The 57,671-nt window shown below is 65.3% G+C and carries 47 protein-coding genes and 1 other RNA gene (2 of these 48 only partly in view); 14 read left to right on the plus strand and 34 right to left on the minus strand.

Features of this window, described 5'->3' with window-relative positions; all coding sequences use genetic code 11:
* On the minus strand, positions 1 to 481 hold the beginning of the coding sequence (locus tag ILT44_RS04620; protein WP_204238399.1) for a cytochrome P450. Its footprint begins 935 nt before the window's first position; 481 of the gene's 1,416 nt are visible here — the first part of the coding sequence; its start codon is at positions 479 to 481; its stop codon lies beyond the left edge, outside the window.
* 89 nt (positions 482 to 570) lie between these two features.
* Here ILT44_RS04620 and fumC point away from each other — a divergent pair, with 89 nt between their 5' ends.
* From fumC to ILT44_RS04635, 3 genes are read left to right on the plus strand one after another with little or no spacing between them, the layout of a single operon-like run.
* A complete protein-coding gene (gene fumC, locus ILT44_RS04625) occupies positions 571 to 1,965 on the plus strand; it encodes a class II fumarate hydratase (protein ID WP_204238400.1) in 1,395 nt (464 codons plus the stop codon).
* Positions 1,966 to 1,980: 15 nt separating this feature from the next.
* Positions 1,981 to 2,169 carry a DUF4169 family protein gene (locus tag ILT44_RS04630; protein WP_204238401.1) on the plus strand — a complete coding sequence of 63 codons (189 nt, stop codon included), beginning with the start codon at positions 1,981 to 1,983 and terminating at the stop codon, positions 2,167 to 2,169.
* Positions 2,170 to 2,427, plus strand: a complete 258-nt coding sequence (locus ILT44_RS04635; RefSeq protein WP_204238402.1) for a ribbon-helix-helix domain-containing protein — start codon at positions 2,170 to 2,172, stop codon at positions 2,425 to 2,427.
* Here the strand turns inward: ILT44_RS04635 and ILT44_RS04640 are convergent.
* Positions 2,403 to 5,969 (minus strand): AsmA family protein, encoded by a 3,567-nt coding sequence (locus ILT44_RS04640; protein ID WP_204238403.1) that lies wholly within the window; start codon positions 5,967 to 5,969, stop codon positions 2,403 to 2,405. The two genes, ILT44_RS04635 and ILT44_RS04640, sit on opposite strands and share 25 nt — an antisense overlap.
* A gap of 83 nt (positions 5,970 to 6,052) precedes the next feature.
* Positions 6,053 to 7,468: an FAD-binding oxidoreductase gene (locus ILT44_RS04645; RefSeq protein WP_204238404.1), complete on the minus strand. Its 1,416-nt coding sequence runs from the start codon at positions 7,466 to 7,468 to the stop codon at positions 6,053 to 6,055.
* Positions 7,469 to 7,650: 182 nt separating this feature from the next.
* Between ILT44_RS04645 and ILT44_RS04650 the strand changes: the two genes are divergently transcribed.
* On the plus strand, positions 7,651 to 8,193 hold the full coding sequence (locus ILT44_RS04650) for a thioesterase family protein (protein ID WP_204238405.1): 543 nt from the start codon (positions 7,651 to 7,653) through the stop codon (positions 8,191 to 8,193).
* 59 nt (positions 8,194 to 8,252) lie between these two features.
* Here ILT44_RS04650 and ILT44_RS04655 read toward each other — a convergent pair whose 3' ends face one another.
* Positions 8,253 to 8,537, minus strand: a complete 285-nt coding sequence (locus ILT44_RS04655; RefSeq protein ID WP_204238406.1) for a hypothetical protein — start codon at positions 8,535 to 8,537, stop codon at positions 8,253 to 8,255.
* Between the two features lie 149 nt (positions 8,538 to 8,686).
* Here ILT44_RS04655 and ILT44_RS04660 point away from each other — a divergent pair, with 149 nt between their 5' ends.
* Positions 8,687 to 11,053: an ATP-dependent helicase gene (locus tag ILT44_RS04660; RefSeq protein ID WP_204238407.1), complete on the plus strand. Its 2,367-nt coding sequence runs from the start codon at positions 8,687 to 8,689 to the stop codon at positions 11,051 to 11,053.
* A gap of 83 nt (positions 11,054 to 11,136) precedes the next feature.
* Positions 11,137 to 12,408, plus strand: coding sequence for an SAM-dependent methyltransferase (locus ILT44_RS04665; protein WP_204238408.1), 1,272 nt, complete (start codon positions 11,137 to 11,139; stop codon positions 12,406 to 12,408).
* Between the two features lie 33 nt (positions 12,409 to 12,441).
* Here ILT44_RS04665 and ILT44_RS04670 read toward each other — a convergent pair whose 3' ends face one another.
* Positions 12,442 to 13,317, minus strand: coding sequence for an SDR family NAD(P)-dependent oxidoreductase (locus ILT44_RS04670; protein ID WP_204238409.1), 876 nt, complete (start codon positions 13,315 to 13,317; stop codon positions 12,442 to 12,444).
* A gap of 154 nt (positions 13,318 to 13,471) precedes the next feature.
* Here ILT44_RS04670 and ILT44_RS04675 point away from each other — a divergent pair, with 154 nt between their 5' ends.
* A complete protein-coding gene (locus tag ILT44_RS04675) occupies positions 13,472 to 14,389 on the plus strand; it encodes a 50S ribosomal protein L11 methyltransferase (protein ID WP_204238410.1) in 918 nt (305 codons plus the stop codon).
* 142 nt (positions 14,390 to 14,531) lie between these two features.
* Here ILT44_RS04675 and ILT44_RS04680 read toward each other — a convergent pair whose 3' ends face one another.
* Positions 14,532 to 14,756, minus strand: coding sequence for a hypothetical protein (locus ILT44_RS04680; protein ID WP_204238411.1), 225 nt, complete (start codon positions 14,754 to 14,756; stop codon positions 14,532 to 14,534).
* 287 nt (positions 14,757 to 15,043) lie between these two features.
* On the opposite strand from ILT44_RS04680, the gene ILT44_RS04685 reads away from it, so the two are divergent.
* On the plus strand, positions 15,044 to 16,864 hold the full coding sequence (locus tag ILT44_RS04685; protein ID WP_204238412.1) for an aminopeptidase P family protein: 1,821 nt from the start codon (positions 15,044 to 15,046) through the stop codon (positions 16,862 to 16,864).
* 170 nt (positions 16,865 to 17,034) lie between these two features.
* Here ILT44_RS04685 and ILT44_RS04690 read toward each other — a convergent pair whose 3' ends face one another.
* The 27 genes from ILT44_RS04690 to ILT44_RS04820 all read right to left on the minus strand — a co-directional run bounded on the left by ILT44_RS04690 (position 17,035) and on the right by ILT44_RS04820 (position 49,758).
* A complete protein-coding gene (locus ILT44_RS04690; protein ID WP_204238413.1) occupies positions 17,035 to 17,334 on the minus strand; it encodes an AzlD family protein in 300 nt (99 codons plus the stop codon).
* Positions 17,331 to 18,041 (minus strand): AzlC family ABC transporter permease, encoded by a 711-nt coding sequence (locus ILT44_RS04695; RefSeq protein ID WP_204238414.1) that lies wholly within the window; start codon positions 18,039 to 18,041, stop codon positions 17,331 to 17,333. The genes ILT44_RS04690 and ILT44_RS04695 overlap by 4 nt, the downstream gene beginning before the upstream one ends.
* A gap of 66 nt (positions 18,042 to 18,107) precedes the next feature.
* Positions 18,108 to 18,974, minus strand: a complete 867-nt coding sequence (locus tag ILT44_RS04700; RefSeq protein ID WP_204238415.1) for an AraC family transcriptional regulator — start codon at positions 18,972 to 18,974, stop codon at positions 18,108 to 18,110.
* Between the two features lie 47 nt (positions 18,975 to 19,021).
* On the minus strand, positions 19,022 to 21,181 hold the full coding sequence (ligA, locus tag ILT44_RS04705; protein ID WP_204238416.1) for an NAD-dependent DNA ligase LigA: 2,160 nt from the start codon (positions 21,179 to 21,181) through the stop codon (positions 19,022 to 19,024).
* Positions 21,182 to 22,084: 903 nt separating this feature from the next.
* Positions 22,085 to 23,518: a M20/M25/M40 family metallo-hydrolase gene (locus ILT44_RS04710; protein ID WP_204238417.1), complete on the minus strand. Its 1,434-nt coding sequence runs from the start codon at positions 23,516 to 23,518 to the stop codon at positions 22,085 to 22,087.
* A gap of 130 nt (positions 23,519 to 23,648) precedes the next feature.
* Positions 23,649 to 24,929: a 5-aminolevulinate synthase gene (gene hemA, locus ILT44_RS04715; protein WP_307826323.1), complete on the minus strand. Its 1,281-nt coding sequence runs from the start codon at positions 24,927 to 24,929 to the stop codon at positions 23,649 to 23,651.
* 414 nt (positions 24,930 to 25,343) lie between these two features.
* Positions 25,344 to 27,020, minus strand: a complete 1,677-nt coding sequence (gene recN, locus ILT44_RS04720) for a DNA repair protein RecN (protein WP_204238418.1) — start codon at positions 27,018 to 27,020, stop codon at positions 25,344 to 25,346.
* 12 nt (positions 27,021 to 27,032) lie between these two features.
* A complete protein-coding gene (locus ILT44_RS04725; protein WP_204238419.1) occupies positions 27,033 to 27,929 on the minus strand; it encodes an outer membrane protein assembly factor BamD in 897 nt (298 codons plus the stop codon).
* A 193-nt stretch (positions 27,930 to 28,122) separates the two neighbouring features.
* Positions 28,123 to 29,067 carry a UDP-3-O-acyl-N-acetylglucosamine deacetylase gene (gene lpxC, locus ILT44_RS04730; protein WP_204238420.1) on the minus strand — a complete coding sequence of 315 codons (945 nt, stop codon included), beginning with the start codon at positions 29,065 to 29,067 and terminating at the stop codon, positions 28,123 to 28,125.
* 286 nt (positions 29,068 to 29,353) lie between these two features.
* Positions 29,354 to 31,060, minus strand: coding sequence for a cell division protein FtsZ (ftsZ, locus tag ILT44_RS04735; RefSeq protein WP_204238421.1), 1,707 nt, complete (start codon positions 31,058 to 31,060; stop codon positions 29,354 to 29,356).
* Positions 31,061 to 31,165: 105 nt separating this feature from the next.
* On the minus strand, positions 31,166 to 32,488 hold the full coding sequence (gene ftsA, locus ILT44_RS04740; RefSeq protein WP_239467903.1) for a cell division protein FtsA: 1,323 nt from the start codon (positions 32,486 to 32,488) through the stop codon (positions 31,166 to 31,168).
* Complete coding sequence (locus tag ILT44_RS04745; protein ID WP_204238423.1) at positions 32,485 to 33,474, minus strand: cell division protein FtsQ/DivIB; 990 nt, start codon at positions 33,472 to 33,474, stop codon at positions 32,485 to 32,487. The genes ftsA and ILT44_RS04745 overlap by 4 nt, the downstream gene beginning before the upstream one ends.
* Positions 33,441 to 34,364, minus strand: a complete 924-nt coding sequence (locus tag ILT44_RS04750) for a D-alanine--D-alanine ligase (RefSeq protein ID WP_204238424.1) — start codon at positions 34,362 to 34,364, stop codon at positions 33,441 to 33,443. Before ILT44_RS04750 ends, ILT44_RS04745 begins: the two co-directional genes overlap by 34 nt.
* 52 nt (positions 34,365 to 34,416) lie before the next feature.
* A complete protein-coding gene (murB, locus tag ILT44_RS04755) occupies positions 34,417 to 35,337 on the minus strand; it encodes a UDP-N-acetylmuramate dehydrogenase (protein ID WP_204238425.1) in 921 nt (306 codons plus the stop codon).
* Positions 35,337 to 36,752, minus strand: a complete 1,416-nt coding sequence (murC, locus tag ILT44_RS04760) for a UDP-N-acetylmuramate--L-alanine ligase (protein WP_204238426.1) — start codon at positions 36,750 to 36,752, stop codon at positions 35,337 to 35,339. Before murC ends, murB begins: the two co-directional genes overlap by 1 nt.
* A complete protein-coding gene (gene murG / locus ILT44_RS04765; protein WP_239467904.1) occupies positions 36,749 to 37,873 on the minus strand; it encodes an undecaprenyldiphospho-muramoylpentapeptide beta-N-acetylglucosaminyltransferase in 1,125 nt (374 codons plus the stop codon). The genes murC and murG overlap by 4 nt, the downstream gene beginning before the upstream one ends.
* Positions 37,870 to 39,009, minus strand: a complete 1,140-nt coding sequence (locus ILT44_RS04770) for an FtsW/RodA/SpoVE family cell cycle protein (RefSeq protein WP_204238428.1) — start codon at positions 39,007 to 39,009, stop codon at positions 37,870 to 37,872. Before ILT44_RS04770 ends, murG begins: the two co-directional genes overlap by 4 nt.
* A 2-nt stretch (positions 39,010 to 39,011) precedes the next feature.
* The gene (murD, locus tag ILT44_RS04775) at positions 39,012 to 40,403 is read right to left on the minus strand and encodes a UDP-N-acetylmuramoyl-L-alanine--D-glutamate ligase (RefSeq protein WP_204238429.1); all 1,392 of its coding nucleotides are present in this window, start codon (positions 40,401 to 40,403) and stop codon (positions 39,012 to 39,014) included.
* A 5-nt stretch (positions 40,404 to 40,408) separates the two neighbouring features.
* Positions 40,409 to 41,494, minus strand: a complete 1,086-nt coding sequence (gene mraY, locus ILT44_RS04780; protein ID WP_204238430.1) for a phospho-N-acetylmuramoyl-pentapeptide-transferase — start codon at positions 41,492 to 41,494, stop codon at positions 40,409 to 40,411.
* Positions 41,495 to 41,497: 3 nt separating this feature from the next.
* The gene (locus ILT44_RS04785; RefSeq protein WP_204238431.1) at positions 41,498 to 42,931 is read right to left on the minus strand and encodes a UDP-N-acetylmuramoylalanyl-D-glutamyl-2,6-diaminopimelate--D-alanyl-D-alanine ligase; all 1,434 of its coding nucleotides are present in this window, start codon (positions 42,929 to 42,931) and stop codon (positions 41,498 to 41,500) included.
* Positions 42,928 to 44,397 carry a UDP-N-acetylmuramoyl-L-alanyl-D-glutamate--2,6-diaminopimelate ligase gene (locus ILT44_RS04790; protein ID WP_204238432.1) on the minus strand — a complete coding sequence of 490 codons (1,470 nt, stop codon included), beginning with the start codon at positions 44,395 to 44,397 and terminating at the stop codon, positions 42,928 to 42,930. The genes ILT44_RS04785 and ILT44_RS04790 overlap by 4 nt, the downstream gene beginning before the upstream one ends.
* Positions 44,394 to 46,181, minus strand: coding sequence for a peptidoglycan D,D-transpeptidase FtsI family protein (locus ILT44_RS04795; RefSeq protein ID WP_204238433.1), 1,788 nt, complete (start codon positions 46,179 to 46,181; stop codon positions 44,394 to 44,396). Before ILT44_RS04795 ends, ILT44_RS04790 begins: the two co-directional genes overlap by 4 nt.
* 95 nt (positions 46,182 to 46,276) lie before the next feature.
* Complete coding sequence (ftsL, locus tag ILT44_RS04800) at positions 46,277 to 46,672, minus strand: cell division protein FtsL (RefSeq protein WP_204238434.1); 396 nt, start codon at positions 46,670 to 46,672, stop codon at positions 46,277 to 46,279.
* Positions 46,669 to 47,718: a 16S rRNA (cytosine(1402)-N(4))-methyltransferase RsmH gene (gene rsmH / locus ILT44_RS04805; protein WP_204238435.1), complete on the minus strand. Its 1,050-nt coding sequence runs from the start codon at positions 47,716 to 47,718 to the stop codon at positions 46,669 to 46,671. The genes ftsL and rsmH overlap by 4 nt, the downstream gene beginning before the upstream one ends.
* Positions 47,715 to 48,212, minus strand: a complete 498-nt coding sequence (mraZ, locus tag ILT44_RS04810) for a division/cell wall cluster transcriptional repressor MraZ (RefSeq protein WP_204238436.1) — start codon at positions 48,210 to 48,212, stop codon at positions 47,715 to 47,717. Before mraZ ends, rsmH begins: the two co-directional genes overlap by 4 nt.
* A 309-nt stretch (positions 48,213 to 48,521) precedes the next feature.
* Positions 48,522 to 48,916, minus strand: an RNA gene (gene rnpB, locus ILT44_RS04815) — RNase P RNA component class A.
* A gap of 47 nt (positions 48,917 to 48,963) precedes the next feature.
* On the minus strand, positions 48,964 to 49,758 hold the full coding sequence (locus tag ILT44_RS04820) for a lytic transglycosylase domain-containing protein (RefSeq protein WP_204238437.1): 795 nt from the start codon (positions 49,756 to 49,758) through the stop codon (positions 48,964 to 48,966).
* A gap of 292 nt (positions 49,759 to 50,050) precedes the next feature.
* On the opposite strand from ILT44_RS04820, the gene ILT44_RS04825 reads away from it, so the two are divergent.
* The 6 genes from ILT44_RS04825 to ILT44_RS04850 all read left to right on the plus strand — a co-directional run bounded on the left by ILT44_RS04825 (position 50,051) and on the right by ILT44_RS04850 (position 55,391).
* On the plus strand, positions 50,051 to 50,329 hold the full coding sequence (locus tag ILT44_RS04825; protein ID WP_202056153.1) for a YMGG-like glycine zipper-containing protein: 279 nt from the start codon (positions 50,051 to 50,053) through the stop codon (positions 50,327 to 50,329).
* 85 nt (positions 50,330 to 50,414) lie between these two features.
* Positions 50,415 to 51,140, plus strand: a complete 726-nt coding sequence (locus tag ILT44_RS04830; protein WP_204238438.1) for a TerB family tellurite resistance protein — start codon at positions 50,415 to 50,417, stop codon at positions 51,138 to 51,140.
* Positions 51,141 to 51,144: 4 nt separating this feature from the next.
* A complete protein-coding gene (locus ILT44_RS04835; RefSeq protein WP_204238439.1) occupies positions 51,145 to 51,912 on the plus strand; it encodes an N-acetylmuramoyl-L-alanine amidase in 768 nt (255 codons plus the stop codon).
* Positions 51,913 to 51,961: 49 nt separating this feature from the next.
* Positions 51,962 to 53,428 carry an efflux RND transporter periplasmic adaptor subunit gene (locus tag ILT44_RS04840; RefSeq protein ID WP_204238440.1) on the plus strand — a complete coding sequence of 489 codons (1,467 nt, stop codon included), beginning with the start codon at positions 51,962 to 51,964 and terminating at the stop codon, positions 53,426 to 53,428.
* A gap of 11 nt (positions 53,429 to 53,439) precedes the next feature.
* Positions 53,440 to 54,162 carry an ABC transporter ATP-binding protein gene (locus ILT44_RS04845; RefSeq protein WP_307826317.1) on the plus strand — a complete coding sequence of 241 codons (723 nt, stop codon included), beginning with the start codon at positions 53,440 to 53,442 and terminating at the stop codon, positions 54,160 to 54,162.
* On the plus strand, positions 54,159 to 55,391 hold the full coding sequence (locus ILT44_RS04850) for an ABC transporter permease (RefSeq protein WP_204238441.1): 1,233 nt from the start codon (positions 54,159 to 54,161) through the stop codon (positions 55,389 to 55,391). The genes ILT44_RS04845 and ILT44_RS04850 overlap by 4 nt, the downstream gene beginning before the upstream one ends.
* A 228-nt stretch (positions 55,392 to 55,619) precedes the next feature.
* On the opposite strand, the gene metH is transcribed toward ILT44_RS04850, so the two are convergent.
* A protein-coding gene (gene metH, locus ILT44_RS04855; protein ID WP_204238442.1) for a methionine synthase crosses the window boundary here: on the minus strand, positions 55,620 to 57,671 show its 3' portion. The gene runs 1,707 nt beyond the window's last position; only the last 2,052 of its 3,759 coding nucleotides appear in the window; its start codon lies beyond the right edge, outside the window; it ends in the stop codon at positions 55,620 to 55,622.

A 57,671-nucleotide genomic window follows, 5' to 3' on the forward strand; every position in this document is an offset into this window, starting at 1 on the left:
GCACGTCGAGGGTGACCCGCGTCATGTCGAGGGCAGCATCGACCACCCGTCCCTCGGGGCGCCTCTGCCAGCGTTTGACGAGGCGTTCTGCCGCCTCGACCATATCCGGAAAGAAGCTGCTGACGGTCCGCGGCGTAAAGAGCGGCGCGATGGTGCGGCGCTGAAGCCTCCACTCGTCGCCCTCCGCCGTCACGAGCCCCCGTCCCAGGCCGGGAGCCAGGATCCGGATCTGCAGGTCGTCCTTGCGGTAGTTGGCGGCGTTATCCACGAGGATGTGGCGGATGGCGACGGGATCGTTCACCACCGTCATACGACCCAGGGCCCCCTCGCCCGTGAGGATCGATTCCTCGAAATGCGCCTCCATCCAGGTATTCAGAGGATTCTCGCGCACGGCCCGCAAGAATGCGACCATGCCCAACGGCTCGGTGCGGGGCTTCGGGTGAGGCGGACGGAAAAGGGGCGCTTCCAGGGTGTCGCTCATGCGAATTTACCAAGCCTCCGATGCGCGTTCGCAGTTGCGAGCGCCATCATTTGAGATAAGAACACGCAACTCCATCGAAAGAGGTCAGGATGTCGCCCTCAACCCGCATCGAAACAGATACCTTCGGCCCCATCGACGTTCCCGCCGACAAGCTTTGGGGTGCGCAGACGCAGCGCTCTCTCCAAAACTTCCGCATCGGGACGGACAGGATGCCGCTGCCCCTGGTCCATGCGCTGGCCATCGTGAAGCAGGCTGCCGCCCTTGTGAACAAGGATCTCGGCAAGCTGGAGCCGCGCCTGGCCGATGCGATTGCGAGTGCCGCCGCCGACGTGGTGCAGGGCAAGTATGACGATGAGTTCCCGCTCGTGGTGTATCAGACGGGCTCTGGCACCCAGTCCAACATGAACATGAACGAGGTTCTCTCGAACCTCGCCATCGAGCGCCTCGGCGGCGAGCGCGGCAGCAAGAAGCCGGTTCACCCGAACGATCACGTGAACATGGGCCAGTCGTCGAACGACTCGTTCCCCACCGCCATGCATATTGCGGTTGCCCGCGAGGTTCATGACCGCCTGGTTCCGGCGCTCAGGCACCTGCACAAGGCGCTGAACGAGAAGGCCGAGGCCTTCAAGGACATCGTGAAGATCGGCCGCACGCACCTGCAGGATGCGACCCCGGTCACCCTCGGCCAGGAATTCTCCGGCTATGCCGCCCAGGTCCAGCTCGGCATCGCCCGCGTCGAACAGACCCTTCCCGGCATCTATGCTCTCGCCCAGGGCGGCACCGCCGTCGGCACGGGTCTCAACGCCCATCCGGAATTCGCGGATCGCTTCGCCTCGAAGGTGGTGGAACTGACGGCCCTGCCCTTCACTTCGGCTAGCAATAAGTTCGAGGCATTGGCTTCCAACGATGCTCTCGTCTACACCCATGGGGCGCTGGCAAGCCTCGCCGCCGGCCTGTTCAAGATCGCCAACGACATCCGCCTGATGGGCTCGGGCCCGCGCTCCGGCATCGGCGAGATCTCGCTGCCCGAGAACGAGCCCGGCTCGTCCATCATGCCCGGCAAGGTCAACCCGACCCAGGCCGAGGCCATGACGATGCTGTGCTGCCAGGTCGCCGGCAACCAGACCACGGTCACCTTCGCCGGAAGCCAGGGCCATTTCGAGCTCAACGTATTCAAACCGGTGATCGTGAACGCCGTGCTGCAGTCGATCCGTCTCATCGCGGACGGTGCGATCAGCTTCACTGACAATTGCGTCGTCGGCATCGAGCCGAACAGGGAACGCCTCGCCGAGCTGATGCAGCGCTCCCTGATGCTCGTCACGGCGCTCGCTCCGTCGATCGGCTACGACAAGGCGGCCGCCATCGCCAAGTCCGCGCATAAGAACGGCACAACCCTCAAGGAGGAAGCCCTCAAGGCCGGTGTGGCGGAAGACCACTTCCACGCCGTCGTGCGCCCCGAGACGATGCTTCAGCCGGGCGAATGAGATAGAACAAGCGCCATGGCTGAGATCATCAATCTGCGCCAGGCGCGCAAGCACAAGGCGCGGGCCGAGAAGGAGGCCCGCGCCGACGAGAACCGCATCGCGTTTGGCCGCACCAAGGCCGAGAAGGACCTGACAAAAGCCGAGCAGGATCTGGCGAAGAGCCGCCTCGACGCTCACAAGCGCGATCCCGACGAGACGCCGTGAATGGGCTTTGCCGTCGTCAAGCGCTCCGTGTCCATCGCCGGCCACCGGACGAGCATCTCCCTCGAGGAGCCTTTCTGGGAGGGCTTAAGGGAGATCGCGGAGCGGGAGAAACTCTCCATTCAGGCCCTGATCGGGCGCATCGACGCGGAACGGGGCGAGCAGAACCTGTCCTCGGCCATTCGCGTGTTCGTGCTGACCGATCTGCGCCATCGCCTGGGCGAGGCCAAGGCGGATCAGCGGGTTGGCGAGGTGCCATAGACCGACGGCGGAGGTCTGACCTCGACCGGCGGGTTCAGGGGTGGCACGGAAATCTGCGACGGCGGCGTGTCGGTCTCCGGCTGGTTCTGCTGCTCCGACTGCAGCCGCTCCGCCTCGCGGCGGGCCCGCTCGGCCTCGGCCCGAGCCCTCGCCTGGCGCAACGCCTCCTCTTCCGCTGCCCTCGCCCTCTGCCGTTCGGCCTCGCGCTGCGCATCGATCTGACGCTGTCGCTCCGCCGCAGCCCGCTCGAAGGCCTCGATTTTTTCCAGCTCTCGCTTGAGAACGATGGCGGCCAGCCCATTGCGGAACGGACCCGCATCGACCTGCCGGACAGGGGCTGACAGAGAGCCCTGCCAGTTCAAGCCAATGGATGGCGGGGCGCCGGCCCACTCGGGCGGGGCGGCCTTCGCCGTGAGGGAGCCGCGGGCATCGAGCTGCAGGGTCTTCAAGTCGTATGTGATTCCGCCCTGCCAGATGGCGGGCCCGCTTTCGGCCACGAAGGGCGAGAGCCGCAGCAACCCACCGACGAGAGCCGCTGATGTCCGAACCGTGCCGGCGTTGAAGGGGGCACGCCCGAGCTCGATCCCGAAGATCGCCTCCGCCTTGCCTTCGACCAGCGGATCGTTCTCCGCAAGCGCGCGCTTGAGGGCCCTGTCGAATACGTTCGGATCAGCTGCGGGGATGCGCAGATTCGTAACCTGCCAGTCACCGGCCCCGCCGAGATTGGTCACAAGCTCGGAGAGGCTCGAGCCCGCGGCCCCGAACCGGAGGGGACCGGACAGGACGGCCTCGAAGGGGGTGGAGCCGGTCAGAGCCCACAGAGGCACGCGATCAAGGGCCCCCTCGCCAACGATGGTGGCAAGGGCTCCCTGCCGGGTGATCGTGGTTGTCCCCGTGATCCTTCCTGAGCCGATCGTCGCATCGAGATTGCGGATGGAGATGCCATCCGGCTGCGCCCCGACGACGAAGGAGGCACGTGTGGCCTGGAGTCCGCGGCCCAGGTCGAGCGTACCGGCCCGGAACGTCACCTGCCCACCAGAGACGAGGCGTCCGCTCTGGCCAAACCGGGCATTGGACCAGATCGACGTTGCGCTTTGATCGCCCGGTATGTTGAGGGATAGGGCTGCCACGAGCCAGGGCATGGAGAGGCGGCCTAAGGAAACGTCTCCACTGATCTCCGAGCGGGACGCTGCCACGAGGCGCGCCTGCACAGGGTCGTTCGAGATCTTGGCGTTGATATCGAGGAGGGTCGCCCCCCGCTCCCGACCGAGGGTCACCCGCCCACTCACCGGCATCGGCGGAGTCACGCCGGCCCCGTCTCCCAGCAGGAGCAGGAAAGGCGTGATGTCGGGTGTCGCGATCTCGGCCTCGCCGCTGTCCACCACATCGTCGCCTGCGCTCAGGGCGAACGGCCGCGTGGTCGCCACCTTCACACCTGCAATGTCGCCGGCGAGTGTGACGTTGAACAGCCCGGAGCCCACACGGGACCCGCGGAGATCGACCCGGGAGGGACGGTTCAGGCCGGCCATGTTCGCCCGGTTCACCCAGCGCCCGGTGTTCTCGGTGGAGAGACCGAGGATGAGGCTCTCGGTCCGCCCGTCGATGGATTCGACTTGGCCTTCGAAGGGACCGCCCGCCACGCGACCGGTCGCGGTCGTGCGCAAGCGCAGCTCGTTCGAGCCGGGAACGGGCGCCACCCGTTCGGACGCGACGTCCAGGTCGAGCGCGCCTTCACGGACGAAGTACGGCACGAGCTTGGAGATTCCGCCGATCCAGACGCTTCCCAGGAGATCGACCAGAGGATCGGCACGCTGGGCGGTGACCTTGCCGGAGATCCGGCCCGAGCCATCCGGAGCGATCCGCCCGCGCACCCGGGCATTGGCGCCGGCGAGATCCACGATGTCGAGGGTCTCGACGAGCAGCGCCGGGCCGTCGGAGAGAATGCGGGCCGTGATCCGCCCTGTCGCCGGGCTCTTGCCGGCGCTGACCCCGCGCGCATCCAGAATGAAGCCGACATCGAGATTCTCGGTGGCTTGGAAGATGCTTGAGACCTGCGGCAGATCGTCGAGGTTCAGGCTTTGGATGGCAACCTGCGCCTCCAGCCTTCCGCGCTCGCTCGCCTCCGGCGCCGTGTAGCGAACATTCCCGGTGAGCGTCGACTCACCCATCTTCAGCCGCAGGCGGTTGAAGGAGAGGACGGGATTCGAGAACGCAACCTCCGATGACGCTTCGATCTTTCGTCCGTCCAATGCCGTCAGCAGAGGCGAGTTGAGGCCAATGCGGGCAAGATAGCGCGCCAGACGGTCGGATGCGCCGGAGGCAAGGGCCACCTTGCCGTTGATGCCGCCCCTGGTGGTCAGTCCGAGCTGCCCTTCGAGGGCCACCTTGGTATCGCCCGGAGCATTGAACTCGATCCGGTCCAGCCGTGCCCGGCCCGTGTCCAGGGACAGGCGCAGGACGGCGTTGGTCAGATCCTCCTGGCCCAGGCCGATGCTGTCGAGCTTGAGGTCGAGATCGATCGGCACCCGGATCAGCGGCAGGGACCATTGCTGGAGCCTGCTTTTAAAATCCTGCCCGTTCGAGGAGAGGATGAAGCTGTCCGCATCGAGTCGGCGCCCTTCGAGCCGCAGCGAAATGCGCGGATCGTTGAGCCCGATGCGGCCCTCTCCGGTCATGCGCAGGCTCGCACCGCCCTCGCCCGCTTCCAGGCTCACGGGATTGAGCTCGACGGCACCCGGAACCGTCTTGAACTCCGTCTCGACGACGATCGGGATCGGGATGCCGGCAGCGGCCACCTGCGCCGGCGGTCCGAACAGGACCTTCGCCTTGCCGGACACATTCGGTGTCGCGGCCTCGCCGGTGCCTTCGTTCAAGCCCAGCCGGGCATCGAGATCGAAGCGCGGATAGATGTCGCCTCCGCCCGAGAGCTTCACCTGGATGGTCTTGTCCTCGCCCAGCTCCCCGGTCACGAGGCGGAAGGGGATCCCGGACGTCGTCCCCTCGACGCGCCAGGGGCCGATGAGCTTCTGCCCCTCGATGAGGACGTTCTCCGCAAAGGCCTGATTGGTGCGGCCGGTGCTTGCGCTCTGGGTGGTGACGAGAAGCTGGCCGACGGCGAGGTTCTCGATGGCCCACTCACGGGCCCTCGCGCTGCCGGACACCAGCTCCGGCGGCAGGCGCCACTCGCCGTCTCCGGCAACCGGAATGCGGATGTCGGCGCGCGCCACCCGCGTTTCGGTGAAACGCACTTCGCCCCGCAGCAGCGGCGTCAGGGCGACCTCCGCCCAGACGCTGTCAGCCGTCAGAACTGGCGAGTCCGGCGTCTTCCCGCCGAGCCTCAGGCGGTCGAGAATGATCCTCGGCTCAGGCAACAGACGGATGCTGATATTGCCTTCCGTCTGAGCCTCGGTGCCGGAGGCGCGCGCAATCGCCTGGTCGATCGCGTCGCGATAGGCCTCCCACGGGATGAAGGGAGGCGCCGCCACGGCAATCGCCAGGATCAGGATCACGATGGATGCGATGATCGTCAGGATATCGCGCAAGAGGCTGTCATTTCTCCGTTACTCTGAGACGTCCTTACCCCATGACGGCAAGGACCGGGAGCGCCGTTCACCGTGTTCCACCATCAAAGCGCGATGATCTTGCCCGGATTCATGATGTTGTGCGGATCGATCGCCTGTTTCAAGACGCGCATGAGGCCCAGGGCGGCTGGGCCGTGCTCGATCTCCAGGTACTTCATCTTCTTTTGCCCGACCCCATGCTCGCCCGTGCAGGTGCCCTCCATGGCCACCGCCCGCCGCACCAGCCGGTCGACGAAGGCCTCGCAAGCCTCGATCTCCGCCGGATCGTCCGTGTTCACGAGGGGTTGGACATGGAAATTGCCGTCGCCCACATGGCCGACGATGGGAGCGACGAGACCGCTCTCCAGGATGTCCTGCTTCGTGGCATCGACACATTCGGCCAGCCGCGAGATCGGCACGCAGACGTCCGTCGCCACGGACTGGGCTCCCGGCCGCAGCCCCTTGGCGGCCCAATACGCATCGTGCCGCGCCTGCCAGAGGCGCGAGCGGTCCTCGGGCTTCGTGGCCCATTCGAAGGGGCCTCCGCTGAACTCGGCTGCGATTTCGCCGAAACGCTCGGCCTGCTCCTGCACGCCGGCTTCGGAGCCGTGGAATTCCAGCAGCAGCAGGGGGCTCTCCGGCAGGGAGAGCTTGGAATGGAGGTTGACCGCCCTCACCTGCACCTCATCGAGCAACTCGATACGGGCCACCGGGATGCCTGACTGGATCGTCATGATCACGGCGTCGCAGGCTGCCTTGACCGATGGGAACGGGCAGATGCCGGCCGAGATCGCCTCCGGGATGCCGTGGAGCTTCAGGGTGATCTCGGTGATGATGCCCAGCGTTCCCTCCGAGCCGATGAGAAGACGGGTGAGATCGTAGCCCGCCGAGCTTTTCTTGGCGCGGCTTGCCGTCCTCACGATTTCGCCATCGGGCAGCACGGCGGTGAGCGCCAGGACCACGTCCTTCATGGTTCCGTAGCGCACCGCATTGGTGCCCGACGCCCGGGTTGCGGCCATGCCGCCGATGGAGGCGTCCGCGCCGGGATCGATGGGGAAGAACAATCCCTTATCCCGCAGATGCTCGTTCAACTCCTTGCGGGTCACGCCCGCCTCGACCACGCAGTCGAGATCCTCGTCATGGACCGCGATGATGCGCTTCATCAGGCTCAGGTCGATGGAGACGCCCCCATAGGGAGCATTGACGTGCCCTTCCAGAGACGTGCCGGTGCCATAGGGAATGATCGGGATCTCGTGGGCAGCGCAGAGCTTGACCATCTCAGCCACCTCCTCCGTCGTCCTGGGATAGACGACGATGTCCGGCGGCTGGTTCTTCACCCAGGTCAGCGAGTGCCCGTGCTGCTCACGCACCGCAGCCGAGGTCACGACACGGTCGCTGAAACGCTCCGAAAGCTCGGTGAGGAGGGAGGCGAGTGAGGCATCCGTCGGCTTCTGGCGGACGGTAACATCGGGCGCATTCATGAAGGCTTCAGATCCGGTTGTGATGCTCAAGTGACCCATAGCTACCAGAACCGTTGCAAAGGCAACACTCCGGATGAGAAAGATGCCGCACCCTCATGCACAACCCGCCGCAACATGCTAATATTGTTGCTTCAGACAGAAAGGGATGAGCATCTGAGAGACCTCGAGGGACGAGACTGAGGATGGAAAAGCGGACACCCGTCTTTTTCTTTGCACCCTTCGTGTCCTCCACGATGCGGGTCGAGTCCGCTTGGATCGACTACAACGGCCACATGAACATGGCCTATTACCACGTGCTCTTCGACAGGGCCGTAGAGGAAGGCTTCAGCCTGGTCGGCCTTGGCCACGATTATCTGGAAAAGCGCAAGGCCTCCTTCTTCGCGGCCGAAATCCACACGCTTTACAAGCGTGAATTGAAGCTGCACGACCACGTGCGTGTTACGCTCCAGCTTGTCGATTACGACGAGAAGCGTATCCATTACTACATGGAAATCCGCCATGCCACTGAGGGCTGGGTTGCCGCCGCCATGGAGGGTCTGTCCCTGCATGTGGACATGGAAACCCGGAAGGTCAGCCCGTTCCCGGATGACATCCTGGCCAACCTCGCCGTCATGAAGACCACTCATCACCGCCTGCCCAAGCCGCAGAACCTGGGCCGCGTGATCGGCATTCCGCGCAAGGCGGAGATTGAAGAGGCCCTGTCGGCTTCAGGCACTCGCCACTAGCGCATCGTACGGACCCAGAGGGCCGCGCCCAACGCTGCGCTGCTTTTGGATCCGATGCTCTAGCAGCTGATCGAGCCGCGCGGGCAGCCGGCGCGGGGAAGCGGAGCCAATGAGCGTTGAGGGAAGAGGCGCTCCCGCTGGATGTCTTGGCGGATCTGGTTGTTCTCCATCTGGATCCGCTCCTCCAGGTTCAGAAGCCGCTGATCCTGTTGGATCCGCCGGTTGATATCTCTCGTGCTCCGCTCCGATGGGCTGACCCGGGGCAGGCGCGTCTGGGCGGCCACAGGGACGGCCAAGGGCAGGATGAGGCTTGAGACGATGGCAAGGGCCACCACGAAACGCATGGGACATTCCTCTTTGGTCCTTCATCCCCATATGAGGATGAGGCCTCTCCTCAACAATGACTTCCTGGCCTCGAAAGTTCGCGCCTGCGGCAGGATCGACAGGCAATCCGGGCTCGACGCCGTTCGCCTTTTGATCCATGGTCCCGCCGATGAATCAGTCCGACCCCAGACCCGATCCGAAGGACAATCTTGCCCATGAGCCGGCGTCAGGCTCGCTGAGCGCCCGCGCCCGTGCGGCGGTGGCGCCTCAGTCTCCCTACCTGAACGGCCTGAACCCGGAGCAGCGCGCCGCCGTGGAGGCGACAGAGGGCCCCGTCCTCGTGCTGGCCGGCGCCGGCACCGGCAAGACCCGGGTGCTCACGACCCGGATCGCCCATCTGATTGCCACCGGGCGGGCCTATCCGTCCCAGATCCTGTCCGTGACGTTCACCAACAAGGCCGCGCGGGAGATGCGCGAGCGCATCACCGCCGTCATCGGCCCCGTGGCCGAGGGCATGCAGTGGCTCGGCACGTTCCACTCCATCGGCACCAAGATCCTGCGCCGCCATGCCGAACTCGTGGGCCTGCGCTCCGACTTCACCATCCTCGGCACGGACGACCAGCTGCGCCTGATGAAGCAGGTGATCGAGGCCGAAGGCATCGATGAGAAGCGCTGGCCGGCGCGCCAGCTCGCCGGCTATATCGACGGCTGGAAGAACCGCGGCCTCGGGCCCGATCAGGTGCCCGCGGGCGAGGCCGGGGCCTTCGCCAACGGCAAGGGCGGGCGGCTCTACCGGGCCTACCAGGATCGGCTGAAGACCCTGAACGCCGTCGATTTCGGCGATTTGCTGCTGGAATGCCTGCGCCTGTGGCGCGAGCATCCCGACATCCTGGAGCAGTATCAGAACCGCTTCCGCTACATGCTGGTGGACGAGTACCAGGACACCAACGTCGCCCAGTATCTCTGGCTGCGCCTTCTTGCCCAGGCGCGCAAAAATCTCTGCTGCGTCGGCGACGACGACCAGTCGATCTATGGCTGGCGCGGCGCGGAAGTCGACAACATCCTGCGCTTCGAACACGACTTTCCTGGCGCCACCGTGATCCGGCTCGAGCGCAACTATCGTTCCACGGGCCACATCCTCTCCGCCGCGTCCGGCCTTATCGCCAAGAACCAGGGCCGCCTCGGCAAGACCCTGCGCACGGAAGACGAACCGGGCGAGAAGGTGACGATCACCGGCGCCTGGGATTCCGAGGACGAAGCCCGCCTCATCGGCGAAGAGATCGAGGCGCTCCATGCCAAGAAGCATTCGCTCTCCGAGATCGCGATCCTCGTGCGCATCTCGGCCCAGATGCGCGAGATCGAAGACCGGCTCGTGACGCTGGGCGTGCCCTATCGCGTCATCGGCGGTCCACGCTTCTACGAGCGCGCGGAAATCCGTGATGCGCTGGCTTACCTGCGCGTCGTCAACCAGCCGGCCGACGACCTCGCCTTCGAGCGCATCGTCAATGTGCCGAAGCGCGGATTGGGCGATGCCACGATCCAGGTGCTGCACAACCATGCCCGCGCGGCCCGCGTGCCGCTGATGGAGGCGGCACGCTTCATCGTCGAGACCGACGAGCTGAAGCCGAAGCCCCGCGCCACCTTACGCGATCTTCTCATCTCCTTCGGCCGCTGGGCGAAGCTTTCCGAGACCCAGTCGCAATCCGAGGTCGCGCAGACGGTGCTGGAGGAGTCCGGCTATACCGACATGTGGCAGAAGGACAAGTCGGCCGATGCGGCCGGGCGCCTCGACAACCTCAAGGAACTCGTGCGCTCCATGGAGGAATTCCCGGACCTGCAGAGCTTCCTCGAACACGTTTCCCTCGTGATGGAGGCCAACGAATCCGACACCGCTGAGCGGGTCAGCCTGATGACGCTCCATGCGGCAAAGGGCCTGGAATTCGACACGGTCTTCCTGCCCGGTTGGGAGGAAGGCCTCTTCCCGAACCAGCGCGCCCTCGACGAGAGCGGCCGCGCCGGCCTGGAGGAAGAGCGTCGTCTCGCGCATGTCGGCCTCACCCGCGCCCGGCGTCGCGCCAAGATCTACTTCGCTTCCAACCGACGCATCCACGGCCTGTGGAACTCGACCGTGCCCAGCCGCTTCGTCGACGATCTGCCGGAGTCGAACGTGGAGATCGCAGAAGCACCTGCCAACTTCTCCTATGGCGGCTCGCGCTTCGACCGGATGCAGCCTTTCAGCGGCTCGTCCTACCAGACCCCCGGCTGGCAGCGCGCCCAGGCGCATCGCGCCAGCACCACTGAGGACGGCGGCTATTCGGCCCGCCGCTCGGGCGACCGGCGTGGGCCCATGCTGATCGAGGGCGAGCTGGTGGCAAAGTCCACCGGCGGCTCGGGCTTCAAGGTCGGCGGACGTGTGCTCCACTCCAAATTCGGCCCAGGCACCATCGAGGCTGTGGACGGCAACAAGCTCACCGTCGAGTTCGACAAGGCCGGACGGAAGATGGTGCTCGACAGTTTCGTGGAAGCGTTGGGGTAGGCAGGCTTCGGGTTTTCTCCCTCTAGCCACTTGCGCACAAGTGTGGAACCATCCGCCCCGAACGACCGTCCCATGAGGTGCCGATGTTCCCGCTGTCCAACATGCTGAAATCCTTCGTACGCGCCGGAACCCTCAAGGTGATCGATGCGGAGGGCGGCATCCACACGTTCGGAGGAGAGGGGCCGGGGCCGAGCGTCACGATGCGGCTGACGGACCGCTCGCTCTATCACAAGCTCTTCCTCAATCCGGAACTGCACGCCGGCGAGGCCTATATGGATGGCCGCATGAGCTTCGAGGACGGCTCGAACCTGCGCGACTTCCTGAACCTCTTCTCGATGAACCGTTCTACCTTAGCGAACTACCCGCTTCAGAGCGTGCTCAAGCGCATCTCACGCGGCGTGAAACGGTTTCAGCAGGCAAACCCCGTCGGCAAGGCGCAACAGAACGTGGCCCATCACTACGATCTGGGCAACGATTTCTACAAGCTCTTCCTCGACAAGGGCATGCAGTATTCCTGCGCCTATTTCACCAACGAGGACGACACTCTGGAGGAGGCGCAGCAGAACAAGCTCCGCCTCATCGCATCGAAGCTCCGCCTCAAGCCTGGCATGAAAGTCCTCGACATCGGCAGCGGCTGGGGCGATCTGGCGCTTTATCTCGCGGCCATGGAGGATGTGGACGTCACGGGCGTCACGCTCTCGAAGGAGCAGCATGCGCTCTCCAACGAGAAGGCGCGGCGCGCGGGCCTGTCGGATCGCGTGCGCTTCGAGCTGCTCGACTATCGCAAGGTGGAGAAGAAATTCGACCGCATCGTCTCGGTCGGTATGTTCGAGCATGTGGGCGTTCACCATTACGGCGAGTTCTTCGCCAAGATCAACGCCCTGCTCGACGACGACGGCCTCATGGTCCTGCACTCCATCGGCAAGATGAGCCCGCCCGGCACCGCAAGCCCATGGCTGCGCAAGTACATCTTCCCCGGCGCCTATTCCCCTGCCCTGTCCGAGGTTTTCCCGGTCGTCGAGCAGAACCAATTGTGGGTGACGGATCTCGAGTTCCTGCGACTCCACTACGCCAAGACGCTCAACCATTGGCACCGGCGCTTCGAGGCCAATCGCGAGACAATCGCTGCCATGTACGACGAGCGGTTCTGCCGCATGTTCGAGTTCTACCTCATCAGCGCAGAGACCATGTTCACGACCGGCAGCCAGCTCGTCTTCCACATGCAGCTTGCCCGCAGGCGCGACGCGGCTCCGATCGTGCGCGACTACGTCACGGATGTGCAGCGCGAGTACAAGGCGAAGGAAGCGGAGCGCCTCAAGGTGCTGGAGCCGGCCAGGGAACTGACGCCGGTTTGAGATCCGGCATCAGCTTGAACGGCTTGCTGGTCTTCAGGTCAGCGTCTCGTAATCCTTGTTCTTCAAGCCGTCATGCGAATGCCGGGTCGGCAGCTTGCCCTTGGGCTGCTTCTTGAAGTGCGAGGAGGCCATGGAGCCGACGGATCCTTTTGCAATCGTCACGCCACCGTCGACCGTATAGAGCGCCCCGGTGACGTAGCTGGCTTCATCGGAGGCGAGGAAGCAGAACACGTTCGCGACCTCCTCCGGCATGCCGCGGCGGCCCATCGGCGTCGCGTCGATCATCATCGACTCCATCTCCGCGTCCATCGGGCCGCTCGACTTGTGAGTCCATGCCGTATCGATTGGACCGGGACAGACGCAATTGGCCCGGACGCCGTATGCGGCCTGCTCCACGGCCACTCCACGCATGAAGGAGTGGATGAAGGCCTTGGTGCCGCCATACATGGTGTTCTTGGCGATGCCGATCATGCCGGCTTCCGAGCCGGTGGAAACGATGTTGCCATAGGTCTTCTGAAGGTGAGGCAGGGCGAACTTGGTCATGAGAAAGACGGAGCGCACGTTCGCCCGCAGGGTTTCATCGAACTTGTCGATGGGATAATCCTGCGTTTCCGCTGCGACCAGGAACATGCCCGCATTGTTGACGAGCACGTCGAGGCGCCCATATGCGCTCACGCAGGCTTCAACAGCAGCTTCGGCGTGACGCTCTTCGGCAATGTCGCCCAGGTAGATCTCCGCAAAGCCGCCCGCCTGATTGATCGTCCGGGCGACGTCCTCGACCGGGTCGTCCGGCAGGCCGACGAGGAGAAGGCGCGCGCCTTCCCGTGCGAATTTGAGGGCGATGGCTTCGCCGATGCCGGTGCCGGCACCCGTCACGATGGCAACCTTGTCGAAGAGGCGTCCGGTCATGGGGATCTCCTGGGAAGGGAACAAGCGCAGCCATGGCGATGCCGCCATGCTGTCGCCGTGCGAGAGCACAACGGACCGCCTTCGCGACGGTTCCTCTGCAGCCTGCATCTCACGGACAGGTGACCTGCGTCGCGAGCAGTGATAAGGCGACATCATGCTTGAAGGTCTTCACCCCAACCGCCCGACCCACGTCTTCCGCATCACCACGGACGAGCGCTCCGCACGTGCCATGACCGACATGATCGGCGAGATCTTCGATCCCGCCGAGACGGCCGTCGCCTCGTTCGAGACGGAAGACGGCGGCCCCTGGATGCTGGAGGCCTATTTCGCGCACCAGCCGGACGAAGTGGCGATTCGCAATCTCCTGCGCCCCATCGTCGGCGCGGAGGCGGACAAGGGTGTTTTCCTGCCTCTCGAGCAGAAGGATTGGGTGAAGTCGTCGCTGGAAGGTCTTAAACCCGTCCGCGCCGGCCGCATCTTCGTTCACGGCTCCCATGACCGGGAGCAGCGGCGCCCCAGCGACATCTCCATCGAGATCGAGGCAGGCCTCGCCTTCGGTACGGGCCATCACGGCACCACCTTGGGCTGCCTGCTCGCTTTCGTGGACGAGTTGAAGATGCGGACGCCCCGCCACGTGCTTGATGTCGGCACCGGCACGGGCATTCTGGCCTTTGCCGCGGCAAAGATTCTGAAGCGCCCGGTTGTAGCAGGGGATATCGACCCGGAAGCGGTGCGGGTCGCGCGGGAGAATGCGCGGCTCAATGGAATCGGGGCTTGGATGAGGCTTTATGTGGGTCCTGGCATCCGCCATGCGGATGCTGACCGTCCAGGGCACTTCGACCTTGTCTTCGCCAACATCCTGGCCAAGCCCCTGCGGATGCTTGCACCGGCGCTGGCGCGTGTGGCGAGCGATGACGGGACAATCATCCTGTCGGGGCTTCTCACCCGCGACGTCCCTGGTGTTCTGTCAGCTTATGCGCACCAAGGCTGGTACCTGCAGCGCCGATACGATCTCGAGGGCTGGGCGGCGCTGGTGATGAAGCGGGGCAGCGCTCGTGCACTGCCCCACTGATCGGCTCGTTACTCGGCCAGAACGCCCGGATAGCGCTTGGCGAGTTCGCGGCGGAGCTTGAGGGTCTCCGTCCAGACTTCGCGGATAGCTTTCATGGCAGTGATGATGATCATGGTCTTGGCTTTCTTTGGAGGACAGACACTTAGAGCTTGAACGGCAAATCGTCGGTCTGATCGAGGAACAGCGGCGAGTGATCCTGCCTGCGGCCGAGTTCGGCTATGAAGGCCTCGTGGCGGCGCAGCTCTTGTGCGGCGCTCCGGGCGCGGCTCTCGATGAGGGCATACATGATCCGGGACATGACCTGCGAAAGCTTGGATGAAGCATTCACGGGGCTCACGAAGTGGGACGGAAAAACGGCTGTGGTCATGGGCTCATCTCCAACAGATCGGTGCTGAGACCTTCAGCGCTCCTCTGTTCTTGTTGTCTGAAAGATAAGCTCGGCTCGACTTTGGTAGTAGTCACAAGATCACATATACGCCATGCATTGAGCGCAGAACGCGGCTATAAAAAGCTAACTACTAGTCATCTGGTGCATGTTTCATGAGCGCCGTGCCCTAAAACGCAGCATCTTTTGCAAGACCGTGCCGGTTGCAGCCAAGGCCGCTACGCCCTAGCGTGTCGCCCCGCTCATTTCGATCTCCGGTGCCGCTTCCCATGGCTCAGTTCCAGTTCTTCGACGACACGACCACCCCTGCCCAAGGACCCAAGCACATTGCCAAGCTGCGCGCCGAAATGGCACGCCGCGGATTCGACGGCTTCATCGTGCCCAGGTCCGACGAGCATCAGGGTGAATACGTGCCGAAAAGCGCGGAGCGTCTGGCCTGGCTCACCGGGTTCACAGGCTCCGCCGGCACAGCGGTCATTCTCCAGAACAAGGCCGCCCTCGTGGTCGACGGACGCTATACGGTACAGGCGGCCGAGCAGGTGGACACCTCCGTCATCACGCCGGTTCAGCTTACCGATTTCACGCCCGAGGACTGGATCGCCGAGCACCTGCCGCAGGGCGGCACCCTGGCCTACGATCCCTGGCTTCACACCAGTGACGGCCTGAAGCGGCTGGAGCAGGCTGTCGGCCGAGCGGGCGGACAGCTCGTCCCTGTCGACATGAACCTAGTCGACGTGATCTGGATCGACCGGCCGGCGCCTCCGCAGGCTCCGGTGCGGCCGCATCCGCTCGATTATGCCGGCGAGGCCGCTCCCGCCAAGCTGGAGCGCATCCGAAAGAAAATGGCGGAAGCCAAGATCGACGCGCTCGTCATTTCCGACCCGCACAATCTCGCCTGGACCTTCAACCTGCGCGGCGGCGATGTGGGCCACACGCCCCTGCCGCTCGGCTACGCCATTCTTCCCAGGGAGGGCCGTGCCAGCCTGTTCTTCGACCCGGCGAAGGTGACGAACGAGGCCGGTGACGCCGTCGGCGATCTTGCCGCGTTCGCGCCGATCAGCGGCTTCCAGGGTGCCCTCGACGAATTGGGCCGCACCGGCGGCAAGATCCGCATCGATTCCGCCACCGGCGCCGTCGCTCTGATCCGGCGCATCGAGGCGGCGGGCGGCAAGGTCGATGTGGGCGCCGATCCGATCGCCCTCATGAAGGCCGTCAAGAACGGGGCCGAGATCGCAGGTTCGCATGCGGCCCATCTGCGCGACGGCGTGGCGGTGGCCCGTTTCCTTGCGTGGCTCGATCGAGAGGCGCCGTCAGGCAAGCTCACGGAGATCGATGCGGTCGAGGCGCTGGAGGCCTTCCGCGTCGAGACGGGCGCTCTGAAAAACGTCTCGTTTCCCACCATCTCAGGCGCAGGCCCCAATGCCGCCCTGCCCCATTATCGCGTCACGAGCTCAAGCAACCGCCCTATCGAGCGCAACCAGATCTTCCTCATCGATTCCGGCGCGCAATACGAGGACGGTACGACGGACATCACCCGCACGATCATCGTGGGCGAGCCGAATGCGGAGATGAAGGACCGCTTCACCCGCGTGTTGAAAGGCCATATTGCCATCGCGCAGGCGGTGTTTCCGAAGGGCACGACGGGCGCGCAGATCGATGCCTTCGCGCGCAAGCCGCTGTGGGACGCCGGCCTCGATTTCGATCACGGCACCGGCCACGGGATCGGCAGCTATCTCTCCGTGCATGAAGGCCCGCAGCGCATCGCCAAGACCGGCCACACGCCGCTGGAAATCGGCATGATGCTCTCCAACGAGCCGGGCTTCTACAAGCCTGGAGCCTACGGCATCCGCATCGAGAACCTGATTCTCGTGGAGCCGCGCACGATCCCCGGCGGCGACCGCGAGATGATGGGCTTCGAGACGCTCACCTTCACGCCCATCGACCTGCGCCTCGTGGAGCCGGCGATCATGACTGCGGACGAGATTGCTTGGCTCAACGCCTATCACGCCGCCGTTCGCGAAAAGATCCGCCCGCATCTCGATGCTGAGACCCAAGCTTGGTTGGAGAACGCGACGCAGGCGATCGCTTAGAAAGCCAGCACTGTCATTCCGGGGCGGCTCGCAAGAGCCGAGCCCGGAATCCATAAACACGACCTCTATAGGCAAAGCGCATCGGATGCTGCTTGCCTTATCCTGCGCTGTTGGCAGTTATGGATTCCGGGCTCCGCTCCGCGGCCCCGGAATGACAGTAAGAGATCTGATCAAATCAGATTCCGCAGCGCCACGACGGCGATCACGCCGACGGCGACCGTGCCGAGCAGAGGAAGCCTGAACGCCGCAACGGCCGTAATCGCCGCGGCGATGGCTTCCGCCCATCCGGTGGTGAGCGCGGTCGGCGCGATCACGGCGACCAGCACGGCAGGCGGAATGGCGTCAAAGGCGGCTTTGGCGCGGCCCGTGAGAACGAGACGGTCGGCCACGAACAGGCCCGCTATGCGCGTAAAATAGGTCACGACCGCCATGGTGAGGATGGCGAGCAGCGTTGTCGTATCGAGGCTCATGAGCGTGCCTCCTCGGGAGCGGCAATGTAGGCGGCGGCAATGCCGGCGAGCGCCCCCGAGGCCACATGCCAAGGCGCGCCGATGAAGTAATGAACGAGGGCCGCAACGCCGGCACTGACCGCGACCGTGACGAGAGTGACACGGCTGCGGCCGAAGCCTGCGACGAGGCCGATGAACAGGGCCGTGAAGGCGAAATCCGCGCCGATGCGTTCGGGATCGCCGAGAAACGAGCCGAGGATGGCGCCGATGGTCGACGACAGCGTCCAGTTGGACCAGAGCACCACGGCCATCGCAAACCAATAGGCTCCGGTCACGGGCCGCTCCAGCGCGCGGCGCTCGGATAGGGCCCAGGCCTCGTCGGTGAGAAAGAAATAGGCCAGCAGGGTCTGGACCCGCGACATCCGGACCTTCGGCGTGAGCGACGCTCCCATCAGCACATGACGTGCATTGATGAGCAGGGTCGCGAAAGCGAGCGTCAGGATAGGCGCTGGTTGGATCCAGGACTCGATGGCGGCAAACTGAGCGCCTCCGGCGAAGACGAGGGCAGACATCAGGATGACCTCAAGCGGCGACATTCCTTTAGCGGAAGCGACTGCGCCGAACAGGAGGCCGATGGGGAGGGCCGCAACGGCGACCGGCGCGATGTCGCGCAAGCCTGCGCGGATTTCGCGGCGGTAGGTGGGGACAAAGGAACTTGCTTGATCCATGGCTCTGCTCATTGTCCCCGCCTTATGCAGGACGGGGGACAACCGGTCTTGGATGAAAGTGCTGTTTCAGGCAGAGCGGTAGGCCCCCGGCGTCACGCCCATGCGGGCCTTGAAGACGCGGTTGAGGTGGCTCTGATCGAAGAAGCCGCAGGCGGCGGCCACATCGCCGGGCGCCTCGCCCTGCCCCAGCAACCGGGTCGCGGCGCGGAAGCGCCGGTCGAGAAGATAGGCGTGCGGCGTCAGACCGGTTTCCTTGGCGAAGGCGCGGATGAAATGGCTGCGCGACAGACCTGCGAGGTTCGCAAGGTTGGCGAGGTCCGCCTCCTCCCCGATATGGGCATCGAGATAATCCCGTACCCGCAGGATGCTCGTCGAGCCGTAGCGGACACTCGGCAGGGCATCGAGATCGGCCCAGCGGGCGATCAGACGGCTCAGAAAGTCGACAAGCCGGGTGTCCTGCTCCATCTCGGAGGTCCAGCTGTCCTCCTGGCAGAGGCAGGCATGGAGCCTGACCTGAGCCTGGAAAAGCTCAGGGTCCTCGATGACGGAATGCCGGAACCAGGGCGGACGGGAGAGCGGGCGTCCTGCGATGTCCTCGGCAATCTCCTGCATCAGCTCCGGCGAGGGATAGAACGTCCGATATTCGAAGCCGCCGCCATAGGGTTCGCCGTCATGGATCTCGTCGGGACAGACGACAGCCACGGAGCCGGCCGGGACGTAACGCTGCTCGCCGCGATGGAAGAAGGTCTCGCAGCCGGCCAGCACCGCCGCGATGGCATAGGTGTCGTGGCTGTGGCGGGCGTAGGCGTGACGGCGGAAGGTCGCGCGCAGGCAGTCGAGGCCGCGATAGCGCGGCACCCGCCAGAAATGCGTCACGTCGCCCGATCCGACCTGATCAGGATCGAGCGAGACCTCAGGAGCGATCACCGTCATGGACGCCACCATGCCATATCGAGGCTCGTGTGTCTTGGACAGGAATCTCACCCCCGCCCGACGAGGGCGAACCAGCCGTCCTCATCCATGACCTGAAGTCCGAGCTCGGCCGCCTTGGCGAGCTTCGAGCCCGCGCCGGGGCCGGCCACCACGATATCCGTCTTCTTGGACACGGAGCCCGCCACCTTGGCCCCGAGCCGCTCGGCCATGGCCTTGGCCTCCTCGCGGGTCATCTGCTCGAGCGAGCCGGTGAACACCACGGTCTTGCCGGCGACCGGCGAGCTTGCGGAGGCCGGCGCCTCCATCGGCTCGGTGCTCACTTGAGCGAGGAGCGCATCGAGCATCTCCTCGTTATGCCCCTCCTTGAAGAACTCGACGATGGCCTCCGCCACCACCGGTCCGATGCCGCCGATGGAGGTCAGTTCGGCATTCGCTTCCGATTCCGGATCGGCCGCAGCCTTCGCCGTCTCGCGCAGATGCTCGAATGTGCCGAAATGGCGTGCCAGCAAGCGCGCGGAGGTCTCGCCCACATGGGGAATGCCGAGCGCGAAGATGAAGCGGTTGAGCGTGATCGAGCGGCGCGCCTCGATGGCGGCGAAGAGATTCTTCGCGCTCGTCTCGCCCCATCCTTCCCGGTTCTCCAGCCGCTTGAGGCTCTTCGCATTGCGCGCTTCCAGCGTGAAGATGTCCTGCGGGCGCTGGATCAGACCTTCCTCGTAGAATTCGTCGATGCGCTGCAGGCCCAAGCCTTCAATGTCGAAGGCGTTGCGAGACACGAAATGTTTTAGACGCTCGCGGGCCTGCGCCGGACAGATGAGGCCGCCGGTGCAGCGGCGCACGGCATCTTCCTTGCCAGTGCGCGGGTTGACCTCGCGCACGGCGTGACTGCCACAGGCGGGACACGTGGTCGGGAACTCGTAAGGCTTCGCCTTGGCCGGGCGCTTCTCCAGCACCACGTCGAGCACCTTCGGAATCACGTCGCCGGCGCGGTTGATGACGACCGTGTCGCCGATGCGGATGTCGACACCGCCCCGGATCTTCTCGCCGTTGCCGCCGACGCCCTTGATGTAATCCTCGTTGTGCAGGGTCGCGTTCGACACCACGACGCCACCGACGGTGACGGGCCTCAGCCGCGCGATCGGATTGAGCGAGCCTGTGCGGCCCACATTGATCTCGATGCCTTCCAGCACCGTCATCGCTTCCTGCGCCGGAAACTTGTGCGCCAGGGCCCAGCGCGGCGAACGCGAGACGAAGCCGAGGCGCTGCTGCAGGCTCAAACTATCGACTTTGTAGACCACGCCGTCGATGTCATAGCCGAGAGTGGCGCGGTCCTTTTCGATGGCGTGATAATGCTCCAGCAATTCTGCAATGCTCTCGCAGCGGCGCGTCAGCGGATTGACCTTGAGGCCGAAGCTCTTGAAGCACTCCATCATGCCGTGTTGAGTATCCGCCGGCATGGCGCTGACCTCGCCCCAGGCATAGGCGAAGAAGCGCAGGGGACGCGAAGCGGTGATCGATGCATCGAGCTGGCGCAGGCTGCCCGCCGCCGCGTTACGCGGATTGGCGAAGAGCGCCTTGCCGGCCGCTTCCTGGCGCGCGTTGATGGCGGCGAAATCCTCGTGCGAAAGATAGACCTCGCCCCGCACCTCGAAAACATCCGGGACGCCTGAGCCCTTCAATCTGTGGGGAATGTCGCCTACCGTGCGGGCGTTGTTGGTCACGTCCTCGCCCACCGCTCCGTCGCCGCGAGTGGCGGCGGACACGAGCCTGCCGTTCTCGTAGCGCAGGCTCAAGGACAGTCCGTCGATCTTGGGCTCGGCGGTGAAGGCGAGAGGCGCATCGGCTTTCAGGTTGAGGAAGCGGCGGATGCGCTCGACGAACTCCTCCACCTCCTCGTCGGCAAAGGCGTTGGCCAGCGACAGCATCGGCACGCGATGCCGGATCTTGCCGAATTTTTCCGAGACCTTGGAGCCGACCTTCTGGGTCAGGCTCTCGGGCGATTTCAGTTCGGGAAACTGATCCTCCAGCGCCTCGTAGCGCTTGCGCAGGGAATCGTATTCCGCATCCGAGACGGAGGGCGCATCCTCCTCGTAGTAACGCCGGTCATGCTCCGCGATCTCGGCCCCGAGCGCCTCGTGCTCGGCACGGGCCTCATCGGGCGTCAGGTGATCGACAGGCTTCTGAGAGGAGGTGCTGTGTGGGGGCATGATCGAATCGTGTGTGAGTGTTTGAACCATAGCGCTCTCGGGCGGAGTCTCCAGGGGCATGAAGAAACGGTACACGAAATCCACCGACATCCCGGACGGAGCGCAGCGCCGATCCGGGATCGCGGGCAGAACCAAGCACCGGAACCTCGACATTGTCATCCCCGCGCAGGCGGGGATCCAGAACCACGACAGTTGGAGGAAAGGCGCAGCGGCAATGCCTGTGTGTTCTCCGTGAATGTTGCGGTTATGGATCCCGGGCTCTGCTGCGCAGCCCCGGGATGACAGAGGTTTACTCGTCCCGCGATCCCGGATCTGCGCTTCGTCCGGGATGACGGCTGTGTCTGTCAAAGAACCAGCGCCTTGGGGCCCGCAGCCTGAGCTGCGAGCCTTGCGGGGAGATCGAGGGTGGCGCGTCGGGCAGCCCGGCTCGATGGTGTGATTGGAAAGTGAGAGCCGGACTGCTCGTCACGCGCGGTTTGTTTCAGCGGACCTGGATCTAAAGCCAGGATCGGCCACCCGCGATCACAGGCGTGCGAGACCTGCGGCGGGACCGCTCCCTGCCCCACTCTTGCGACGCCTCGCGAGCGCGCCCCTCGAGGGCGGGGATAGGGAATGATATAGCCGAGCTTAGGACGATTGTCAAGAACAAAATGAGAACACGCCACCTGCCCTCTCCCCTTTAGCGGGAGAGGGTGGCCCTCGCGTCAGCGAGGGTCGGGAGAGGGGCAGTGCGAGACCGATGATGTCCCCTCTCCCGGCTCACTTTCGTTCGCCACCCTCCCCCGCACAGGGGGGAGGGAATGTTCGCGCCTTCTCCTGCTCACGATCCCGGATCCCCTTCCCGGCCTTGCGGCCGTCGGGGATGACACCCAGGGCATCTGTTCCCTCGGTCGATCATCCCAACTACCGATCCGGCAGAACCGGTCGCGATCCGACCTGCCGCAGCACATGGGTCAGCGCATCGGTCATCTGCCCCAGCACCGCCCTGTCCACGTTCTCCGCGCCATCGCAGGCCTTGTGATAGCAGGGATCGTAGGGCTGCCCGGCCTGGCCTCCGAACCGGGTGGCGTGCTCGTCGCTCTTGGGGTTGCCGGCGCCGGTGAACAGGCCGAGGGTCGGGATGGTCTTGGCAGCAAAAGCCGCGTCGTCCGAACCGAAGCCGCGCTGGTTGCGCGCCCGGTCCTCCACGGGAATGTTTTGGGACTCGAAGTGGTCGATGAAGGCCTGGATGATGCCGGCCGTCTCGGCGCTCCGTTCGGTTTGCGAGAGCTGGATGAAGCGCCCGAAATTCGGGGAGCCGACCATATCGAGATTGATGTAGAAGCGGATCCGGCGGCGCTCCTCGTCCGAGAGCGCATCAAGGTGATGCCGCGAGCCGACGAGGCCCCGCTCCTCCGCGCCCCAGAAGGCGAAGCGGATCGGCGTGCCGGCCGCAGGCTCCTTTGCGAGGCGCAGGGCCGTTTCCAGGATCGCGGCCGAGCCGCTGGCATTGTCGTTCATGCCCGGCCCCTCGGTGACGCTGTCGAGATGAGCCCCCACGACGACGAAGGAGCCGCTCGTCTCGCCGCGCTCGGCAAGGACATTCCGGGTGGAGCGGGTGCCGGTCTGAGCCTCGATCTTCAGGCGTACCCGGCTGCGGGAGAAATCCCGGGCCGCCTCCGCAATCCGGCGCCCGACCTCCGTGGTCACGCCCAGAACCGGGATCGACGCCTGCGTCGTCAGGCGCCCGCCGAAGGTCCCGGTCTGGTCTCCGGTGCCCTGGTTCATGATGATGAGGCCGGCCGCCCCGGCTGCCTGCGCCTGCTCGACCTTGACCTGGAACGGGCAGGTGCCCCGTCTGACCAAGGCGATGCTGCCTCGGGTGAAGGCCGCAAAGTCCTCGCGCTCGCAACCGCTCGTGGATGCCTGCAGAGGCGCGCTGTCCAGGCCGAGATCCACCGCATGCACGGGTGCCGTCACGTCGCCGGAGCCGGAATTCATGAGGGTGCGCAGCGCCTCCCGGGGGGACGTGAACGGCTCGGGCTCCCCGCTGCCCGAGACGAGAACCGGCGGAGAGCGCTCGTCGAAAAACGGGAAGGTGAATTCCTCGAACCGCACCGTGTAGCCGGCCGCGCGGAGCTGATCGGCCACATATTCGGCGGACCGGTCATAGCCCGCCGTGCCGGCCGCCCTGTTGCCCCCGTTCGCCGCCGCGATGTCCTGCAGCGCCTGGACGTGGCGGAACGGATCGGTCTGACCGGCAGGTGCCGGCTGACCCACATCGGCCTGCGAGGCAGTGGCAAGAACCGCGATGGCGGCTAGGGCGGCGCAGCCGGCGCCCAGGGGTAAAGGTGACACGCGGCTCTCGCTCCGTCTCCCGCACAACCCTTTGTGTGCTCAGAGGAGATCGGGTTTCACCTCGTGAGGGCAAGGGATGCATCCCCTGCCCTCACACAGACGTGACGCCAGGAAGTGCCGCACGAGTCTCTCACGCCTGTAGTCTTCGGTCAGGCGGCCTCTGGGAGTCGGCATCGAGCACCAATCCGCTGAACGGCAGGTCGAGCGCCTTCCATGTCTCGACCAGAGCCTGCACGAGCGCCTCGATATGGGCGCCGGTGTGCAGGGGTCCTGGGGTGATGCGCAGGCGCTCGGTGCCGCGGGGCACGGTGGGATAGTTGATCGGCTGGATGTAGATGCCGTGCTTCTCCAGGAGCCGGTCTGAGGCGGCCTTGCAGGCTTGCGCATCCCCCACCATCACCGGCACGATGTGGGTGGGCGTGGCGAGCAACGGCAGGTCGGCGCGGATCAGCGCATCCTTAACCTGAGCCACCTGGCATTGCTGCCCCTGGCGCTCGATCCGCGAGGCCTTGAGGTGGCGCACGGAGGCTGTTGCCGCGGCCGCCACGCTCGGCGGCAGGGCCGTGCTGAAGATGAAGCCCGGCGCATAGCTGCGCACGGCATCGATGACGGACGCGGCACCCGCAATGTATCCGCCCATCACCCCGAAGGCTTTGCCGAGCGTGCCCTCGATCACGTCGATCCGGTGCATCACGCCGAGACGCTCGGCAAGACCTGCTCCACGCGGCCCGTACATGCCGACCGCATGGACCTCGTCGATATAGGTCATGGCGCCGTAGCGCTCGGCGAGGTCGCAGATCTGGCGGATCGGCGCCACGTCGCCATCCATGGAATAGACGCTCTCGAACACGATCAGCTTGGGCCTCTCGCCGGCCGCCTGCAACAACTCCTCCAGGTGCTCGAGATCGTTGTGGCGGAAGACCGCCTTGTCGCAGCCGGACTGGCGCACGCCCTCGATCATCGAATTGTGGTTGAGCGCATCCGACAGGATCAGGCAGTTCGGGATCAGCCGGGCCAGCGTGGCAATGCCGGTCTGGTTCGACACGTAGCCCGAGGTGAAGACCAGCGCCGCCTCCTTGCCGTGCAAGTCGGCGAGCTCGGCCTCCAGCTCGACGATCGGGTGGCTGTTGCCCGAGATGTTGCGCGTGCCGCCGGCGCCTGTCCCATGGCGGGCTGCGGCGCTGGTCATCGCCTCGATGACAGCGGGATGCTGGCCCATGCCGAGATAATCGTTGGAACACCAGACGGTCACTTCGCGAGGCCCCTGCGGCGCGTGCCAGATGGCCGAAGGGAAGCTCCCGGCGATGCGTTCCAGATCGACGAAGGAGCGATAGCGCCGTTCCGTCTTCAGCCGTGCAATCGCGGCTTCGAAATAGCCAGTGTAGTTCTTGGTGGCAGCAGCCTTCCAGATCGGTTCAGGCGCTTGCCTGGCGATCCTGAAGGGAGCGGCCGGGCGGGACAGCAAGGCCGCCGCGGTCTCACATCTGCCGTCCACTCCATAGGTTTCCGTCAGTTTCGCCCAGCATCGCGGAAATTGCGCATCGCTGTGGCACTGCCTCACCATGACCATTGCAGCCTCCCCCTGTTCGCCGCCGGCTGCAACGCGTCGTCAGCCGGATGCTTGTCCCAAGGTCATTGTGAATGAGACGGCAAAGCGTTCAATTCGGACTGTGGTCCGAGGTCTCAGCCGACGAAGGTCCGACCTGGGGCATGACGGTAGGGAGTAATGGAGCGACGGGCGGCAGCCCGCCGGTGTCTTCGCGCTCCTTTTGGAATGAGCATCGGATGAATCCCAAAAGTGCATCCCACCTTTGGGTCCGGTGCGCTAATGCGCCGCCGCTTCGAGCAGGCGCGCGGCGGCCGCGCGGGCTTCTTCGGTGATGGTCGCGCCGGCGAGCATGCGGGCGATCTCCTCGCGGCGCGGCGTGGCTTCGAGCGGGATGACCCGGGTGGCGACCCGGTCCTCGCCGCCGCGCACGCCTTCCTTGGCGATGAGGAAGTGGCTTCCGGCCTTGGCGGCCACCTGCGGCGCGTGGGTGACGGCCATGACCTGCACCTTGCGGGCCAGGCGCGCGAGGCGCTGGCCGATGGCATCCGCCACGGCCCCGCCGACGCCGGTATCGATTTCGTCGAAGACGAGGGTCGGGGCCGAGCCCTTGTCCGCCAGCACCACCTTCAGGGCCAGCATGAAGCGCGAAAGCTCGCCGCCCGAGGCTACCCTCATGAGAGGCCCGGCGCGGGTGCCGGGATTGGTCTGGGCCCAGAACTCGACCCGCTCGAAGCCGCTGGGGTCGCGGCTGTCCTCGTCGGTGGTGATCTCGGTGATGAAGCGGGCACGCTCCAGCTTGAGCGGCGGCAGCTCGGCCTGGACGGCGGCATCGAGGGCCCGGGCCGCTTTCTTCCGGCCGGCGGAGAGCGTCTTGGCGGCCTTCACGTAAGCTGCGTCGGCCTCCTTCAGCACAGCCTCGAGGCCGACAAGCTTCTCCTCGCCCGCATCGATGGCGGCCACATCCTCCTCGAAGCGCTGGCGCAGGGCGGCGAGTTCGTCGGCGGGCACGTTGTATTTCCGGGCGGCGGCACGGAGCGCAAAGAGGCGCTCCTCCGTCTGCTCGAGCTCGCGGGGATCGTATTCGGTGGCGCGGATCGCATCTTCGAGCGCGGCGCGCGCCTCGTCGATGGCCACGAGCGCCGCATCGAGCGCCTTGACGCTGGGATCGACCAGAGCCGGCGCCTGGGCGCCGCGGCGCTCCAGCTTGCGCACGGCGGCCGAGAGTTCGGGCACCGGCGAGGCGTTGCCGGCCACGGCCTCGTAGGCCTCGTTGAGGTCCTGGGAGACCTTCTCCGACTGCATCATGACCACGCGACGCTCGGCGAGGGTCTCCTCCTCCCCTCCTTGCGGATTGAGCTTGGTCAGCTCCTCGACGGCATGGCGCAGGAAATCGGCCTCCTTGCGCGCCTTCTGGATGCGGTTGCGGTGATCCTGCAGGGCGGAGCGCGCCTCGCGCACTTTTCGCGCGGCATCAGCGACGGTCTGGACCTCTGACGACAGGCCCCCGAAGGCGTCGAGGATGGCGCGGTGGGAAACGGGATCGACCAGGGCGCGGTCGTCGTGCTGCCCGTGGATCTCGACCAGGGTCGCGCCGATGGCCTTGAGCACCTGGACGCTGACCGGCTGGTCGTTGACGAAGGCGCGGGTGCGCCCGTCCGCCACCTGCACCCGGCGCAGGATCAGGTCGCCGTCCACGTCGATATCGGCATCCGACGCGATGCGGCGGGCCGGGTGATCCATGGGGCAGTCGAAGACGGCCGTGACCTGGCCCTGGTTCTCGCCATGGCGCACGAGGCTGCCGTCGCCTCGGCCGCCGAGGGCCAGGGCGAAGGCATCGAGCAGGATGGACTTGCCAGCGCCGGTCTCACCCGTGAGGACGCTCAGCCCTTCATGGAAGTGAAGCTCAAGCCTGTCGATGAGGACGATATCGCGAATCGCCAGCTGGATCAGCATGGATGGTGAGGCTTAGCCCGTACGCTGACTGACCTGGGGTACGCCGCGGAACGCCTTGCTGATCCAGGACTGGGAGTCCTCGCGCGGCTCCACGCCGCCCTTGGTCAGCAGGGCATGGGCGTCCTTGTACCAAGGACTGTCAGGGAAGTTGTGGCCGAGAACGGCGGCGGCGGTCTGCGCCTCGCCCACGATGCCCATGGCCATGTAGGCCTCGGTGAGGCGCTCGAGCGCCTCTTCCACGTGGCGGGTCGTCTGATAGCGCGAGACAACCTGGCGGAAGCGGTTGATGGCGCCGGCATAGTTGCGCTTCTGCAGGTAGAAGCGGCCGACCTCCAGCTCCTTGCCGGCAAGCTGGTCGCTCGCGACCTGGATCTTCTTCTTGGCGTCCGCCACGTATTCGGAGCTCGGATAGCGCTGGACGAGCTCCTGCAGCGCCAGGATGGCGCGCTCGGACTTCTCCTGGTCGCGGGTGATGTCCGGGATCTGGTCGTAATAGGACGACGCCATCAGATACTGCGCATAGGCCGCGTCAGAGGTGTTGGGATAGCTCTGGAGGTAGCGCTTGGACGCCGTGATGGATTCCTCATAGAAGCCGCCCTCGTAATTGGCGTAGGCCTCCATGATCAGGCCCTTGCGGGCCCAATCCGTGTACGGATACTGCTTGTCGAGGCTGCTGAACTTCTTGACCGCCCCGTCGAAGTCGCCCTTCTGCACCCGGGCGAGACCGTCGTTGTAGACCTCCTCGGCGGGAAGGTTGGCCACGATCTCGGGCTTGTAGGTTTCGCTCTTGTTGAAGGGGTTCAACGTATCGAGAGATTCGCAGCCGGCGAGCCCCAAGCCGCAGACGCCAAGGATCAGGGCGCGGGCAGCCGCGCCTTTCATACCTGAATAAGCCTTCGCGAATGACATGCTTCGCGGTCCTCCAAAAACCGTGCCCGACGTTTCAACGATGCATCGAGCCTTCTTTAGCCCAAGCAGATGGGAAGAGCCAAGCCCATAGCACAGGGTTTACCCAATAGGAATTAAGAAAGCCTGCATGAATTCATGCGGCCAATGGGCGCTCGATCCCGCCGGTGCCGATGCGGCGCCTTGAGGGAGGGCTTCAGTGCACTTCCGGGGCGAAAACGGAAGCGACCGCGCTGCCGATCTCGGCATAGCCCGTCTCGCGGCGGGGCGCGGCGTCGACGATGGCGTAGTTGGAGCGGTGCGAGAACAGGGCTTCCAGCACCGAGAAGTTCATGCGGTGGCCGCCGCAATAGGAGCGGTAGGTGCCGAGCAGCGGCAGGCCGGCCAGGGACAGGTCGCCGACCGCATCGAGAAGCTTGTGCCGGACGAACTCGTCCGCATAGCGCAGGCCTTCCGGGTTCATGATGCCGTCGTCGCCGATGGCGACCGTGTTCTCGAGCGAGGCGCCGAGGGCGAAGCCGGCGCTCCAGAGCTTCTCCACGTCGCGCATGAAGCCGAAGGTGCGGGCGCGGGAGATCTCGCGGCGGAAGACGGAGGGGGACAGGTCGACAGCCTTGCGCTGACGGCCGATCACCGGGGTGGGGAAGTCGATCTCCACGTCGAGACGGAAGGCGCGCTCGTTCGGGAGAAGCTCGGCGAAGGCCCTGCCCTGCGTGACGCGGACGGGCTTGAGAACCTTGAGATAGCGGCGGGTGACGCCCTGGGCTGCGATGCCGACCTGGTCGATAGCATCGATGAAGGGGGCCGAGCTGCCGTCGAGGATCGGAACCTCCGGCCCGTCGATCTCGACGAGAACATTGTCGATGCCGAGACCGGACAGAGCCGCCATGAGGTGTTCGATGGTGGCGACCGCGCCTGAGTCGCGGTCGCCGATCACCGTGCAGAGCTCGGTGGCGGTCACCGCCAGATGCCGAGCGTCGATCAGTCGGTCCAGGCCACCCGGAAGACCCGTGCGCAGGAAAGCAATGCCATGGTTCGCTTCGGCCGGATGAAGGATCATCTTCACTTCATCCCCGGAATGGACTCCGGTTCCAATGAGGGTCACGGCGGCGCGAAGCGTGGTTTGCTGGCTTTGCTTCATTAGTCCTGGACCTCAACTACCCTTGTCGCCTCACAGAGCCTGTTTTGCCGGGGAAGATGCATTGATTGCGTTGTGCTTCCGACCGGCAGGCTTCTTTTGAGTGCTGCCCCTTTGATGTGCAGGCACCTTAGTCCCGCCGTCAGGCTAGGCCAAATCACGCTTTCTTACCGTGTGTTACAAAGGGGATAACTCATAACCCTCTGATGTTAATAGTTTTTTAACGAAGAAGGCCTCCAGCCGCATCCCGGCTGGAGGCCTTTCGTAACACTTCTGCCAGGCTTGCCGGTCAGTTGGCCTGGCGGCGGAGGAAGGCCGGGATCTCCAGCTGGTCGTCCTCCGACGCGGCCCGGGGAGCCGGAGCCAGCGGCGCCATCTGCGGCTGCGGAGCACGTTGGGCCTGGGGCGGAGCCGGCCGGCGGGCATACTCGGCATGGACCGGGGACATGGGCTGGCGCGGAGCCTCCTGGCGAGGCTCGGCCGGGGCCTGCTGCGGCTCCTCGCGGCGGCCGAAGCCGATGGTCGCGAGGCGCTGGATCAGGGACGGCTTGTGCTCCTGGGCCGTCTCCTCGCCGCGGCTGGCGCGCAGCGCAACCTGTCCCGGCATGGGCAGCTCGTCGATCCGCGGCATCCGGGCCGGTCGCATGGCCCGCTCGGCCTGCGGCGGGATGAAGGAACCCTGCTCCATGGACTCCTCATAGGCCGGAGCCTGAGGAGCCGGAGCCTCGTAGGCAACGGCCTGGCGAGGCTGGGCCGGGGTCAGAACCACGTCGTCGCGGATGACCGGCTGGGGAGCCGGCTCCATGGGCTGGGCCGCGGAGAGCGGAGCTGCAGCCGGGGCCGAAGCCAGAGCGGACGAGCCCTGGGTCAGGATCGGAGCCGCCTTCACCGGTTCGGCTGTGGCGGCGGAGCGAAAGGTCGGGGTGGCCTGAGTGGTCGTGGCCCGGGCCCGGGCCTCGGCCCGCAGGCGCTCGGCCACTTCCGAGATGCGCTGCTCGGTGGCGGTGAGATCACCTCCGTTCTCCATGATCGCATGGTCGATGCCGGTCGCCACGACGGAGACGCGGATGATGCCTTCCAGGCTCTCGTCGAAGGTGGCGCCGAGGATGATGTTGGCATCCTGGTCCACTTCCTCGCGGATGCGGGTGGCCGCCTCGTCGAGCTCGTAGAGGGTGAGGTCGTTGCCGCCGGTGATCGAGATCAGCAGGCCGCGCGCGCCCTTCATCGACACGTCGTCGAGGAGCGGGTTGGCGATGGCGGCCTCAGCGGCGCGCATGGCGCGCTTCTCGCCGGAGGCTTCGCCGGTGCCCATCATCGCCTTGCCCATGCCGCGCATGACCGAGCGCACGTCGGCGAAGTCGAGGTTGATGAGGCCTTCCTTCACCATGAGGTCGGTGATGCAGGCCACGCCCGAATAGAGCACCTGGTCGGCCATGGCGAAGGCATCCGCGAAGGTCGTCTTCTCGGTGGCGACCCGGAACAGGTTCTGGTTCGGGATCACGATGAGCGTGTCGACGGCCTGCTGCAGCTCGTTGATGCCGGCTTCCGCCAGACGCATGCGGCGAACGCCCTCGAACTGGAACGGCTTCGTCACGACGCCGACCGTCAGTATACCGAGTTCACGGGCAGCTCTCGCCACGACCGGGGCAGCGCCCGTGCCGGTGCCGCCGCCCATGCCGGCGGTGATGAACACCATGTGCGAGCCTGCGAGCTGGTCGCGGATCTCGTCCATCACCTCCTCGGCAGCGGCGCGGCCGACTTCCGGCTGCGAGCCGGCGCCGAGGCCTTCCGTGACCTGGATGCCCATTTGAACTACGCGCTGGGCCTTGGAGGAGGCCAGCGCCTGCGCGTCGGTGTTCGACACGACGAACTCGACACCCTCCAGACCGGATTCAATCATGTTGTTCACGGCATTGCCGCCGGCACCGCCGACGCCGAAAACCGTGATATGCGGCCTGAGTTCCCGGATGTCCGGAGCTTGCTGATTGATAGCCATGACCTGTGCCTCTTCTGGCCTTATAGTGATGAGCGTTTGGCGGACGCTGACCTTTGTTCACTTGAACTCTTCACGATGGCCCGCCGCGCCAACGCGTTACTCGTCTTAGAAACTGTCGCGAATCCACCGGCCCATCCGAGAGAAGTAGCCGTCGGTTCCCGTACTCTGGAACAAGCCGCTGGACCGCGGCTCGAAATACTCGATATGCGCCACCTGCGGATAAACCAGGAGGCCGACCACCGCCGAAAAGGCAGGGCCCTTCGCCGCTTCGGGCAGGCCCTTGATGCCGAGCGGACGCCCGACACGAACCTGACCCTGCAAGATACGGCGCGCCGTTTCCGGCAGCCCGACGAGCTGGCTTGCGCCGCCCGTCAGCACGACACGTCGTCCGGCCTGGGCCGCGAAGCCTGCACCTTTCAACCGGTCGCGCACGAGTTCGAGAACTTCCTCGACCCGCGGCTTGATGATGCGAACGAGGTGCGATTTCGGCAGATGATTCGGAACGTCCCGTTCGTCCTCATCGACCTGCGGCACCGCGATCATGTCCCGGTCATCCGCGCTCGAAGCGATGGCGGAGCCGTAGAAGGTCTTGAGCCGTTCGGCGGCGGACACGCGGGTGGTGAGACCGCGCGCGATGTCCATGGTCACGTGATGACCGCCGACGGCGATGGCATCGGAATGCACCAGATGCCCGTTGGAGAAGATGCCGACGCTCGTGGTGCCGCCGCCCATGTCGACGACCGCGCAGCCCATGTCGGCCTCGTCGTCGACGAGCGCGGAGAGGCCCGCGGCATAAGGTGTGGCGATCACCGCCTCGACGCCGAGATGGCAGCGTTCGACCGCGAGCATCAGGTTGCGCGCGGCGGCCGCCTCGGACGTGACCACATGCAGATCCGCGCCGAGCCGCTCGCCGATCATGCCGGCGGGATCGACGATGTGGTTCTGCGCATCGAGCGAGAAGCCGGTGGGCAGGGCATGAAGAACCGTGCGGCCGCGACGCAGATCGTAGCTCGACGCCGCATCGAGAACGCGATGCACGTCGCCTTCCCCCACCGCGCCGCGCACGGGAACATGCGCCTCGAAATGCTCGGAGGCGAGGCGTCCGCCGGTGAGGTTCACAATCACCGACTGGATCTCGACCTTCGCCATGCGCTCGGCGGCATGAACCGCCTGACGGATCGCCGATTCAGCCGCTTCCAGATCGACGACGACGCCACCTTTGAGGCCCATCGAACGCTGGTGTCCGATGCCGAGGATGCGCGCCACGTGAGTGCGGCTGCGCAGCGACTCGACCTCGTCGGCCGGCTTCAATTCCGCCACGACGCAGACGACCTTGCTCGTTCCGACGTCGAGCACCGAGAGAATGGCACTCTTGCGCGCGGAAAGCGGCTTCAAGCGAGGTGTCAAACCGTGACCCGAGAGACTCATGTATCGACCCCCTTGCCGCGCATTGGTTTTTTCTTGAGCGCCTCGGCGCGGGCCAAGGCAGCCTCTTCCGTCAACCGGACGACGACGCGATCCGCCAAACGCAGATCGACCGCCAGCACGTCCTTTTCCAGAATCTTCTGCTCGTGTTCGAGCTTCGCGAGACGGGCCAGCGCATCGGCGGCTCCGATCTCCGGCAGGCGAACGTCCATGCCGTTGTCCATCTTCAGCGTCCAGCGCCGTCCTGCGACGAGCGTGCCGGCGCGAATGCGCTGTTTAAGCGGGCCAGCCGCCTCGAGCAGCGCGAGGTAATCCTTGTTGCGGGTGTTGGCGCCCTCGCCCACCACGAAGGGCAGGTTGAGGTAGCGCTCGTCCTGCATCAGGTCGATGACCGTGCCGTCGGCGGCGATGACGAAGAGTTCGCCGTTGTGCTGCCAGATGGCATGCGCCTCGCGCTCGGCGAGCGTGATGACGAGTTCGTTCGGATAGAGCTTGCGCACGGTCGCCGACTTGATCATCGGCACGCGCTCGAGGCGCTCGCGCAGATCGTTCACGTCGAGGAAAGCCAGCGACAGCTTCGCATTGATTCCGGCGGCAGCGAGAACCTCGTTCTCACTCATCTGCGAAATTCCGGAGATCGTCACCTGATCGAGGCTGAGACCGACCGCGCGGGCGAGCGCATGATGGGGCTCGCCATATTCGCGGATGAAGCCGTCGATGTGGCCGCCCTGCCAGAGGCCGAAGCCGATGACGACGCTGAAGAAGCCGAGCGCCAGGCCCGTCCCGAGGAAGCGCGGAAGGCGCTGCTCGAGGGGAGCGCCGGCGGAGCGGCGGCGTACGCTGCGCGAGGAGCCGAACAGCTTCTTGATTCGCGAGGGCTGCTTGAACGAGGACGAATCGGGCCTCCGGCCTCCGGAGGCGGCGCGTGCAACGGCGATTCCGGCCGGGTAGGCCGTCATCGGTTGCAGGTAGCGTCCTCCACCATCCATTTCACAAGCTCGCCAAATGTATAGCCCGCATGGGCTGCCAGTTCTGGCACCAAGCTCGTCTCGGTCATGCCGGGTTGCGTGTTGACCTCAAGAACAACGAGTTCCCCGGTTCCTCCGGGCGTGTCGTCGTACCGTAAGTCGGCGCGGCTGATTCCCCGACAGCCGAGCGCTTGATGCGCCGTTAACGCCAACTCTTGGACCTTTTGGTAAATATTCGGTTTAATTTCTGCCGGGAGGACGTGAATGGAGCCCCCCTTCGCATATTTCGCATCGTAATCGTAGAAGACCCCCGTGGCGGGCCGGATATCGATGACCCCGAGCGCCCTGTCGCCCATGACCGCGCAGGTGAGCTCCCGGCCCGCAACATATGATTCCACAAGGACTTGGTCGCCGAAGGCCCAGTCGTCCCGCAGCAGTTCCTGCGGCGGATGGGAGCGGTCCTCGCGGACGATGATGACGCCGACCGAGGATCCTTCGCTCACCGGCTTGACCACATAGGGCGCCGGAAGCACGTGGCTCTTTGCCGCTTCCATGCGGTTAACGACCTGTCCCTTGGGGACCGGCACGCCTGCCGCCGCCATGACGATTTTGGCCTTGTCCTTCTGCATGGCGAGCGCCGAGGCGAGGACACCGGAATGGGTGTAGGGGATTCTTAACAGCTCGAGCAGACCCTGGATGGTCCCGTCCTCGCCCACGCGCCCATGGAGCGCGTTGAAGACCACGTCCGGGGCGACGGCCTGGAGAACGGTGGCGATATCGGGCTGCACGTCGATGGGGGTGACCTTGTAGCCCTGCTCTTCCAGAGCCTTGCAGCAAGCCCGGCCCGACGCCAGGCTGACCTCGCGCTCCGCCGACCAGCCGCCATAGAGGATGGCAACGTGCTTCGCCATGGGTCTCTCCTGTGATGCAACCCGGCAAGCCGGGATCGTTAAGTGATTCGAATCAGGCCTTAGGCAACCCGACCCGCTTGATCTCCCATTCGAGCTCCACGCCCGACATCTCGCGGACGCGGCGGCGAACCTCTTCCCCCAGGCCTTCGATGTCGGCGGCGGAGGCGGAGCCATGGTTGATCAGGAAATTGCAGTGCATCTCGGAGACCTGGGCATCGCCCACACGCAGCCCCCGGCACCCTGCGGCATCGACCAGCTCCCAGGCCTTCCGGCCCGGCGGGTTCTTGAAGGTGGAGCCGCCCGTGCGGGTGTTGACCGGCTGGGTCGAGGAGCGCGCCTCGGTGATCGCGTTCATCTCGGCGAGGATCTCTTCCGGGTTGCCCGCACGGCCCTCGAACAGCGCCTCGGTGAAGATCACGTCGTCGGGCACGCTCGAGTGGCGGTAGGTGAAGCCCATCTGCGCGTTGGTGAAGCTCACCGCCTCTCCAGTGCGCATGACGCCCCTGGCCTCGACGAGCACATCCTTGGTCTCGCCGCCATAGGCGCCGCCGTTCATGCGCAGCGCCCCGCCGATGGTGCCTGGAATGCCGCGCAGGAAGGACAGACCGGCGATGCCGGCCTCGGCTGCCGCGCGCGCCACCTTCACGTCGGGAGCTCCGGCGCCGGCGCGGATGCGGTGCCCCGCCTCCACCGACATTTCGGAAAAGCCTTTGCCGAGGCGAATCACCACGCCTTCCCAGCCGCCGTCGCGGATGAGCAGGTTGGAGCCTAAGCCCACGACGAGAACCGAAACGCTGCGGTCCAGTCTCTGCAGGAAATAGGCGAGATCGTCCGCATCCACTGGCGTGAACAGCACCTGCGCCGGCCCGCCCGTGCGGAACCAGGACAGGGGCGCTGTCGACGCATTGGCCTCCAGCTTGCCCCGCAATTCGGGCATGCCGGCCTTCAGATCGGGTACGATGTCTGCAAACATCACGCCGCCTTCTCGCCCAAGGCCTCAAGCTCCGTCGGAAGCGCATAAGCCCACTGGGTGATGTTGCCGGCGCCGAGGCAGATCACGTAGTCGCCCGGCTTCGCCACGCCCTTGACGAGGCCGGCGAGCTCTTCGGACTTTTCAAGCGCCATCACGTTGCGATGGCCGCGTGCCTTGAGACCCGACACCAAGCCGTCGCGGTCGGCGCCCGGGATCGGCTGCTCGCCTGCCGCATAGACCGGCGCGACGATGACCGCATCCGCATCGTTGAAGCAGGTGCAGAACTGATCGAACAGGGACGACAGGCGCGAATAGCGGTGCGGCTGCACCACGGCGATGACCTGCCCGTCCGTGGAGGCGCGGGCGGCCTTGAGCACCGCCGCGATCTCGATGGGATGGTGGCCGTAATCGTCGAACACGGTGACGCCGTTCCACTCGCCTGTGCGGGTGAAGCGGCGCTTCACGCCGCCGAAGCCGGCGAGCGCCTTGCGGATCGCATCGGGCGAGACACCGAGTTCGTGCGCCACCGCAATGGCGGCCGTTGCGTTGAGCGCATTATGCGCGCCCGGCATCGGCAGGACGAGATCTTCCAGCTCGAGGCGGAAGCCGGGGCGGCGGTCGCGGATCATGACGCGAAAGCGGTTCTTGCCGCCGCGGGAATCCACGTCCATCAGGCGCACGTCCGCCTGCGGGTTCTCGCCGTAGGTGATGATGCGCCGGTCCTCGATGCGGCCCACGAGATCCTGCACGGTCGGATGGTCGATGCACATCACCGCGAAGCCGTAGAACGGGATCGAGTTGATGAAGGAATGGAAGGAATCCTTGATCGCGTCGAAGGTGCCGAAATGGTCGAGATGCTCGGCGTCGATGTTGGTGACGATGGCGACATCGGCCGGGAGCTTCAGGAAAGTGCCATCGGATTCGTCCGCCTCCACCACCATCCACTGGCCGTCGCCCATGCGCGCATTAGTGCCATAGGCATTGATGATGCCGCCGTTGATCACTGTCGGGTCGAGGCCGCCAGCATCCAGCAGCGTGGCGACGAGAGAGGTCGTGGTGGTCTTGCCGTGAGTGCCGGCCACCGCCACGCAGGACTTGAAGCGCATGAGCTCGGCCAGCATCTCGGCGCGGCGCACCACGGGCAGGCGCTTCTCGCGGGCGACGACGAGCTCGGGATTGTCGCGCTTGATCGCGGTGGAGACCACCACGATCTCGGCATCGTCCACGTTCTCGGCCTTGTGGCCGATAAAGGTCTTGATGCCTTTGTCGTTGAGGCGCTTGACGTTGTAATTGTCGGCGGCGTCCGAGCCCTGCACCGTGTAGCCCAGGTTGTGCATGACCTCGGCGATGCCCGACATGCCGATGCCGCCGATGCCGATGAAGTGAATGGGTCCAAGCTTCGGCGGCAGTTTCATGGGTTTTTTCCGTTATGATTCGCTGGAATGAGGGTGAGGACGGCTTGAGCCAGGCGCTCCGCCGCATCCGTGATGCTGGCGCTATGTGCGGCGGCCGAGGCTTTGGTCAAGCGGTCAGGCTCTTGAAAAAAGACCTGAATCTCGTTTGCCAGCCGCTCAGGGGTGAAGTCCGATTGCGGACAAACGATGGCGGCGCCTAGATCTCCGAGGGTCTTGGCGTTGGCCGCCTGGTCCTGATCGAGGGATCCCGGCAGGGGCACGAGGATCGAGGGACGGCCGATCACGGCCAGTTCCGCCACCGTCGAGGCGCCGGAGCGGGAGACCACGAGATGGGCGTTGCCGAGGCGGCGCGGCAGGTCCTTGAAGAAAGGCTCGGCCTCGAATTCCACATCCAGCCGCTGGTAATGGGCCCGCACCCGCTCCAGATCCTCGCCCCTCGCCTGCTGCGTGACGGCGATGCGGGCCCGCAGCTCCGCCGGCAGCCGCTCGATGGCGGGGGGCACCACGTCGCTCATGACCCGGGCGCCCTGGCTGCCGCCGACCACGAGGAGACGGAGCTTCCCGTCGGTGTCCAGCGGAGCATAGGGCTGCCTGGCCGCCTCCAGCACCGCGGGGCGGATCGGGTTGCCGGTGTGGACGACCTTGCCCGGCACGTTGGCGGGAATGCCCTTGATGCTGGCGAACCCGGTGGCGATCACGGTGGCGCGGCGGGCGAGCAGGCGGTTGGCCCGCCCCATCACGCCGTTCGCCTCGTGGATCACGGTCGGCACCTTGAGGAGCGAAGCGGCGATCACCGGCGGCACGGTCGGGTAGCCGCCGAAGCCCACGACCACGGCGGGCCTGAACCGACGGATCACGGCCAGCGATTGCAGCGTTCCCCGCCCCAGCATCAGCGCCGCCTTCGCCATCTGCGGGATGGAGCGGCCCGACGGCGTGGCGGAGGGAATCTCGACGATCTCATCGGCCGGGAACGAGCCCGCATAGGCATTGGCGCGCTTGTCGGTGGCGAGCGCCACCCTCGCGCCGGACGCCTTCAGGGCATTGGCGAGCGCTTCGGCCGGAAAGAGATGACCGCCAGTGCCGCCGGCGGTCAGGAGGATGAGAGGAGCGTTCATCCTCAAGCCCGGTCCTGGCCGAAATGGTCCATCATCTCGGCGCGCGGGCGGCGCCGCGTGAGCGCGATGAGGAAGCCCATGCCGAGTGCCAGCGACAGCAGCGAGGAGCCGCCATAGGAGATGAAGGGCAGCGTCATGCCCTTGGCGGGCATGAGGTGCACGTTCACCATCATGTTGATGCAGGCCTGCAGGCCGAACATGAAGAGGAGGCCCGTGGCCGCGAGACGGCAGAAGGGATCCTCGTTGCGGCGGGCGAGCGTGAGGCCGCGCAGCACGATGAAGGCGAAGACCATGAGCAGCGCGATGCACACGACGATGCCGAACTCCTCCGCCGTGACGGCGAAGATGAAGTCCGTATGCGCGTCGGGCAGGATGCGCTTGACCGAGCCCTCGCCCGGACCGCGCCCGAGCCAGCCGCCGCGGGAGAAGGATTCCATGGCCGTGTCGACCTGGAAGGTGTCGCCGGAATCCTTGTCGAGGAAGCGCTCGATGCGGGCGCGCACGTGCGGCAGGAACTCATAAGCGGCCACGATGCCCACGAGGCCGGCGCCGCCGAGGCCCATGACCCAGAACCAGTGCAGGCCGGCGACGAAGAACAGGCCGCACCAGACGATGGTGACGAGCATGGTCTGTCCGAAATCGGGCTGGAGGATGAGCGGGATGATGGTGGCGGGCAGAATCAGGAAGGCCAGGAGCGTGCCCGGCACGTCCTTGCGCCGCGCGCCCTCCGAGAAGGCCCAGGCGGAGAGCACCACGAAGGCGGGCTTCACGAATTCCGACGGCTGAAGGCCGAGCGGCCCGATCATGATCCAGCGATGGGCGCCCTTGATCTCAGGTCCATACTGGAACGCCAGCAGGATCATCACCATGCCCAATGCATAGACCAGCAGAGCGAGACGCCGCAGGTGGCGCAGCGACAGGAACGAGACCGTGAGCATGATGGCGAGCGCCGGGATGAGGAACATCACCTGCCGGTTCACGAAGTGGAAGGTCGACAGGCCGAGCCGCTCCGCGACAGGCGGGCCGCCGGCCATGAGGAAGACGAGGCCGGCCAGCATAAGAATGGCGAGACCTGCGAGCAGCAGACGGTCGACCGTCCACCACCAATCGCCGAAAGCCGAGCGTTCCGCGCGTGACACCATCTTCAAGCCCCCTTGGCTTCGATGCCGGGTAAGGCCCGGACCAGATCGCGGAAATGGTTTCCGCGTACTTCGTAATTCGGAAACTGATCGTAGGACGCGCAGGCCGGCGACAGCAGCACGACAGCCGAGCCGCCGAGCGCCTGCGCATCGGATGCCGCCTGCGCCACGGCCTTGTCGAGGGTGCCGCAATGGATATGCGGAACATCGGCTCCAAGCGTCTTTGCAAACTCGTCGGATGCCGCGCCGATGAGATAGGCTTTGCGGATCTTCGGGAAATAGGAGGCGAGCGGCTCGATGCCACCTTCCTTCGCCTTGCCGCCGAGGATCCAGAAGATGCCATCGAAGGATTTCAGCGCCTTCTCGGTGGAGTCCGCGTTGGTGGCTTTGGAATCGTTAATGAAGAGGGTCGATCGAATGCGACCAACCTCTTCCATACGATGCGGCAGGCCTGGGAAAGTGTGGAGGCCGGAGCGGATCTCTTCAGGGGAAACGTTCAAGGCCAGAGCGATGGCGACAGCCGCAGCGGCGTTCTGTGCATTGTGAGCGCCGCGCAGCGTCCCAATCCCCGACAGGCTGGCGATCGGAGCGGCATCGGCTCCCGTCACACCGACAAGCGTTTCGCCATCCGCAAACACGCCCTTCACGCCAAGAGGCTCGATCGAGATTCGGGCAACATTCACGCCCTTGGCCTCGCAGGCCTCGGCGATGGCACGGCTCATCGGATCATCGACACCGATGACCGCAAGGCCGGCCTTCGCCACAAGCCGCTCCTTGATCGCCGCATAGAGTTCCATCGTACCGTGGCGGTCGATGTGATCCGGCGAGAGATTGAGGTGGACGCCGATGGTGGGTGCGAGCGAGGGCGCGAGGTCGATCTGGAACGAGGAGCACTCGATCACGTGGATGCGGCCGTCGGACGGGGGGGCCAGCGAGAGGATCGCGGTGCCGATGTTGCCGCCCATCTGCACGTCGCGGCCGGCCTCGCGCAGGATATGGGCGATGAGAGCCGTCGTGGTGGACTTGCCGTTGGTGCCGGTGATGGCGACGAAGGGCGCGTTCGGCGCAATCTTCGCCCGCTCGCGGCAGAACAGCTCGATATCGCCGATGATCTCGACGCCGGCTTGCCGGGCGAGCTTCGCCGACCAATGCGGCTCAGGATGGGTGAGCGGCACGCCGGGCGAGAGGATGAAGGACGAGACCTTTGACCAGTCGGCCTGACGCAGGTCGGCGGTCTCGATGCCTTTGGCATTGGCTTCCGCCATCTTCGCTGGATTGTCGTCGCAGGCGACCACATGCGCCCCGCCCTCCTTCAGGGCAAGCGCCGTCGCCAGCCCCGATCCGCCGAGGCCGAAGAGAGCGACTGTCTTGCCTGCGAAGGTGGTGACGGGCGTCATGCGCATTACCGCAGCTTGAGAGTCGACAGGCCGACCAGGGCCAGCACCACCGCGATGATCCAGAACCGGATCACCACCTGCGGCTCGGTCCAGCCCAATTGCTCGAAATGGTGGTGGATCGGCGCCATCTTGAAGACGCGCTTGCCGGTGAGCTTGAACGAGGCGACCTGGATGATCACGGACATGATCTCCAGCACGAACAGGCCGCCGACGATGGCGAGAACGATCTCGTGCTTGGCGGCAACCGCAATCGTGCCGAGAAGCCCGCCGAGAGCCAGCGAGCCGGTGTCGCCCATGAAGATCTGGGCCGGAGGCGCGTTGAACCAGAGGAAGCCGATGCCGGCCCCGATCAGTGCGCCGCAGATCACCGCAAGCTCACCGGTGCCAGGCACGAAATGGATCTGCAGGTAGTTGGAGAATACCGCGTTTCCGGCGAGATAAGCGATGAAGCCGAAGGTGCCGGCCGCGATCATCACCGGCACGATGGCCAAGCCATCGAGGCCATCCGTGATGTTCACCGCATTACCGGCGCCAACGATCACGAACGCGGCGAACACGATGTAGAACCAGCCGAGATTGAAGATCAGATCCTTCGAGAAAGGCAGCGCCAGCTTGTTGGCGAGGCCGGGGGTCGCCATGTAGGAAATAGCGAGGCATGCGACGATTGCGATCAGAGCCTCGATGGCAAGGCGCGAGCGACCGGAAAAGCCCTTGTGCGACTGCTTCGTCACCTTGAGGTAATCGTCGTAGAAGCCGATGGCGCCGAAACCCACGGTGACGAACAGGACGATCCAGACATAGTGGTTTTCAAGGTTTGCCCAGAGCAAGGTCGAGATCAGCACGCCCGCCATGATCATGAGGCCGCCCATGGTCGGCGTGCCACGCTTCGTCAGCAGGTGCGATTGCGGCCCGTCCTCGCGGATCGGCTGCCCCTTGCCCTGGCGCAGGCGCAGGAGCGAAATCATCCACGGGCCGAACAGGAAGACGATCAGCAAGCCTGTCGCCGTCGCGCCGCCGGTGCGGAACGTGATGTAGCGGAAGATATTGAGGGGGCTGAAATAGGGGCTGAGCTCAGCCAACCAGGTTAACATCGATCATCCTTTCAGCGCGTGGGCCGTTGGGCTCGCGCCGTAACGTTCTTTCAAGGCCTTGACAACCAGGGCCATCTTCATGCTGAGCGAGCCTTTGACGGTCACCGCATCGCCGGGGCGAACCGCCGCACAGACCGCATCGACCAGCTCGGCGGAGGTCTCGGCATGGACGGCGACCTTGGCTTTCGGCAAAGCATCCACGAGGTTCGTCATCAGCGATCCGGCTGCGAAGACCAGATCGATCCTGTTCGCCTCGATGGCTTCCGCCAGTTCCGCGTGAAGATGGGGACCCGTCTCGCCCAATTCCTTCATGTCGCCCAGCACGGCCATTCGCCGCGCACCGCGAGGAAGCTCCACCGCGCCGAGATTGGCGAGCGCCGCGCGCATGGAAGCCGGATTGGCGTTGTAGCTTTCATCGATCAGCAGAGCCTCGCCCTCACCGATGGCGAGCATAGTGCGCTCGCCGCGCCCGACCGGAGGCTTCAGCTCGGCGGAGGAGAGCGCCACTAGGGCCAGATCCGCACCGAGCGCGTGGGAGGCCGCGAGCACGCTCAAGGAATTGAGCGCATGATGCCGCCCTGCCGTGCCGATCCTGTAGGTCAGAGGCTGACCGAAGATCGTCGCATCGACGACGGAGTGATCGGGCTTCACGATGATGCGGTGAGCGCGGATATCCGCCGCCTCATGCTCGCCGAAGGTGACGACGCGGCCTGCAGCAGAAGCATAGGCGTGAGCGCGCATGCGCTCGAAATAGGGGTTGTCCCGGTTGATCACAGCCGTGCCGCCGGGCTCGAGACCTGAAAAGATCTCGCCTTTGGCGTCGGCGATCCCCCAGAGCGAGGGGAAGAACTCGATATGGACCGGCTCCACCGTGGTGATCACGGCCACATGCGGGCGGACCATTCCGGTCAGAGGCAAGATCTCATGGGCATGGTTCATGCCGATCTCGAACACGCCGAAGGTGCTCTCGCGGGGCATGCGGGCGAGCGTGAGCGGCACGCCCCAATGGTTGTTGTAGGACGCGACCGATGCATGAGTGTCGCCCTGGCGGGAGAGCGCGAGGCGCATCGCCTCCTTCGTGCCGGTCTTGCCGACGGAGCCGGTCACGGCCACGATCCTGGCATTCGTCCGCGCACGGGCCGCGCGGCCCATCCGGCGCATGGCCTCCAGCACGTCCGGCACGACGATGAGCCTGTTCGACCCGGCAAAGCCGGAAGCCTTTTCCTCGGACACGACGGCAGCGGAAGCGCCCTTTTCGAGAGCCGCCGGCACGAAGTCGTGGCCGTCATGCACATCGCCCTTGATGGCGAAGTAGAGATCGCCCGGCTCCAGCGTCCGCGTGTCGATGGAGGCTCCCGTCGCCTGCGCGAAGCCTTCGCCGATGCGGGCGCCGGTCGCGGCTGCGATCTCGTCTCTTGTCCAAAGGGGCGAATTCATCCCTGCCTCGCTGCAATGGCCGCCCGGACCTCGTCGTGATCCGAGAACGGCAGGGTCCGGTCGCCGATGATTTGGCCCGTTTCATGACCTTTGCCAGCCACGACCAGAATATCGCCCGCCTGAAGCTCATTGACGGCGGTGCGGATGGCCTGGGCCCGATCCCCGATCTCGCGGCCGCCGGGCGCACCCCTCATGACCTCGGCGCGAATGGCCGCCGGGTCTTCGGAGCGAGGATTATCGTCCGTGACGATGACGACATCCGCCTTCTCGGCGGCAATGCTGCCCATGAGCGGACGCTTGCCGCGATCGCGATCGCCGCCGCAGCCCACGATGCAGACAAGTTTTCCCTTCACGAAGGGACGCAGGGCATCGAGCACATGGGCCAGCGCATCGGGCTTGTGGGCGTAATCGACGATGCAGATGGCCCCATCCGTCTCGCCGACCTGCTCCAGCCGGCCGGAAACGCCCTTCAGGGTCCTGAAGCCCTCGAGCACCTCGGCCACCCTGCCCTCGCCTTCCACCGCCAGCACGAGGGCCGCGGCGACAAGGGCGTTCTCGACCTGGAAGGCCCCGAGGAGCGGCAGGGTGGTTTCAATGATCCTGCCGTAAGCCTCGACGGTCAGCGACTGTGTGAAGCCTTGCGCGCGCGCTTCGAGGAGACGCAGGGTCTCGCCAGCGCTGCCGGTGGTGATGAGCTTCAGGCCAAGATTGCGCACACCGTGCAGGAATAGATCCGCATATGGACCGTCCGCATTGATGATCGCAGGCGCATCCGCTGGCAGGAGCGTATCGAACAGGCGCAGCTTCGCCGCCGCATAGGCCTCGGTCGTGGCGTGGTAATCGAGATGATCGCGGCCGAGATTGGTGAAGCCCGCCGCATGGAGTCGCACCCCGTCGAGGCGGCGCTGGTCGATGCCGTGCGAGGACGCTTCCATGGCAAGGCGCGTGACACCGTCATTCGCCAGACGGTCGAAGCTCTCGTGCAGGGAGATCGGGTCGGGCGTCGTGAGCGAGCCGTAGGCCGCGCCGTCCGAGGTGATGATGCCGAGCGTGCCGACGCTCGCCGACTTGTAGCCCAGATGCGCGAAGAGCTGGCGCGTGAAATCGGCAACCGAGCTCTTGCCGCTCGTGCCCGTGACGGCAACGACCTTCTCGGGCTGCTTCGGATAGAACCGCGCCGCTGCGAGAGCCAGCGTGCGGCGTACGTCCTTCACCTGCACATAGGCAACGGACTCCGGCAGGTCCGCCGGACGCTCCGCCTCGCCCACGATGGCGACCGCGCCTGCAGCGGCTGCCTGCGGCACGAAGCTCATGCCGTCGACCTTGGTGCCGGGCACGGCGAAGAACAGGGTGCCGGGCTCCACCTTGCGGCTGTCCGAGGCGATCTTCGAAACGGCAAGGGACGCCTGCGCGTCACCTTCCGCGAGATCGAGAAGATCGCCGAGATGCCGGTTCCGCGCGCTCATCGATTGCTGCCCCAGGCGCCGAGGCGCGACATGAGCGGGAAGGGCTGCGCCGGCGGCTCGAAGCGCGGCGGCACGCCGAGGAGCGGCGCGATGCGCTCGATGATGTTGCCTGTCACGGGGGCTGCGTTCCAGCCCGCGGTCGAGAAGCCATAGGTGCCCTCCACCGCCTGCGGCTCGTCCATGATGGTGAGGAACACGTATTTCGGCTTGTCGGCCGGCACAACCGCCGTGAAGGTGGTGAAATTCTTGTTCTTGGCGTAGCGGCCGTTGATCACCTTTTCGGCGGTGCCGGTCTTGCCGCCGACGAAGAAGCCGGCAATCGAGGCGTTTCCGGCGGACCCTTCAGGCGTCGAGGCATTGAGGCGCATCACATAGCGCATTGCCTCGCTCGTCTCGGGCTTGAGCACCTGAAGAGCGTTGCGGCGCGCCTCTTCCTGCGTGCGCTTCAGGAAGGTCGGCTTGATCATGACGCCGCCATTGACCAGCGCACCTACGGCCGTAAGCGCCTGCAGCGGCGCGACAGCGAGGCCGTGACCGAAGGCGATGGTCATGGTGTTGAGCTCGCCCCAGCGCGGCGGGACGATCGGCAGGGCATTCTCCGGCAGCTCCGTCTCGAGGCGGGTGAGCTGGCCCATCTTGCGCAGGAAAGCCTTGTGGCCCTCGACCCCGATGCCAAGCGCCATGCGCGCGGTGCCGATGTTTGAGGAATGCACGAAAACCTCCGGCGTGCTGAGCACCCGGTGCGTTGCGTGATAGTCGCCGATGGTGAACTTGCCATAGCGCAGTCCCGACCTCGCGTCGAAGGTCGAGTTGATGTTGTACTTGCCGGAATCGAGTGCCATCGCGACCGTCAGGGCCTTGAAGGTCGAGCCCATCTCGAACACGCCGACATTGATGCGGTTGATCCGATCCTTATCGAGCGCATCGACCGGATTGTTGGGATCGTAGTCCGGCAGCGACACGAGAGCGATGATCTCGCCGGTGTTCACGTCGAGGATCGCACCGGCGGTTGCCTTGGCCTTGAATTTCGTCATGCCCTTCGCAAGCTCGTCGCGAAGGGCATGCTGCACGCGCAGGTCCAGAGAGAGACGCACGGGTTCGAGATCAGCAGCGGAGATGCTGAAGCCGGCGCCGTTCAAGTCCTGAAGGCCCATGCTGTCGATGTATTTCTCGATGCCGGCGATGCCCACGTTGTCCACGTTGGCAAAGCCGAGCACGTGGGCTGCGGCCTCCGCGTTCGGGTAGACACGTTTGTTCTCGGGCAGGAAGCCGATGCCGGGAATGCCGAGACGGTGCACTTCCGCCTGCTGGCGCGGCGTGATCTCGCGCTTGACCCAGACGAAGCCCTTCTTGGTGCCGAGCTTGTTGCGCAGGTCCGTGGCGTCGAGATCGGGCAGCACGGCGGTGAGCAGCTCGACGGCTTCATCCTTGTCGACGATGTTGCGCGGCTCGGCGAAGACGGACACCATCTTCACGTCGGTGGCGAGGATTTCGCCATTGCGGTCGACGATGTCTGGGCGGGCTGCGGAGATTTCGGACGAGGCCGCGCGGCGCACCTCGCTGGTGTTCTCGCTGGTGAGGGCGAGATGGACGAGGCGTCCGCCGATCAGGCCGAACAAACCGACGAAGCAAACGGCTGCAAGGCCTACGCGGGACGTGCTTTTGTCATGGCGCAGGCGGAACAGCTCACGGGCGTGGCCAAGCAGGCCGAGCTTGGCGCGTCGTGCGGAAAAGCGGTTCCGGTTGTCCGCATTCAACGGCGCACCGCTCAAAGGAGCGGGCATCGGATCAATCCCGAAAGCGGGATCCACTTGTGGGTCCGATCCTTCAGGAAGGCTTTCACCCTGCCATTCGGTTTGGGGCTCTTGCGACACGAGGCTCACCGTTTCGGGGTTTGGGTCGTTGGGGTGCGGGCGTCCGAATTCCGATCCTTCGGCGTCGAGGTCGGCTCAAGCAGACCGAGCGCCTCGAGCTTGCGGCCGATCTCGTCCTCGCGGGAGGGCCGGTTCGGCAGATCGGACAGCCGCGCGAGCTGCTGGATCTTCAAGGGCTGAAGGTCGAGGTGCTTGTCGGCGGCCACCTGCAGGCGGTCGGGACGATCGAGATACTGCCACTCGGCCTGCAGCACCGCGATGGCCTCGCGCTCGCGGCTCACCTGCGACTTCAGTTTCGCCACCTGCTCGACGTAGTAGAGCGTCTCGTACTTGATCGAGTATGCGTAGCCCGCCGATGCGATGAGGGCGGATATCGCGATGATATGGAGCAGTCGGATCACCGGCGCCCTCCCTTTTTCTCGGCTGTCTGCGGCAGTTCGGCCAGCATAGTGATGGCGCTCAGCGGCTCCTGCGGCGGCGTATCGGTGCGTGCTCCGGCTCGCAGCTTTGCCGAGCGCGCCCGCGGGTTGCGCGCCATTTCCTGTTCGCTCGGCGCAATGGGACCGCGCGTGACCGCATCGAAGGTGGCTTCGGGCGCTGCCGCCGTCGGCAGGTGACGCGAGCCGGTGGGTGCGCGCCCGGTACGGGCCGTGAAGAACTGCTTCACGATGCGGTCTTCCAGGGAGTGGAATGTGACGACCACGAGACGTCCGCCTGGCTTCAGGATGCGCTCGGCCGCGTGCAATGCGCGAGCCAGCTCTCCGAGTTCGTCATTGACCGCGATACGCAGCCCCTGGAACACGCGCGTGGCAGGATGAATGCCGCCGGGCTCCTGCCGAATCAGGGAGGCCACGAGATCGGCAAGCTGCCGCGTCGTCTCGAAGGGCTGGCGGCGCCGTGCCTCGATGACGGCACGGGCGACGGCGCGCGCGCGGCGCTCTTCGCCATAGTGATAGAAGATGTCGGCAAGCTCGGCTTCCGATGCTTCATTGACGAGATCCGCCGCGCTCGGCCCGCTTTGCTCCATGCGCATATCGAGCGGGCCTTCGTTGCGGAACGAGAAGCCGCGCTCGGCCTGATCGAGCTGCATGGACGAGACGCCGATATCGAGCACGACGCCATCGACGCTGTCGAATCCCTGCGTGTGCGCAATGTCGTCGAGATCGCCGAAGCGACCCGGCACGAGCATCAGGCGCTTCTTGAATTTGGTTGCAAGCGCAGCCCCGCCGGCAATCGCGTCGGGATCGCGGTCGATGGCGATGACCCTGTTCTGCGGATGAGCGTCGAGAATGGCGCGCGTATAGCCGCCTGCACCGAACGTGCCGTCGATGAAAACGCCCCCGCGCTTCGCATCGAGTGCTGTGCCAACCTCCGCCAGGAGAACAGGAACGTGACGGGATGGTCCGCCAGCGGCTCCGGCTCCTGGGCCGTCGCCGCGTCCCATCATCGCTCCCGTACTCCTGGCGAGGTGTTCTGCACTAACCTTGGCTCCAAAATTCGGTTTCCCAACGCCTTCTTCAGATCTCGAACCTTCGTGCGCGCCTCCTCCAAGTGCGCACGGAAGCGCTCGGGCTCCCAAATCTGGAACTTGTGGCCAAGTCCGACGAACGTCACCGTGTCGCCGATCCCGGCATGCACTTTTACCGTATCCGTCAGGATGACACGCCCCTCCGGATCGACCTTCAGAATCTCGCTGGTCCCGAACAATGCCGTCGACAGCTGATCCCGCTCGTCCGAATAGGGCGACAGCGTCGACAAGAACGCATCGATCTCGTTCAGAAGCACGTTGCCGCCTGCGTCCAGCGCCGGCGCGTCGAGCGCCGGATGCACGTAGAGCCCCTCGAATCCATCCCGGGCCAAGACGGCCCTGAAGGATGCGGGGATCGAGACGCGACCCTTCGAATCCAACTTGTTGGTGAAATTGGACACGAAGCGGTTCATTGGCCGCAGCTCGCACGCTCCTGATTGTCAGCCCCCCGGCGGATCGTGACGATCCGCCACCCGCAGCCGGTGGAGACGCTACCTTCAGAAGAACAACGCCAGCACTTCTCGGGTGCTTGACGCCCTCTTCGGAGAACACCGTCGACGGGATGGTTTGGGATAACATGGGATAATATGGTCGTCAACGGAACGGAGATGGAGCGCAGGCCTCATGGCATGCGTCCCCATGAGACGCATTTACGGTTAATGAATCGTAAGCGGAGCAAAGGTTTGCTCCGCTTTCTTGCAGATTTCGGCCTGTGGAAAGATGGGGTCAGCCGGCCTGTAAGCCGGGTTCTGTAGGGCCCAAAGTCTAAGACATTGGACGTGGCGACCATTCCTCTGGGACGGCCATTGCTGGCCGCCTCTAGCAACCAACCCGGACGACGAGCCTGGAAACCGGCCTGGCGCGAGCGCCTGTCGTCCCTATTCGGTTTTGCTCCTGGTGGGGTTTACCATGCCGTCCGCATTGCTGCGTCCGCGGTGCGCTCTTACCGCACCCTTTCACCCTGACCCCGTGGGTCCGAAGACCTTCGCGGGGCGGTCTGCTTTCTGTGGCACTTTCCCTAGGGTTTCCCCCGCCGGACGTTATCCGGCACCTTGCTTCCATGGAGCCCGGACTTTCCTCCCCGAGCTGAACTCGAAGCGGCCGCCCGGCCGGCTGACGAGGGGGATGTGGTGCCAAAAGGGTCCCGCCGTCAAGGCCGGGGCACTACTCGGCGGCCGCCGCAATCACCTTCACCTTGGCGCAATAGGCGCGGGAGGCGGAGGTCATGGTCTGGGTACGATGGCCGAACTGATAGCGCAGGATGGTGCCGCAGGTGTCCCCGCCCGCGAGCTTGTAAGCCTTGGCCAGGTATTTTAGGCCGTAGCGGAGATTCGTCTCCGCATCGAGAAGCCCGGCGGCGGAACCCTGGTAGCCCAGCGACTGGGCGGTACGGACATTGATCTGGGTGAGACCCATGTTCGGGCCATTGCGGGCGCCCGCGTTGTAGCGGCTCTCGAGCCGCACCACGGCATCAGCCAGTTCATAGGGCAGCCCGTTCTCGGACGCATACCGCACGATCATGGGCTTCAGCGCATTGGCGCGAACTCCATCCGGAAGCCGGGCCCGCGATCCTGCGTCGGTTAGGGCTGCAGGAAGGGACGCGGTCTGCTGATCGGGTGCTTCATCCATCTCGGCGGCATCGACGGACCTGTTGGGCAGGCCCTCTTTTTTTGCATCGGCCTGGGGCTTGCCGGCTTTGGAAGCGACAGCTTCCTTCGGCTTCTTACCATTCACCCCCTTGGCTCCCTTCACCGGCTCCTGGCTGTCGGATGCTTCGGCAGCTTCCTCCGCGGCAAAAGCCGCTGCCTCGGCTGCGGCGGCACCTAAGAGCTGCTCGGCGGCATCGGGAGTGACGAGACTGTCGCTTTCTCCCTCAGCCCGTGCCTGAGAAGCGAGGACCAGCGCCGTTGCACCAAGGCTCGCGATTGCCAGCGTTCTGAGAAGGTGTTGCCAAGTCAAACAGAAACTCCATCCGGCGATAATCGCGAGGGCGGGCTGGGTGACGGCCAAATAGGGCGAAGATGTGGCACATCCAGGCGCATATTTGTTCAGACTTGGTTCAAGCTTGACCGTGTTTCCCTTGTGGCATCAGGCCTTTCGGTCATGATTTCAGCGGCACGCGCGTTCTGATTTTTCCGTCAGCTTGGCGGTTTCGAGGAACTCTTTCTCCGCCCAGGAGTTGGCGACAGCGTAAGGTCAAGCTAAACAGGAACGGGCAGCCTACAGCCCGCTCAACATCAGGGAAGCCTCCATGAAGAAGATCATGACAGCCATTGCCGCCGGTGCCCTCACCCTCTCGATGGCGGCCTGCAACACTCCTGGCGAGCGTGCCGTCGGCGGGGCCGCGATCGGCGGCCTTGCGGGTGCAGCGATCGGCGGTGCAGCAACCGGTACTGCAGGCGGTGCTCTTGCGGGTGCAGCCATCGGTGGTGCCGGCGGCGCGATCGTCGGCGCCTCGACGACTCCGCGCGGTCCGGCCTGCCCCTATGGCACCTACCAGGACGTCTACGGCAACGTGTACTGCCGCTGATATCGCCTGAAAGCGAATTTAAGGGGCCGAGACATTCTCGGCCCCTTTTCTTTTGCCTGCACTTGAGCGTACGACTGAACCCAAGATGATTCAGTCGATTTGGGGTAAGCTCGGAGGCGCCGGCATCGGACTCGCGTTGGGCGGGCCGATAGGCGCTCTCCTGGGTGGTGTGGCCGGCCACGTTCTCGTCGATCGCGAAGGCGCTTTGTTCGGAAAGCCGCCACGCGACGTGCTCTTCACCATGGGCCTCGTGGCGCTCGCCGCCAAGATGGCGAAGGCCGACGGCGTCGTGGTCGACGTGGAGGTCCGAGCCTTCGAGCAGATCGTCGAGGTGCCGGAGAGTGAGCATGAACGGGTGGAACGGCTGTTCAACCTCGCCATGCAGACCTCGGACGGGTTCGAAGCCTACGCTCGCCAGCTCCACGAGGAGTTCAAGGACGAAGCCGCCCTCCTCGAAGACGTGCTCGACGGCCTGTTCCACATCGCCAAGGCGGACGAAGCCGTGCACGAGGCGGAATACACCTATCTCAAGGATGTGGCGACGATCTTCGCTTTCTCGGACAAGGATTTCGAGCGCATCGCCGCCCGGCACGTGAAGCGCAAGGACGATCCCTATCTCATCCTCGCCGCCGACCGGAGCATGAGCGACGAGGAGCTGAAGCGGCATTACCGCAGGCTCGTCGCGGACAATCACCCGGACCGGGAGATCGCCCGCGGCCTGCCGCCGGAAGCCGTGAGGATCGCCACCGAACGGCTTGCGACCATCAACGCTGCCTGGGAGCGCGTTGCCGCCGAGCGGAACCTCAGGTGACCGCATGAGTGTGCTGACTCCGGAAAGCTCCGTCGCCGCCAAGGTCTTCCCGTCGCCCAATCACGGCGACCGCAGGGATGGCCGGCGCCCCAGCATGCTCATCCTCCACTACACGGGCATGCCGGACGAGGGCGAAGCCCTGCAATGGCTGTGCAATCCGGTCTCGCAGGTTTCCGCCCATTACTTCGTGTTCGGCGATGGGCGCGTGCTGCAGCTTGTGCCGGAAGCGCGCCGGGCCTGGCATGCAGGCCTCTCCTCCTGGGACGGTGAGACCGACACCAATTCCTGCTCGATCGGCATCGAGATCGCCAATCCCGGCCATCCGGGAGGCCTGCCGCCCTTCCCCGAGGTGCAGATCGAGAGCGTGGCGGCGCTGGCGAAGGACATCGTCACCCGCTGGCGCATTCCCGCAACCCGGGTGCTGGCCCATTCGGATGTCGCGCCCGGCCGCAAGGTCGATCCCGGAGAGCTCTTTCCCTGGAAGACCCTGCACGAGGCCGGCGTCGGCCACTGGATCGCGCCTGCCGCAACGAGCGATGGCCGCTTCTTCTCCCGCGGCGACCAGGGCATGCCCATCGAGGCCCTGCAGGCCATGCTCGTGATGTATGGCTATGGCTTGAAGATCAACGGCGTCTTCGACGAGGACACGGAGAAGGTCGTGACCGCCTTTCAGCGCCATTTCCGTCCCGAGCGCGTCGACGGCGTGGCGGATGCCTCCACCATCATGACCCTGCGCAATTTGATTGCAGCACGGCCGCAGGCCGCCGCATGACAAAGAGTTAACTCGCAACACTATAGGAAATCGGCCACAATCGCCTCGCATGAACATCCATGCTCTGCTGAGGGTTGCTTTAGTGCGGCGCGTCTGGTTGTGGTTGATCGGCATTCTTCTGGCGGCGGGAAGCGCCGGCTTCCTCCTGTGGCAGCCGAGCGGCGGCCACGCCTCGGATCAGGCCTACAGGCTCGGCACGGTCGATCGTGGCCCGATCATCGCGAGCGTGCGCGCCACGGGGACGCTGAACCCGGTCACGACGGTTCTCGTCGGCTCGCAGCTCTCGGGCCAGGTGGTCGAGATTCTTGCCGACTACAACACGCCCGTGAAGGAAGGCCAGGTGGTGGCCCGCCTCTATGCGGAGCAGATCAAATCGCGCCGGGATGCGGCGCTGGCAGACCTCGCCCAGGCGAGGGCCGATCTCGACACCAAGCGCGCCCAGATCGACAAGGCCCGCTCCGCGCTTCAGCGCGCCGAAGCTCAGGCCGCCGACCTTCGGGCGCAGCGTGAGCGGACCCAAGCCCAGCTAGAGGAGGCCCAGCGCAATCTCGAACGGCAGACCGCGCTGAATACCCGTGCCGTGGGAACGCAGACGGCGCTGGAGCAGGCCGGCACGCAGGTGGATATCCAGAAGGCCAACCTCGCCTCGGCCGATGCGCAGATCGCCTCCAACCAAGCGGAGACGCTTGGATTGAAAGCCGACCTCGCGCTGGCGGAAGCGAATGTGAAATCCGCCGAGGCGATCATCCTGCAGCGTCAGGCCAAGCTCAGGGACATCGAGATCGATCTCGCCCGTACGGAGATCAAGTCGCCGGTCGGCGGCGTCGTGGTGAAGCGCGACATCGAGCTCGGTCAGACGGTCGCCGCCTCGCTCTCAGCACCGACCCTGTTCACCATCGCGCAGGATCTGCGGGAGATTGACATCTACGCCAATATCGACGAGGCCGATGTGGGGCGCCTGAAGGAAGGGCAGAAAGTGTCCTTCACCGTGAATGCTTATCCGAACCGCACCTTCGAAGGCCGGGTGCGCATGGTGCGTCTCGCCGCGCAGACCGTGCAGAACGTCGTGACCTATACGGCCGTCATCGGCGTGCGCAATCAGGACCAGGCGCTGCTGCCCGGGATGACCGCGAACCTCCAGATCATCACCGACGAGCGCGAGGATGTGCTGCGCATTCCCAATGCAGCCCTGCGCTTTCGGCCGCCCGCCGCCGTCGTGGCCAGTGAAGCACGGAGCAGCACCCCCGAAGGGCAGAACCCGAGGCGTCGCGCACGTCGCGATCAGGTCGCGTCGGATCAGGACGAGGGAACCGGCGGCAGCGTCTATCGTGTCGGAGATGATGGCAAGCCGCAGGTTGTACCGGTGCGCCTCGGCGCAACGGATGGCGCTTATACGGAGATCGTGCGCGGCGATCTGCAGGAAGGCGCCGCGGTCATCGTCGGAGCCCAGCGAGCCGATGCTGCGGATGATGCAGGCGGCGCCACCCGGCGCCCGCGTCCACCGCGGATGTTCTAGGGACGCACCTCGTGACTCTCATCGAAACACGCGATCTCAGACGGGTCTACGATCTCGACGCCGGGCGCGTCGTCGCGCTCGACGGCGTATCGCTTGAGATCGAGCAGGGCGACTTCGTTGCGGTCATGGGTCCATCCGGCTCGGGCAAGTCCACCTTCATGAACCTGGTCGGCTGCCTCGACCGGCCAACAGGAGGCCAGTATCGGCTCGCGGGCATGGCCGTCGAGAGCCTCGATGCGGATGGCCTGGCGCGCCTGCGCAACCGCGAAATCGGCTTCGTGTTCCAGCAGTTCAACCTGCTCCCCCGCGTCGATGCGCTCGGCAACGTCGAACTGCCGATGATCTATGCGGGCTTCGACCGCAGGACGCGGCGGGAGCGGGCTCTCGAGGCCCTGGGCCGCGTCGGCCTTGCCGAGCGGGCGCATCACCGGCCGATGCAATTGTCCGGCGGCCAGCAGCAGCGCGTGGCGATTGCGCGGGCGCTCGTCAACAGCCCGAGCCTGCTGCTCGCCGACGAGCCGACCGGCGCCCTCGACAGCCGCACGGCGAACGAGATCATGGCCCTGTTCCAGGAACTCAACCGCGAGGGCGTCACCATCGTGCTCGTGACGCACGACGCCGAGGTGGGACGCCATGCGCAACGGCTCGTGCGTTTCAGGGACGGACGCGTCATCGAGGATCATCGCCAGGACCCTGTCGATGCACGGGATCTCGCGCAGGAGGCCGCCGAATGAGGCTGATCGAGGCCATCCGCTCCGCGCTCTCGGCCATCATGGCCAATGCCCTGCGCAGCCTGCTCACCATGCTCGGCATCGTCATCGGCGTCGCTGCGGTCATTGCCATGGTGGCGATCGGCTCCGGCGCGCGCAATCTGGTCGACCAGCAGATCCGTTCGCTCGGCGCCAACCTCGCCATCGTCACGCCGGGAAATGTGACTCAGGGCGGTGCGCGGCTCGGCGCCGGTGCCGCTTCATCCCTCACGGATGAGGATGCCGAGGCGATCAGCCGCGAGATCGACGGCGTGGTGGCGGCAGCACCCTTCGTGCAGGGTGGCGCGCAAGTGGTGGCCGGCGGCAGCAATTGGGGCACGCGCATCTACGGCATCGATCTCGACTGGTTCTCCGCCCGCGAGTGGGATGTCGCCTCGGGCCGCACCTTCGATCCAGAGGAAATCCGCCGCGGCGACATCGTCATCCTCCTCGGCCAGACGGTCGCCCGCAATCTCTTCGGCGAGGTCGATCCGATCGGTCAGACCGTGCGCGTACGCAACGTGCCCTTCCGCGTCATCGGCGTGATGGCGCCGAAAGGGCAATCAGCCTTCGGGCAGGATCAGGACGACGTGATCTTCGTGCCCCTCGATGCAGGCCGTCGCCGCGTGATCGGCCGCAACTACGCCAAGGACGGGTCGGTCGGCTCGATCTTCGTGAAATTCGCCAACGAAAGCGACATCGAGCCCGGCATCGAGAGCATGACGCACCTGCTGCGCCAGCGGCATCGTGTCATGGGCGAGCAGGAAGACGATTTCTCGATCCGCAACCTGACCGAGATCGCGAACACCGCATCCGCCTCCGCCAACACGCTTTCCATGCTGCTTGCCGCCGTCGCGGCGGTGTCGCTGCTCGTCGGCGGCATCGGCATCATGAACATCATGCTGGTATCGGTCACCGAACGCACGCGCGAGATCGGGCTGCGCCTGGCCGTCGGAGCGCGCCCACGCGATATCCTCAGCCAGTTCCTCATCGAGGCGACGACCCTCTCCACCATCGGCGGCGCGCTCGGCATCGGCCTCGGCGCAGGCGCCGCCTATCTCGTGGCACAGCTCGCCGGCTGGCCCTCGCTCGTCTCGACGAACGCCATCCTCATGGCCGTGGGATTCTCCGCGCTCGTCGGCATCTTCTTCGGGTTCTATCCGGCGCAGCGCGCGGCGAAGCTCGATCCGATCGAAGCATTGAGACGGGAGTGATCGTCAAGGCCCGTCATCCCGGACGCCGAATGCGATCCGGGGTCGCGTGCAGGATGAATTGCCTCAGTTCGCGTCATCACCGGCCTTGTGCCGGTGATCCCGATCAAGAAGAGCGCTGCGCCTTTTTGAATCGAGATAGCCGGGACAAGCCCGGCCATGACGAAAATGTTCTATGAACGATCCCAGATCTCCGCTGACGCTTCGTCAGGGATGACACGTGGGTAAATTTTACTCCGCCGCCATCACCCGGTAGCTCGCCGGATCGTAGTTGAGGATGGGGCCGAGCCAGCGCTCGACCTCGGCCACGCTCATGCCCTTGCGCTCGGCGTAGTCTTCCACCTGATCGCGCTCGACCTTGGCGACGCCGAAGTAATAGGATTGCGGATGCGACAAGTAGAGGCCCGAGACGGAGGAGCCGGGCCACATGGCGTAGGACTCGGTGAGCGTGACGCCGATACGGCGTTCGGCTTCGAGGAGGCTGAAGAGCGTTGCCTTCTCGGTGTGGTCGGGCTGTGCGGGATAGCCGGGAGCGGGGCGGATGCCCTGGTACTCCTCGCCGATCAAGCCCTCGTTGGTGAGGTTCTCGTCCGGCGCGTAGGCCCAGAATTCTCTGCGCACGCGCTCATGCATGCGCTCGGCGAAAGCTTCCGCGATGCGGTCGGCCAGCGCCTTCACCATGATCGAGCGGTAATCGTCGTTGGCACGCTCGAATCTTTCCGCAATGCGGACTTCTTCGATGCCGGAGGTCACCACGAAGGTGCCGATCCAATCGGGCTTTCCGCTCTCGACGGGCGCCACGAAATCCGAAAGACAGATATTCGGCTTGCCGTCGCGCTTGGAGAGCTGCTGGCGCAGACCATGGAATGTCGCGAGCTCTTCGCTGCGGCTCTCGCCTGTGAAGAGCCGGATATCGTCGCCCACCGCATTGGCAGGCCAGAAGCCGATCACGGCCTTCGGGTTGAACCACCGCTCCTCGACGAGCTGCTTGAGCATGCCCTGGGCATCGTCCCAAAGCTGGCGCGCGGCCTCGCCCTGCTTCTCGTCGTCGAGGATCGCCGGGAAACGGCCCTTGAGCTCCCATGTCTGGAAGAACGGCGTCCAGTCGATATAGGGCACCAACTCGCCGACATCGTAGCTGCGGAACACGCGCGCGCCGGTGAAGGTGGGCTTGGGCGGCTGATACGAGGCCCAGTCGAATGTCAGCTTGTTGGCACGTGCCTTCCCGATCGAGAGGCGCTGCTTGTCCGCTTCCGAGCGCGCATGCGCATCCGCCACCTTCCGGTATTCGGCGCGCAGCGTCTCCACATAGCCGTCCTTCATGTCGGACGAGAGCAGCGAGGACACGACGCCGACCGCGCGGCTTGCATCGGTCACGTAGACCGCCTGGCCCTTATGATAGTTCGGGTGGATCTTGACCGCCGTATGCACGCGGCTCGTGGTCGCGCCGCCGATGAGCAGCGGGATGTCGAAGCCCTCGCGCTCCATCTCGCTTGCCACGTTCACCATCTCGTCGAGCGAGGGCGTGATGAGGCCCGAGAGGCCGATGATATCGACCTTCTCCTTGCGTGCCGTGTCCAGGATCTTCTGCGCCGGCACCATGACGCCTAGGTCGATGACTTCGTAGTTGTTGCAGGCGAGCACAACTCCGACGATGTTCTTGCCGATGTCGTGCACGTCGCCCTTCACAGTCGCCATCAGCACCTTGCCGGCGGCCGAGCGTTCGGTAGCTGCGCCGTTGGCCGCCTTCTCGGCTTCCATGAACGGCATGAGATAGGCAACAGCCTGCTTCATCACGCGGGCGGACTTCACCACCTGCGGCAGGAACATCTTTCCGGCACCGAAGAGATCGCCGACCACGTTCATGCCCGCCATGAGCGGGCCTTCGATCACGTGCAGCGGACGCTCCACGCCCTGGCGCGCCTCTTCCGTATCCTGCTCGATGAACTCCGTGATGCCGTTGACGAGCGCATGTTCGATGCGCTTCCCGACGGCCCACGAGCGCCATTCCAGATCAGCCGCCTTTACGGCGCCGGAGCCGTCTCCCTTGAAGCGGGGCGCTGCTTCCAGCAGGCGTTCGGTGGCATCGGGGCGGCGGTTGAGCACCACGTCCTCACACAGTTCGCGAAGCTCGGCATCGATCTCGTCATAAACGGCAAGCTGGCCGGCATTGACGATGCCCATATCCATGCCGACCTTGATGGCGTGGAACAGGAATACGGAATGCATGGCGTCGCGCACGGGCTCGTTGCCGCGGAACGAGAAGGACAGGTTCGACACGCC

The organism is Microvirga arvi, assembly GCF_016892765.1.
GTDB lineage: Bacteria > Pseudomonadota > Alphaproteobacteria > Rhizobiales > Beijerinckiaceae > Microvirga > Microvirga arvi.

Coding starts and splice junctions, on each gene's coding strand:
- fumC (WP_204238400.1), top strand. CDS start 571: ATGTCGCCCTCAACCCGCATCGAAACAGATACCTTCGGCCCCATCGAC.
- ILT44_RS04630 (WP_204238401.1), top strand. CDS start 1,981: ATGGCTGAGATCATCAATCTGCGCCAGGCGCGCAAGCACAAGGCGCGG.
- ILT44_RS04635 (WP_204238402.1), top strand. CDS start 2,170: ATGGGCTTTGCCGTCGTCAAGCGCTCCGTGTCCATCGCCGGCCACCGG.
- ILT44_RS04645 (WP_204238404.1), bottom strand. CDS start 7,468: ATGAATGCGCCCGATGTTACCGTCCGCCAGAAGCCGACGGATGCCTCA.
- ILT44_RS04650 (WP_204238405.1), top strand. CDS start 7,651: ATGGAAAAGCGGACACCCGTCTTTTTCTTTGCACCCTTCGTGTCCTCC.
- ILT44_RS04655 (WP_204238406.1), bottom strand. CDS start 8,537: ATGCGTTTCGTGGTGGCCCTTGCCATCGTCTCAAGCCTCATCCTGCCC.
- ILT44_RS04660 (WP_204238407.1), top strand. CDS start 8,687: ATGAATCAGTCCGACCCCAGACCCGATCCGAAGGACAATCTTGCCCAT.
- ILT44_RS04665 (WP_204238408.1), top strand. CDS start 11,137: ATGTTCCCGCTGTCCAACATGCTGAAATCCTTCGTACGCGCCGGAACC.
- ILT44_RS04670 (WP_204238409.1), bottom strand. CDS start 13,317: ATGACCGGACGCCTCTTCGACAAGGTTGCCATCGTGACGGGTGCCGGC.
- ILT44_RS04675 (WP_204238410.1), top strand. CDS start 13,472: ATGCTTGAAGGTCTTCACCCCAACCGCCCGACCCACGTCTTCCGCATC.
- ILT44_RS04680 (WP_204238411.1), bottom strand. CDS start 14,756: ATGACCACAGCCGTTTTTCCGTCCCACTTCGTGAGCCCCGTGAATGCT.
- ILT44_RS04685 (WP_204238412.1), top strand. CDS start 15,044: ATGGCTCAGTTCCAGTTCTTCGACGACACGACCACCCCTGCCCAAGGA.
- ILT44_RS04690 (WP_204238413.1), bottom strand. CDS start 17,334: ATGAGCCTCGATACGACAACGCTGCTCGCCATCCTCACCATGGCGGTC.
- ILT44_RS04695 (WP_204238414.1), bottom strand. CDS start 18,041: ATGGATCAAGCAAGTTCCTTTGTCCCCACCTACCGCCGCGAAATCCGC.
- ILT44_RS04700 (WP_204238415.1), bottom strand. CDS start 18,974: ATGACGGTGATCGCTCCTGAGGTCTCGCTCGATCCTGATCAGGTCGGA.
- ligA (WP_204238416.1), bottom strand. CDS start 21,181: ATGCCCCCACACAGCACCTCCTCTCAGAAGCCTGTCGATCACCTGACG.
- recN (WP_204238418.1), bottom strand. CDS start 27,020: ATGCTGATCCAGCTGGCGATTCGCGATATCGTCCTCATCGACAGGCTT.
- ILT44_RS04725 (WP_204238419.1), bottom strand. CDS start 27,929: ATGTCATTCGCGAAGGCTTATTCAGGTATGAAAGGCGCGGCTGCCCGC.
- lpxC (WP_204238420.1), bottom strand. CDS start 29,067: ATGAAGCAAAGCCAGCAAACCACGCTTCGCGCCGCCGTGACCCTCATT.
- ftsZ (WP_204238421.1), bottom strand. CDS start 31,060: ATGGCTATCAATCAGCAAGCTCCGGACATCCGGGAACTCAGGCCGCAT.
- ftsA (WP_239467903.1), bottom strand. CDS start 32,488: ATGAGTCTCTCGGGTCACGGTTTGACACCTCGCTTGAAGCCGCTTTCC.
- ILT44_RS04745 (WP_204238423.1), bottom strand. CDS start 33,474: ATGGATGGTGGAGGACGCTACCTGCAACCGATGACGGCCTACCCGGCC.
- ILT44_RS04750 (WP_204238424.1), bottom strand. CDS start 34,364: ATGGCGAAGCACGTTGCCATCCTCTATGGCGGCTGGTCGGCGGAGCGC.
- murB (WP_204238425.1), bottom strand. CDS start 35,337: ATGTTTGCAGACATCGTACCCGATCTGAAGGCCGGCATGCCCGAATTG.
- murC (WP_204238426.1), bottom strand. CDS start 36,752: ATGAAACTGCCGCCGAAGCTTGGACCCATTCACTTCATCGGCATCGGC.
- ILT44_RS04770 (WP_204238428.1), bottom strand. CDS start 39,009: ATGGTGTCACGCGCGGAACGCTCGGCTTTCGGCGATTGGTGGTGGACG.
- murD (WP_204238429.1), bottom strand. CDS start 40,403: ATGACGCCCGTCACCACCTTCGCAGGCAAGACAGTCGCTCTCTTCGGC.
- mraY (WP_204238430.1), bottom strand. CDS start 41,494: ATGTTAACCTGGTTGGCTGAGCTCAGCCCCTATTTCAGCCCCCTCAAT.
- ILT44_RS04785 (WP_204238431.1), bottom strand. CDS start 42,931: ATGAATTCGCCCCTTTGGACAAGAGACGAGATCGCAGCCGCGACCGGC.
- ILT44_RS04790 (WP_204238432.1), bottom strand. CDS start 44,397: ATGAGCGCGCGGAACCGGCATCTCGGCGATCTTCTCGATCTCGCGGAA.
- ILT44_RS04795 (WP_204238433.1), bottom strand. CDS start 46,181: ATGCCCGCTCCTTTGAGCGGTGCGCCGTTGAATGCGGACAACCGGAAC.
- rsmH (WP_204238435.1), bottom strand. CDS start 47,718: ATGATGGGACGCGGCGACGGCCCAGGAGCCGGAGCCGCTGGCGGACCA.
- mraZ (WP_204238436.1), bottom strand. CDS start 48,212: ATGAACCGCTTCGTGTCCAATTTCACCAACAAGTTGGATTCGAAGGGT.
- ILT44_RS04825 (WP_202056153.1), top strand. CDS start 50,051: ATGAAGAAGATCATGACAGCCATTGCCGCCGGTGCCCTCACCCTCTCG.
- ILT44_RS04830 (WP_204238438.1), top strand. CDS start 50,415: ATGATTCAGTCGATTTGGGGTAAGCTCGGAGGCGCCGGCATCGGACTC.
- ILT44_RS04835 (WP_204238439.1), top strand. CDS start 51,145: ATGAGTGTGCTGACTCCGGAAAGCTCCGTCGCCGCCAAGGTCTTCCCG.
- ILT44_RS04840 (WP_204238440.1), top strand. CDS start 51,962: ATGAACATCCATGCTCTGCTGAGGGTTGCTTTAGTGCGGCGCGTCTGG.
- ILT44_RS04850 (WP_204238441.1), top strand. CDS start 54,159: ATGAGGCTGATCGAGGCCATCCGCTCCGCGCTCTCGGCCATCATGGCC.